The sequence below is a fragment of the Butyricimonas sp. Marseille-P3923 genome (genome assembly GCF_900184685.1).
In the GTDB taxonomy this organism is placed as follows: Bacteria; Bacteroidota; Bacteroidia; order Bacteroidales; family Marinifilaceae; genus Butyricimonas; species Butyricimonas muris.
In genome coordinates, this window is record NZ_FXXL01000003.1 from 57,672 (window position 1) to 115,342 (window position 57,671).

The following is a 57,671-nucleotide window of genomic DNA, read 5'->3' on the forward strand; positions in this document are numbered from 1 at the left end:
GCAGACCAGAAAGCGTCTAACGAAGAAGAGGAAGCCGATATAGCCCGCATACGGGGCGAGGCTTATTTTTTACGAGGTGTTTATTATTTTTGGTTGGTGAATCTTTACGGGAAGCCATATACAGCATCAACGGCATCAACTGATCCGGCAGTACCTTTAAAAACGACGGAATACGTGGAAGATAAGAAATTTACCCGTAATAGTGTTCAAGAGGTGTTCGATCAGGTGATTAAGGATCTGGATGAAGCGGAGAAAAGTTTGGAGAAAGCGGTGCATAAGTCTATTTTCCGTGCGGACATTACGGCGGCGTACTTGTTGAAAAGTCGGGTTTACCTTTATATGCGCGATTGGGAGAAGGCGAAGTTTTATGCTGAAAAAGTATTGGAGAATAATAATAGTTTGGTTGATCTCAATACATTCCCGGCAAAAGGGAAGTTTTTGGATGACGATTGTGCGGAGATAATTTTTTCAACCGGCAATAATTGGTTAGGACTGAATACTACTATGCAGCAGAAAGGAATGAGTACTTCACAAGATTTGATAGATGCGTTACAAGAGAACGAAAATGATTTGCGTTTTAATATATTTTTGTCGAAGGATTATCCTCCTTATTATCCTTGTAATAAATACGAGGGATACGGGGGAAATATATCTGATGTATGCGTGTACAGGACGGCGGAGGCTTACTTGAATCTGGCGGAAGCGTGTGCTTACTTGAATGATGAAGGCGGGGCTCGCGAAACGCTGAACGCTCTTAGAAAGTGTCGCATTCATGAAGATTATGAAGTCACTTCTTCTGGTAAAGCGTTGATGGAGGATATTCGGAATGAACGTTATCGCGAACTGTGTTTCGAGGGACACCGGTGGTATGATTTGAGGCGTTATAGCGTGTGCGAGCAGTACCCGTTGGAAAAGGTCTTGCGTAATACATACACGACATTCCTATATGATTATGACGTGTATAAGAATATTCCCCAGCAAACGTTCGTGTACAAGTTGAAACCCGGTGATCCGGCTTATGTTCTGCCTATCCCGAGAGAGGTTTTGGAATTTGATGAATTGATGAATGATAATCCTCGAAATGATAGAGGTGTAGCTGAAACTATAAATTATAATTAAAGACAGAGAGTTATGTATCGAATATTGGGTTTTATAATATTGGGACTGTTAGGTGTCGCTTGCCAGAAAGAAGGTAATTTAGTATCCGGTGAAGGTATCGAGAACTATTTTGAAGTCCCGGGTACGGCTATGGATGAGGAGTCCGTGTTGCGACGGGAATTTCAGAAAGAAACGGGTAGCTATTTACTATTTAACGATACTCTGCGGAAAGAATTTCTGGGGAGGGACGAAGACGGTTTTCCGCGATATTCTTTTGAAACGGTTGAGTTGGGATATGGCATTCTCTCTTCCTCCATGGATAAGTTCACGTTCCATTATTTGGAGAATATGGAAATAAAGAGAGCTGGCGTGAGTTTTGTAAAAGAACGTTTGTTGGCTTTGATGGATAAATCATTGGCTCCTTATTCGTTTTTGCTAGTGAATACGATTTTACAATACCCGTTTTATTTAGAGGAAGGGATGGAAGCAAGTGAAGGTTTTTATGGAGAAGGTTATCCTATAAATTTTTATTCCGGAACCCGATGTATGGCGATTTCAATGGGGGATATCTTGGGTATGGACGACGAGGAACAGGTTGGTTTTCTGAAAGAGATCATGATTGCGATGGTTAGTAATATGTTGACAGCTCGTCCTTCTGTATTGCTTGATTTTTATGCCCCGGGAAAAGATTATTACGATAAATCGGGCTATATGTATGAGTTATTTCCTGATCTTTATATTAACGATTTGCGAGAGTTGGGCTTTATTACCGGTTCGCTGGAATATGATGAGGACTATTGGGATTATCGTGTTCAATTTCCATCAGAAAAAGAAGATGTTCTTAGTTTTATGGAGGTAATGTTCGGGGACGAAGATGTATTTTTGGAAGAAAATGCAGCTTATCCGATTGTTATCGAGAAGTATAATTTATTAAAGAAGGTGGTGACGGATTTGGGAATTCATTTGGAAATGTTTTAATAGGAAGTAATTATGAGAAATAGATATATAATAGTTATTGCATTGTTTCTTCTGGCAGTTGGTGCGTGTGATGATAACGAGAGCGTTTTGCCCCGGGTCTTACCAAGTGAGGAGGGTAATTTTACGGATCAACGAGATGGTAGTGTGTATCATTGGGTACGTTATGGTGATCTGGAATGGATGACCGAAAATATGCGGGTGGAGGTGGAAAACGGTGAGAGCCAAATTTACTCTGAAATTCAGATTACCCCGGAGGAGAGGAAGGACCAAGAAGCCCAGAATTGTATAAAATACGGGTATTTATATGATTATGAGGCTGCTCAAGAAGCCGTGCCGGAAGGATGGCGGATACCTACTGATGAGGATTGGCAAAAGTTGGAGAAGCTGATGGGAATGTCCGAAAGTGAATTGTCCGTGTTCGGGTGGAGAGGCGACCGACAAGGTGAAATGTTGCAACAGAAAGAGATGTTATGGTTGCGTCCCGGCGGGTTTGTAAACTATGAGGATAAGTCGTTTGGAAGTTATACTCCTGATTTTCTCGGTTTTTATGGTTTTTTCTGGTCATCCTCAGAAGATACGGGAAAACAGAAAGCAATAATATACAGGCAAATATGTTACAATACGTCCCAGATCGGACGTTTCAGTACATTGCCTGAAAAATTATTGAGTGTACGTTGCGTGAGAGACGTTTCTAAATAGTAAAGTGTAATGAGGGATCCGATTGGGAGAGTTTTTTAACTCTCCCAGGGTTTCTATTTGTGATTAAAAACATATTCGGGAATAAAAAATGTAAAGATGTATTGTATGGAAGAACCTATTGTTTTAGTGAAAAATTTATCTCATCGTTATTCGGTTCAATGGGCGATTAAAGATATAAATTTTGAAATTAATAAAAGCGGTGTTTACGGTTTGCTCGGTTCTAACGGAGCGGGGAAATCAACCACGATGAATATCATGTGTGGTGTGCTAAAGCCGACTCAAGGTGAGGTGTTTATCAGGGGTATTAATTTGCGCAAGCATCCGGTTGAGGCGAGAAGGCATAACGGTTTTTTGCCCCAGAAACCTCCTTTACAGGTGGAATTAACCGTTAAAGAATATTTGACGTATTGTGCTAATTTACGACAAATTCCTTCCAAGATGATCCCTGGAGCTGTTTCGGAAGTCATGGCTCAATGCGGTATCGAACATTTCCAAAAACGCTTGCTGCGGAATTTGTCCGGGGGATACCAGCAGCGCGTGGGGATTGCTCAAGCGATTATCCATAAACCGGAATTGGTGGTGTTGGACGAGCCGACAAATGGGTTGGACCCGAACCAGATCGTGGAAGTCAGGCATTTGATTAAGGAGATTGCCCGGGAGCGTACTGTACTTCTTTCAACTCATATATTGTCGGAAGTGCAAGCCGCTTGCGATTATATCCGGATGATCGAGCATGGTCACGTGGTTTTTTCCGGTACGGTGGAAGAGTTTAATAATTACGTGGCATCGGATACCTTGTGTGTAACGTTTGCCAATGAAGTGAAACCGGAAGATTTGGAAGCCTTACCGCAAATCCGGAAAGTGGAAGTTGAAGATAAAAATAAATACCGTGTTCGATTTGAGGAAGGGAATGAAGCTATTCATCAAATTGTGGAAATGAGTGTGGTTCAAAATTGGGAATTGAGAGAAATATACGTGGAAAAAACTTCAATGGATACTGTTTTCGCGGAATTGTCTAAAAATAATAAATAAAAGAGTGGTGTATGAGAACGATATATAAAATAGCCAAGACAGAATTGCAGGTCTTGTTTTATTCCCCGATAGCCTGGATGATTATCATTATTTTTACTTTTCAGGCAAGCATGATTTTTTCTGTTTTATTTGAAGGAACGATAAAATTTCACTCCATGGTAGATCATGGAACGTACAATCTGACCGCTATGACGTTTGCCGGTAAGAAAGGACTTTTTATGCAGATATTATTTTCTCTTTATCTCTACATTCCGTTGTTGACGATGGGATTGATGAGTAGGGAGTATAGTAGTGGGTCTATTAAATTGTTGTACAATTCACCCATCACGAATACCCAGATTATATTGGGTAAATATCTGTCCATGATGGTTTACGCGTTGGTGTTGATTGCAATCCTTTCGGTATTTGTCGTGTTTGCCGGGATTACGATCCCGCATTTTGATTGGGGGCTTTGTTTTTCCGGGTTGCTGGGAATTTATTTATTAATATGCGTGTATTCCGCCATCGGTTTGTTTATGTCGAGTATTACCTCGTATCAATTGGTGGCGGCTTTATGTACTTTGTCTTTGTTAGCCGTGTTGAGTTATATGCGGGAAGTGTGGCAAAACATTGAGTTCGTGCGGGAGCTGACGTATTGGTTATCTATATCCGGCAGGGCAAATCAATTTATCCATGGGTTAATTTGTAGTGAAGATCTACTTTATTTCTTGATCTTGATTGCTTTGTTTCTGTGTTTGACGATTATACAGCTTCAAGCAGCCCGGCAAAAGAGTAGATGGACAGTTACATGGAGCAAGTTTTTTATGTTGTTTGTGGGGGTTATGTTTTTGGGATACTTGACTTCCCGCCCGAAATTGATGTTTTTTTATGATGCAACGCAGACTAAAGCGATGTCACTCGTTCCTAAAACACAGGAGTTGATTTCAAAGTTGAAAGGAGGCATGACGATTACCACTTACGGGAATATCATGGAGAATGATTTTGGATACGTGGCATCCAGATCCGTGAAGGAAGATATTGCTGGTGAATTGATGCCTTATATTCGTTTCAAGCCGGAAACTGATACAAAATATGTCTACTATTACCCAAAAGACACGGAGACGAGAGATTTGTATTATATGGTAGATTTGTTGGATGAGAATATAAATAAGGTATTACGTTCCGACAAGGTGGATATTCCAATAGATTCCGTGGCGGAAGGGATAAGTATTGTACGTATTTTTGAACGGGAGAATGGGCAGAAAGAGATTTTGCCCGTGTATAATGACGCGACAAAATTTCCGAAGGAAGAAGACTATTTTACGATGTTCAGGCGTTTTGTGGAAACTCCTCATCCAGTCGGTTATTTGACAGGACATGGAGAACGGAATATGTTAAAATCTGCGGATCGGGATTATCGTTTGATTATGAGGGAGAGATCATTTCGTCAATCTTTTATAAATAACGGATTTGATGTGGTAGAATTGACTTTGGAACAGAAGGTTCCCTCGGATGTCAATTTGTTGATTATTGCGGATCCTCGAGGGCAATTGACAGATCTTGAGAAAGGAAATTTACAGGAGTATATTGATCGGGGTGGTAATTTGTTTATGGCATTGAATCCGCAAAGTTCTCAGAGTTTTAAAGAGTTCATCGAGCAATTCGGGGTAGATGTTGTCCCGGGGTCTTTGGTGAGACCGAATAGCCGGACGACCGCTGATATTGTTTATTCTATAAGTATCCCGAATAGTGCGGATAAAATGGGTGGAATCTTTGGCGATTTGTTACGGGAAGAAACTTTGATGGCTGGTGCTCGTTGTTGTGGGTTTAATTATCCCGCGAATAAAGGATATGATGTAACTCCTCTTTTTACAACAGCCGGTAAAGGTGTTTGGAATGAAGTGGAAACAACGAATTTTGCTGATGATACTGTGCGGTTGAATCCCGTGGCAGGTGAAGTCGAGAAAGCATACGTGACAGGTCTTGGAGTTTCCCGGAAAGTGGACGATCGAGTGCAAAAGATCATGTTGTTCGGGAATGCAGACTACTTTAGTAACACGGGGCTTGATTTTAAAGCGGAGGAAGGAGTTCTGAATCTTGACGTTATGGGGGCATCCGTTTATTGGTTGTCGGATGGGTATTCTCCGGTTCAGATTGTTCGTCCCGTCCCGCCAGATGAATATATAAATATTACCCGAAAGAATTCAAAATGGATCAGTATTTTCTTCTTGGGGATTTATCCCGGAATATTATTATTGATCGCCTTGGGATTGTGGCTTATGAGAAGAGGAAAGTAACACAAGCGGTTATTTAATTGCTAGGTATAAAGAGAGCGATTGAAAACTTCTTTTCAATCGCTCTCTTGTATGATATTAGTTTCTAATAGCGGCAATTTCCTTTACTGCCTCGATTGCCGTGTTCACGTCTTCTTCCGTGGTGAAGGCACCGATGCTCATGCGGACGGTGCCGTGGAGGTCGAACGTGCCGATTACCTCGTGTACTTTCGGTGCACACTGCAATCCGGTGCGAACGGCAATATTGTAGTCCACGTCGAGCATGGTACCCACGTCACCGGAGTCGAATCCTTTGATATTGAAGCTAAGTACTGGGTTCTTGTTTTCGGGGCTGTTGGCGCAGTAGGTGGTGACACCGTCGATGTCCTGTAACGCTTTGCGCAGTTTATCCCATAATTGGATTTCCCGGTGGTGTATATTCATGATACCCTGTTCTTGAATCCATTTTATCCCGGCATTCAATCCGGCAACGCCTAACAGGTTCAACGTTCCGTATTCCAAACGATACGGGTATTCATCCAGATGCACGGGATAAGCGGAACGAACTCCGGTGCCACCGGCGCGGGTATGTTTGATCTCGATACCTTCACGCACGTATGAACCGCCGATTCCCGTCGGGCCCATGAGGCATTTATGTCCGGTGAAGCAATACACGTCGATATTCGAGGCTTGCATATCCAGATCCACGGCTCCGGCACCCTGACTGCCGTCAACCACGAATATTACACTTTTTTCTTTACATACCTTCCCGATCTCAGCCAAGGGTTGGATTGTTCCCAGTACGTTGGAACAATGGGTAACCACCACGAATTTGGTATTCGGTCGAATCGCTTTTTTGATGTCGTCGGGATGCACGTAACCGTTCTCGTCAAAAGAAACGTAAGTCACGTTAATTGTACCGTTTTGATGGTGCATGTTGAGGGGACGCAATACCGAGTTGTGTTCCAGCATGGTGGAAACCACGTGAATACCTTTCTCCACCAGACCGTTGATGATGAGGTTTAATGAATCCGTGGCGTTATAACTGAACGTCAAACGGTTGTGGTCTGTTCCCCCGTTCAAGAGTTTCGTCAGCATCTTGCGGGTGCTGTTCACCACTTCTTCCGTTTCAACGGCAGCATCGAATCCGGAGCGTCCGGGATTAACACCATGTTTGCGATAGAAGTCGTTCATGAAATCATAAACTACGTCCGGCTTCGGGAAGCTGGTTGCTGAATTGTCTAAGTAGATTAATTTGCTCATAACTTGTATTGATTTTAGATTTTAAATTTTAGATTCCAACCGCACAAGCCGACCATTTTTTTTGTTTAAAATTTGAATTACTCACGACCTTCGAATTAGTCACTAGCTCCTCCTCTGTTTATAGAGGAGGTGGCACGGAGTGCCGGAGGAGTTTTTTATTTTTAATTTTCAATTTTCAATTCTCCATTTTCAATTATCAGGGCATCCGCGACCAGTTCCGCCACGGTCTTTATGGTAATGCCCAGATTGTACGTGTGATTGATTTGCGTTAATTGGTCCACGCAGTTGTGACAAGGGGTGACCACGATTTGTGCCCCGGTGGCGGTAATTTGGTCGGCTTTGACTTTACCGATTTTGAGGCGTCGTTCGTTGTACTCGCTCATGGCAAGAGCCCCGCCGCCGCCGCCGCAACAGAAGTTGTCGGTGCCGTAGGGCGTCATTTCCACCACGTGGGCTGCCGCCGCATTCACGACGAAACGGATTTCATCGAGTAATCCGCCGTTGCGCACGAGATTGCAGGGGTCGTGTATGGTGACCACTTTATCGTTGAGCGTCTTGTCCAGTTTGATGCGTCCGCCACGGATATATTCCCCGATCAATTCAACCACGGTAATCGTGTCGAAATCGTACTTCGTTTTGAGGTAGTTCGGGCCTTCCCAGCGCATGGCACGGGAACCGTGACCGCATTCTCCCAGCACGAGGCGTTTGCAATTGAGTTTGTGTATCTCGTCGTAGAGGTTACGGGCGATTTGGGTTGCCTCGGCGTTGTTGCCGTTGAAGTAGCCGTAATTCGTCACGTCGTAGTACTTGGACGAGAGCGTCCAGTCCTCGCCGGCGGCGTAGAACACTTTGCCCATGGCGGCGATGGAGAGCGGGAAGAACTTCGGTTCGCGCGGGTTCACGGTGTAAAACACGTTTTTGTCCGTCCGGTCGAGGAACAAGCCTGCTTTCGGGTCTTCCATTTCGTCCTGCAATTCTTCTTCCATCCATTGAATCGTGTCCACGAATTCTTCCGTGGGGATAGCCATGTTGTTGCCCGTGTTAACTGCCGCGTCAACCGTGGATTGCAGGGTTTTCGGCACCATGCCCATCTCGGCGAGCATTTCCCTTCCTTTCTTCACCACGAAGGGAATATCTACCCCGATAGAGCAATGTTTCACGCAGCGCCCGCACATGGTGCAAGCCCCGAAAAGGGAATCGATCATCTCGTCGCACATCTCCCGGTTCAATTCCCGGGCGCGGAACAATTTTGGGAACGCGGCTCCCTGCCATGTCCGGTAGCGCCTGTAAATGGAGCTGACGAGGTCTACTTTTCTCGCCGGGATGAACTTGCTTTCTTTCATGGTGAGATAGTACATGCAACTATCTGCGCACAGCCCGCAACGCACGCATGAGTTCAAGTGGGTTTCCAGCTTGCTGTCATTCGTCTTGTCGAGGACGGCAAGGGCTTTGGCTTTTTGTTCGTTCGTGATATTGTTCATCATACGGTAGCTTTTTTAGGAGGCCATGTTCCACGCCAGCCGTAGAAAAAGCCCAAATGGTATCTCGCGAAGAAGAAATAAAGCACGTGTTTGATCTTGCCGATCGGCATCCATATAAAAAGGAGTGCCATCGTGACGAAGTATACCGCCCCGAATTGGAACATCCACAGGGAATACGCCGAAACGAAGAGCATGACCGTGCAGAGAAAATTGGAAATGTAATCGTCCGCGCAGGATAGTTCCCGGAGTTCTTTTTTCACGATACGTTTAATGAATAAGGATAGTCCGCAGATACCGGCAACGAGAATCGCGGCTGCCGGCACGATGATGACCGAGTTCGTTACGCTTTCAACAGGAATCACGAGGCTGAAGATTGCCGACGCGGCGATAACCACGTACACGAGCAATGCCAAGAAGTTTCCTATATGAAAAATAATACCTGCCGAATAGGTGGGCAGGTGTAAATAAGCTGATTCTTTTTGCACGGGTGACATGGCTCCGATACAAGAGTAACAGACTGCTTGAGCGATATTCCCGGATTTTTGGGAAAGGTCTTTCGGCGACCCTTTTTTCAAAAGCCGTAGGACATATCCCCCTAACAACACCACGCAAAAGAGAAGTGCAGCCAACGAGGTCCAAATATACCAAGACATAGTCGTGTGTTTTAAACGCACCCGTCCGGTTTCGGCAAACCTGCTACCCGACACGCGCCGCGGGCTGGTCCTAACGGGAATAGTTCATAAATTTCTTTCAGTTTTAATCCGGTTTCTTTGCAGATTGTCCGGACCATCGGTGCGTTCCCCTTCTCCTCGAAATTGTTGCGGATAATCTTGATGATAGCCCAATGTTTATCCGTCAACTCGTTGATTCCGTCCGCTTCGGCAAATAATTGTGCTACCTCATCGTTCCAGATTGCAGGATTGGTGAGGAAACCGTCACCATCCACTTCAAACATCTTTCCTTTAATTTCTAGTGTTGCCATAATGTTTATTTGGTTTTAGATTGTCCTGCAATATAATAAATATTTGAAAAAACAACAATGATTTTAATATGTGTTTCAAGCAATATAGGGGGAATATGATATGAATCGGGTTGGATGGTAGCTTGAATGGTAATATATTTTGCTGTATACCAGATTGATATATAATATTTGGAATTACTTGAAAGAGAATATTCATGGTACGTCTTGATGATAAGATTTTATCTTTAGTATAATGTATTAATTGTTTTTCACGGTGATAGCCGCTTTGTTTTTACCTTTTTTAAGTGGCTGTATGGCGAGTTTATTTGGATGTATAAATAATTTGCACGAGCGAAGAAATAACAAAATAGGCTATTTTTGGATAACTGTTGATTGAAAAGTATTACCTTTACAAAATAAATATTGTGGTTGTTATAAAATATTCCTTGATGAAAATAATCCGATTATTATTGGTAATATTTTTAAGTGGATTCGTGTTTCGTGCCCAAGGAGGAGCGACGGTTGCTCCCGCGAGCGAGAGAATATTGTTTATTAGCTCGAATCAAGCAGAGCAAGCTGCGAATCAAAGGATGTCGGTAGCTTTCATCCAACAATTCCGTTCAGTTCCGTTTAAGATGGAACTGGAAGAAATCTATCTGGGAGCCAAGAAAGTGTTGAGCGCGGAAGAGAGGCGTCGGGTGTTGGATTCCTGCTTGAGGGATATAAAAGGAGATATGGATTTAATCGTGGCGTCGGACGAAGAGGCTGCCGCCGCTCTTTTTTCTTTGAATATTCCTTTGACCTGGGAGATTCCCGTTATCTTTTGCGGGATGACCGATTACCGGTGTGTATCCGGTTGGGATAACGTGACGGGAGTGGTTTATCCGGTTGATTACGAGAGTGTATTCTTGTCCGGACGCAAGTTGTTCCCTGAGGTGCAGCAAGTATATGTCTATTCAGATCGGACAGAGGAGGGACAGGTTCAAGATCGTCTGGCAAGGAAACAACTGGAGAAATACACGAAAGATTTTCCCCTTTATTTCGTGAGCGATACTACGATGGGAGTGGATGCTTTCACGAGTGAATTGCAGAATATATTCCCGCTTTCGTTTGTTATTTTGACCACTTGGCAACAGGGGGAAGACGGGGACTATCTTAATCCGGATATTTATTACGCCACGTACGCGAACGAGTCTGCGGTACCGGTTTTCACGGCTTTTGACCGCGGTCTGGGGAAAGGGGTTTTCGGGGGTGTGGTTGTTACACTAGAGCGGCAAGGTGCCCGGCTGGGGAAAATGGCGGTGGACGTGTTGAAAGGGACGTCCGTTCGTTCTATTCCAGTCGACACGTTGAAGCCGGTTCACGTGTTCGATGACAATCTGTTAAGAATGTGGCGTTTGAAACATTCCGAACTACCGTCAGACAAGGTGATTTTGAATAACCGGGGCACGTTTTGGATCACGTATAAAACTTACATCGTGGCTATATGCTTGGTCTTCTGTGTTCTGGTATTTATGTTGGTATGTCTGGTCTTGTACCAGTTGCGTTACCGGAAAATGTTACGCCGGAGCGGGTATCTCGAAAAGGCAGCCCAGCAAATGGCAACCATGTTAAAAGAAAAAACGGAAATCTTATCGAACACCTTATCTTCCATGAGCGAGGGTATTCTGGTCGTGGATAAAGAATTGCGGATTATCGAGTTGAATTGCGCTACAGTCGAGGGATTGGGACTTGCGGGGAAGATTATCGGGAAGCCGCTTCACGAGGTTTGTGAAGTCGCCAGAGATAAAGTGGGGCATGGTATCGAGGAGTTGGCGGAAGGCGTGATGCGGGAGAAAGTGCGTAAGGATCTGGCTTTGGATACCGTGTTGATTCCCGGTGGGGATGCCCCGATACAAAAGGTGGCGGGTAGCATCTCTCCTTTGGTGAACTTCGATAACGAGGTTTACGGTGCGGTGATTATGTTCCGGGATATAACGAGGGAGTGGCAGCAACAGAAATTCCTGCGTATTTCGGTGAATGCTTTACAAGCGTTCTCGTGGTATTACGATGTTGAGAATGATATATTGAACATCGGCGAGGGCTTCGCCGAAGACGAGTTCGTGAAGGAAAACTTGAACACATTGAACAAGTTTATGGCACGTATTTACCCGGATGACAGGGAAAGTGTCATCTTTGCTTTTCGGCAAGTGTTGGAAGGGAAGATGAAGGAATTTGCCATTGAATGTCGGGTAGATTTCTCGCGAACGGGGAATTATCACTGGTGGGAAAGCCGGGGTGTCATGGAAATAGTCGTGATGGCAGACGGGAAGAAGGTGCAGTATCTTTACGGGATGGGTATAAGCATCGACAAGCATAAACAGGCGGAAGAGGAGTTGGCGAGCGCCCTGCGGCGGGCGGAGGAGTCGGACAGGTTGAAATCCGCTTTCGTGGCGAATATTTCACACGAGATCAGAACACCGTTGAACAGTATTGTCGGCTTCACCAATTTGATGACGGAAGAAGGGTATTCGGACGAGGAGAGAAAGTTGTTCAGGGATTCAATTTCAAATAACAGCAGGGATTTGTTGGGGTTGCTGGATGACGTGCTTGACTTGTCGCGTCTGGAAGCGGGGCAGGAAATGTGTTACCCGGATGTGTGTGATATGCGTTTTCTCGTGCATTCGGTGTTGGATATCGGGCATTTGAACGCCGCGGAGGGTGTAGAATTTATTGAACGGGGACCACGGGAAGAGTTGCTGGTTATAACTGACGAGATTAAGTTGACAAAGGTGTTTTTGAATCTGGTAAGAAACGCGAAGAAATTCACTTCCCGCGGGCATGTTGCCGTCGGTGCGAAAGTATCGGATGACGGAAACTGGATCGAGTGTTTCGTGGAGGATACGGGTATCGGAATATCAAAAGAATCTCTCGGGCATGTTTTCGACAGGTTTTTCAAGGCGAACGAGTTCGTGCAGGGAACGGGACTCGGTCTGCCGATATGCAAGGCGATTATCGAGTTGTTGGACGGAGAAATTTATTTAACCTCGGAACCCGGTAAGGGAACGACGGTTTATTTTAGAATACCTTATAAAAGACCGGAGACAGTGTAGTTTTCGCCTTCGGCGAGTTGCAAGTTACATGTTGCATTTGCCTTCGGCAAGTTGCAGGTTATTTTATTGTTTCTTGTTTATTTTACGATAAATCTATTATACAAGAAAAGAGAGTATAATGACAAGAACAGATTTAAAATTATTACACGGGAAAAAAACGGTCAGGGGAATCACCACCACTCTCTACTGGCGGCTGGGCAACCTCGTTATCCGGAGAAGGAGAAACAGGAACGTGTCCGGCAAAAAATGGAAACGTACCCCCGTATCTTCCCCTGCGGACGTTCGTTCTACACGTCTTTCCTCGCGAGAATATCCCGACTCTTTCAAAAAGGAGGTTGGAATGAAGAATTGTATAAAAGAAAAAACCGACATTTCTGTCGGTTCATCCTGCTTGGCTCCTCAGGTAGGACTTGAACCTACGACCTACGGATTAACAGTCCGCCGCTCTAACCAACTGAGCTACTAAGGAATTTTTTTTCAAAAGCGATGCAAATATAGGGGTTTTGTACTATCGAGCAAAATTATTTGGAGAAAAAATTGTTGAATGATACAAAATATTTTTAGTGTCTTGTTAGGTGATTAAAAATCAAAGAAATAGGATTTCGTTTGAATTGGAGGTAAGTATATTTTATTTTGGTTTCTGTATAAAGTATTAGGTTTTTTTATATATTTGTGAGAATTAGCGAAAGAACGTAATGGTTGATATGGAGATAAATATACTTCGGGATTTGAATCAAGGTAAGGAAAAGGCGTTAAAGGAGGTTTACCGCTTATTTTTTCATGCCTTATGTGCCTTCGGGAGTCGCTTTGTCAAAGATGATGCAGCCGTTGCCGATATCGTGCAGGAAGTATTTATAAAGGTGTGGGCTCGCCGGGAGGATTTCGAGGCGATTTATTCTTTGCGTTCGTTCATGTATCTTTCGGTGCGTAATGCCTGCTTGAATTATAATCGGGATCGGGTGCGGGTGAAAAAGATTTCCTTGAATGATACGGTTCCGGAAACTTTTGTCGAGGAGGATGATTGTTTCGTGATCGAGGAAGAGTTACATCGCCGGATCCGGAACGAGGTGGAGCGTTTGCCCGAGGCAATGAAGAAAGTTTTTAACCTTACCTTGCTGGATATGTCTATATCGGAGATCGCCGAAGTGTTGGAAGTGTCGGAAAACACGGTACGCAATCAGCGTGCCCGTGCCCGGGAGATTCTCCGTGCCCGGTTGAAAGACAAGATATTCTTGTTGTTTCTTTTTTATTTTGTCGATGTAAATCATATTAGTTAATTCAAGTTTTTTCCTGCTCGATGAACAGAGGATGAGTTAAAATACCGTCTTGAAAAGCAACCTGTAACTTGCCGAAGGCAAATGCAACCTGCAACTTTTCCAACTCTCAATTGTAAGGACAATTGAGAGTTGGAAAAAAAATGTGGACGTGGATAGTATGCCGTGTACTTTTTCGTGTTATAGGGTTAAAAAGAGAATAGAATATGTCGGAAGAGAATTTGAAAATCGCGGATATTATTTATGCTTATATTGACGGTTCGATCACGGAGGGGCAACTTGGGGAATTGACCCGATGGTTGGGAGCTGCCGCAGAACACCGGGAGATATTCGAACGGTTGATTGCGGCTGCTTCATACCGGGACAAGGAGGCCATTTACCGACGTTTCGACGAGTATTATAATTTTGATCGGTTGAGGCGTGCTATACGGCATCAGCGGCGTATCGAGTGGAGGCGTATTGCAGCTGCGGCAGCCGTGGTGATTCTGCCGTTGCTGGTGACTTTTTTCTTGTTGGAACAGCGGGTGGATTCCGTACGGCAGGAGTACCCGGGGGAGATGACTTTATTGCCGGGCAAGTCGATGGCGACGTTGACGCTGTCAGACGGGAGTAGCAAGGCGTTGAACCGGGAGAATTTTACGGTGGTGGACGGGAGTAAGCGAATCGTGAGTAACCGGGGTGGGTTGGTTTATACCGGGAAGGACACGAGTTCTGTCGAGGAGGAAGTGTACAACACGATACGGGTTCCCCGCGGGGCGGAGTTCAACGTGACTTTGGACGACGGGACGAAGGTATGGTTGAATTCGGAAAGTTCAATCCGTTTTCCTGTCGCATTTTTGGGAGAAGAACGCAGGATATGGGTGAGCGGGGAGGTATTCGCGGAGGTGGCGAAAGATGCCGGGCGACCTTTTATCATGAACACGGGGAAGATTGATATAAAGGTGCTTGGAACGAAGTTTAACGTGCGGGCGTACAGTGACGAGGAGTGTATTATGACGACACTGGTGGAAGGTGCCGTGCAAGTGGACGATTCATCGGGAGAGGTTGCCGTGTTGAGTCCGTCGGAACAACTGGTGTATGACAAGGCGAGCGGGAGGAACGACGTGCGGAAAGTGGACGTCGAGTTGTTCGTGTCTTGGAAAGACGGGGTGTATTTGTTTGAATCCCAACGTTTGGAGGATATCATGACGTTGATATCCAAGTGGTATGATGTCGAGGTATTTTACCAGAACGCAGGGGTGAAGGATATTATATTCTCCGGAAGATTAAAACGTTACGAGAATGCGGAAACGTTGCTGAACGTGTTCGAGAGTTTGGGCGGGGTACGGTTTACGGTGCAAGGGAAGACCGTCGTGGTGGAGGCCGAGTAAAGCAAATAAGCGGAAAGAAGGTGCAACTTCCAACCGCTTATGTATAACTCCCGACCGGGTGCAACCGGACGGGTATTGTTTAATCATATAATGGTACAAATGTATGAAAAAAAATCGAGAATGCTATCTCCGTTCGTCGGGGGGGCGAAAAATCTTATTAACTATGCGTTTTCTAGCTCTTTTACTTTTTTGTACGGCAATGCATTTATCTGCAGCAGTACATTCGCAACATGTGGTGTTCAGTTTTAACCTGAAGAATGCGACATTCGAGGATTTAATGAAAGAGATTCGCCAGCACAGTGATTATTATTTTATTTACAAGGACAGCGAGGTGGCGAGTGTCAACAAGTTGAACAAGCGGTTTAAGGCGGTGGAAATAGACGAGATTCTCCGCGAATGCTTGAAAGGTACGGGGTTGACTTATTCCGTGGAGGATAAATTGATTGTTATCCGGAAAGCGAATGAGGTGCTTGCCCGCGACACGATTGTGGCCAAAGGTGTGGCTCGTTTGATAAAGGGTACGGTGGTAGACGAGAAAAAGAGACCCTTGGCGGGGGTGACGGTAGTGATAAAGGGGACAAGTGTAGGGGTTGCCACTAATGTAGACGGTTTTTTCAGTATAACGTTACCGGTGGATACTGCTACGTTGATATTTACATTCGTGGGAATGGAAACGGAATACGTGAAAATTGCTCCTTTAAAAGAAGGAGATACCCCTAAAGATCTGAGAGTAGTGATGAAAGAGGATAAGATTGCACTGCAGGATGTCGTGGTGACCGGGTATGCGAATATTCGGAAGTCGAGTTTTACCGGATCGGCGACACAGGTTTCTCGGGAAGAGATATTGAAAGTATCGAGTCGCAGTTTATTGGATGCTTTGCAGGTGTTTGATCCTTCATTACGTATTATCAAGAATAATGAGTTGGGTTCGGACCCGAACGCATTACCGGAATTGTATATCCGGGGACGTTCCGGACTACCGTCCGTGAAGGAGTTGGATATGATGACATCTACCGATGTATCGGAATTTGCGTTAACGAATAACCCGAATTTGCCCGTGTTTATTCTGGACGGTTTCGAGGTATCTATCGAGAAGATCTTTGACTTCGATGTGCAACGGGTGAAGGATATCACGATACTGAAAGATGCTGCGGCTACTGCCATTTACGGTTCACGCGCGTCAAACGGTGTGATTGTGGTTGAAACTTTGGCTCCGCAACCCGGTGAACTAAGAATTTCGTACAGTGGAAACTTGGGTATTACCGCTCCGGATTTGAGTAGTTATAATTTGATGCACTCGAAAGAGAAACTGGAAGCGGAAGTGGCTGCCGGGCTATTCGAACCGTGGAGATTTGAAGGATTGTATACGGCAGAGGATGAGTTGAATTCGTTGATGTGGAATTATCTTCAGAAACGGAATCGCATATTAATCGGTGTGGATAATTATTGGCTTTCCCAGCCCTTGAGAACAGAGATTAATCATAGGCATAGCGTGTATATCGAGGGTGGGGCAGAGCATGTCCGTTTCGGGGTAGAGTTGCGTTATGACAACGAGAACGGGGTCATGAAAAAGTCTTATCGGGATAGAATGGGAGCCGGATTAACTTTAGACTATCGTTTTAAAGGAGTACAGATCCGTAATCAAGTGTCATACGATGTTGTGAAAGCTAAAAATTCTCCTTATGGCGATTTCGGGGATTACACGTCCAAACAGCCATACGATTATTGGCGGGATCCGGATACCGGAGAGTTGCTGGAAAACACGACGCAATGGGGAAATTATGGCGGGTCGTCAAAGAATCCGTTGTATGAGGCGGTAATTGGAAATTACAGTAAAAACGGGTATTCGGAATTAACGAATAATTTGGCATTGAACTGGTATGTGAATGATTACCTATTGATCAAGGGACAGTTTGCGGTCAGTTATAAAGATTCGCACACGGATAAGTTTACTGACCCGGCGTCCGGTACTTACGGTCGGATTGATTTGTTCAAGAAGGGTGATCTGGTAAAGGAACGAAAAGAGGAGATAAAATGGGATATGAACGTGTTCGGGGCGTACAATCGCACGCTGGGACTGCATAATTTTAATTTTTCTGCGGGATTTAACGTGAAGGCGACGCAAGAAGATTACACGAAATCAAAATATCGCGGGTTCCCGGATGCGGAAAGAGATTCTCCCGCTTATGCTTATGAAATCGTGGAGAAACCGACATTCACGGATAATAAGACACGTCTGGTCGGAATGTTCTTGATGTTGAATTATAGTTTCAAGGATATCTATTTGTTCGATGCTTCTTACCGGTACGACGGGTCTTCTGAGTTCGGTACGGATAAAAAATGGGCTCCTTTCTGGTCGCTCGGTACGGGTATTAATTTACACAATTACGAGTTTATGAATGAATTTTATTGGATTCCCATGCTCAAGATCAAGGGCAATATCGGAGAAACCGGAAGCGCTAATTTCGAGCCTTATATGTCGAGGAATACTTTCGAGATTATGTTGGATGACTGGTATCCGACGGGTATAGGGGTAAGACCGAAGGCGTTGGGTAATCCTAATTTGACTTGGCAAAAGAAGTTCTCGTGGAATATCGGGGCAGAAATAGGAGTAGTGGGGAATAGAGGTGTTATAGAATTTAACGTGTATAACGAAAAGACGAAATCGCTGATCAATGATGTGTCGATACCGTCGTCATCGGGATATTCCAAGTATAAGGATAATGTCGGGGAGGTAATGAATCGGGGGGGTGAAATCGCTTTGAAGAGTGTACGCGTGTATAGTGATAAAGATTTTGACGTGATCCTGTTTGGAAATATGGCCCATAATGTTAATAAATTATTGAAAATATCGGAATCATTGAAGGAGTACAATAGTCGTATCGATGAGTTTTATGAAGGGTACAGGGACCAGAGTAAGGTTACCAATCAATTCTTGTTGATTTATGCCGAATCGAATAAAGCGTATGCCACGCCGATAATGAAGTACGAGGAAGGAAATTCTACCAACACGATCTACGGGATGAAATCTTTGGGTATTAATCCGGCGAACGGTCAGGAGGTTTTTCAAAAGCGGGACGGAACGATTACTTATGTATGGTCTTCTGTCGAACAGCAAAAGATCGGGAATGAAGACCCATGGGGGGAGGGTGCGTTCGGTTTGAATTTCCGTTACAAGAACATTTCTTTATACACGACGTTCTTGTATTCTTTTGGAGGTGATAAGTATAATAAGACGTTGCTGGAGAACGTGGAGAATGCTAATTTGAACGATTATAATGTTGATAAACGGGTATGGACGGAACGTTGGCAGGATGTAGGCGACGTGACTCCCTTGAAAGCGTTGAAGGATAGGTATTATGTTACTCGTGCGACTTCCCGTTTCGTGCAGAAAAATAATTACGTGACTTTTAATTCCCTGACTCTGTCATACGATTTCAGTCGCGAATTGCTTGGTAAAATCGGGTTCACGTCTTTGAGATTGCAATTCAACATGAAGGATGTGGCTACTTTTTCGACGATTAAACAGGAGATGGGGTTGAACTACCCGTTTGCGCGAACCTTTAATTTTTCACTGAGTGCCGGTTTCTAAAATAATGAAAGGAATATTATGAGAAAGATATGGATTATATTGTTATTGTCAACGGGACTGTTGAGTGCCTGTGATGATTTCTTGGACGTAACCTCCGATAATGTTATCGTTGAAGATGAACTATTCGCGGATTACAAGGGGGTGAGGATGGCCGTGAACGGAGTCTATCGGGAGTTATCCGATTACGGGTTGTACGGGTATAATTTGATGTGGGGATTTGCCAGTGCCTTGGGGCATAATTATCAAACCTCGTCAACCAGTTATTTACCCTCGGGTTTATATTATGGAGCACAGTTTAACTGGGAATCCTCCGACGTGGAAGATATTTCCGAGTCGATGTGGAAGAAGGCTTTTAACGTGATTTCAACGTGTAATAATATTATTCAGCAAGTTGAAGCCAAAGACACGAGTTTCTTTGAAATAGGGGAAACGGAGCGGGATATGATTCTGGGAGAGATGTATGGAGTACGTGCTTTATTGCATTTCGAGATGTTCCGGTTCTATTGTCCGGCACCTGTAACGGGACTATCCGGGAAAATGCCTTACGTGGAGACATACCCGGATTATCAGCCGAAGCATAGGGAGGCAAGTGAAGTCATGTCGCTTATTATTCGGGATATGGAAAAAGCGAAGACAATACTGGCGGAAGTGGATACTGTTTTTTGTCGTTCATGGTGTAGTTCTCTGACAAACCGAATCCGGCAAAGCAATTCGTGGTCGTCAGCCCCGCCGAGCGAGTTTATGAGTTACCGGGGATGTCGAATGAATTTCTGGGGAGCCACGGCATTATTGGCACGTATATACATGTATAACGGGGAGGAAGATAAGGCATACGAGAATGCCCGGATTATTTATAGTTTCCACACGAGAAACTGGTTCAAGTGGACAAGTGCCTCTTATCAAGGTTCGATTTCAAGCGTGGAATATATTCATACCAAAAGACCGGAAGAGATTCTGATGTGTTTCTCGAATAATAATAACTATGATTATTGGGAGGCGCGGATCGGAACCAGTAGTTACATGTTCAGAATGAAGAATATCGATCTTTTGTTTACCGGGGACGAGGATGATTACCGGAAAGTGGGATGGTATAACCGATACGGTCTTCAGCGTTACCTGACGTGGATCAGACCGACAGGCACGAGTTATAATGCGACGGACATCGCTACCAATCAAGGACCGTTATTACCGGTGATTAGTTTCCCGGAGATGTATCATATCATGATAGAGTATTTGATCAACAAGAATCGGATTCCGGAAGCGGTGACGTTGTTTAATACCTTGCGACGCAATCGCGGGGCGAAAGCTGCGCTTTCAGAGACAATTTATCCGGAGGATTTGAAAGAGAAATTGGTCAATGATATTATTCGGGAAACCTTGACTTCCGGGCAGACATTCTTTATGTTCAAGCGGTTGAACCGGAATATTTACAACGGAAGTTCTAATATCACGATGGAACCGAAGAATTGGACAATGCCATTGCCACAGAGTGAAACTGATTATCAATTTTAATTAGGACATTATGAAAAGAGTATATTTATTAGTGATTGCTTTATTCTTGACTCTATTGTCATGCCAGCGGGATGACATTATGGTTTACCGGGACGGCAACTACGTGCAGTTCGTGAAGAACCTCGTGGATTCTTCCACTTGTTCTTTCCTTGCTTTCCCGAATGATAATCAATTGGATTTTCCCGTTTTAGTGGAAGTCATCGGGTTGCCCTCACAACAGGATCGCGCGTACAAGATCGTTGTGGCAGAGGAATTCACAACGGCGAATGAAGATTCATATATTTTCCCGACAAGTTTTATTATGAAAGCCGGGGCGGTGATTGATACCTGCTGGATCACTTTTATCAAAACATCGGAAATCAGCCAGCAAGCGAGGAAGCTTACTATACGATTGACTGAAACCGGTGATTTCATGCTGGGGCAAGCCGATTGTTTGGGGAATATCATTTATACATCGAACGTGATTGCAAAGCCGGATTGGTGGAATTCGACGGTAACCAGTAGTTATTTGGGAGATTACTCGGATAAGAAATATCGTTTATTTATTCAGGAAACCGGAAAAGCCGAGCTTGACCCGAGTGATGCCAATGAGCTGCGCTATTACACGATTATCTTCAAGAATTATTTGTTGAAGGAGAAAGATAATAAAACTCCGGTACTGGAAGATGATGGGACAGAGATGGAAGTCAAACTAATTGGTGGATAATTAAAAATGTTTACTATGAAATTGAAAGTAATAATTATTTCATTATGGGCATCTATATGCTTGTTAATGGCCTGTTATGAAGATAAAGGGAATTACGATTTGGTTGATTACAACCAAATAGAGAAGATGGCCTTGGTGAGTTCGCTGTCCAAATCTTCAATAACTTTGGGGGATACGTTGAAACTCGTTATGGATTTTACATGGAAATACCCGGATCGGGATACTTCGGATGCCGCTTTCGAATTCGTGTGGAAATTGACGTGGTCAGGAGATACTATTTCCAGAGAAAGAGATTTGATATATGTGCCGGACGAATGCGGGACATTCAGTTATTATCTTTTTGTCACGGAAAAGGCAACGGGAGTGGTAAGTCGTTACTCTGCCTATGTTACGGTAAAATCACCTTATCTGATCGGTTGGATGATTGGTAGTATGAAAGACGGCAAGCCGACAATTAATTATATCCGGAGAGATTCATGGAAAGATGATGATAATAAAACACATTACTACTGGTCGGATTTCCCGGATTTGTACTCGGATTTACAACCGGCTTCTCCTTTACCCGATGCCGAATTATTGTCCGTTACGGCATACACGATAGATGGTAGCGAGGATGAGGTGGTCGTCATACAGGAGGGGGGACATGCTATCGTGTTGAATGGCGATGATTTGGGAAAGGTGCTCGAATTGCGGGATGAGTTCCAAGGGGCTGCTTATCCTGCCGGATTTGAACCTATGGCTTTTTGCCGCGGGGGATATTGTGATTTTGCTATAGGGCAGGATGGAAATATTTACTGGAGGCGGAACCAGAATTCTTCGGCAATGCATCATGAGGCATATTTTATGGATATCCCGGTGTATTTCCCGGGTGGAGGTTCTAGAATATCAAAGGTTTTTGATGTGAACACGTATAAATCTGAATGTATTTTGTTGCATGATGAGTTGAACAATCGGCTCGTGGGGTGTTATACCAGTTATAGTTCCGGGAATAGTTATTTAGGAGCCAAATTGGATATAATAAACACGAATGATCCGAATACGTTCATGGATTTGTTGAATTTGGGGGACAACAAATTGATTTATTGCGGCGATCATACTGACGGCAAGAATTTCGTGACGATAGTTAAAAATGCAAATACGGGAGAATACATGTACCAGTCGTTTGCATTCAGTGGGAATGTTAATACACGTACGGTTATCGATGCCACGCAGGAAGTATTTGCCGGAAATCATTTGGTGTCTGATAATACCGTGTACTGGAGACTGCGTACGTCCGGTTACCTGTATTTTGGAGAGGGTAGTAAATTGTATTTTTACGATGTGAATACCAAAGCCGTGAAAGAATACACGGATTTCGGTGATGGAGCCAGAATTACCCATATCATGCAGGATGCCGATTGCACAAGAGTGGGTGTGGCGTTGAATGACGGGAGATTTTATATCTGCGATGCGATTGATCCGGAAATATTAGGTGCTGCGAATCCGGGAGAAACGGGAATATTGCATCGGGTGCATGGTCTTGGAGATATAAAGAGTGTCAGTTGGAAGTGGGGAGGTTATTATAATCTCGTGTTTGAACGTTACCAATAATTTAGAAATGAGGTTGTTCGAAAAGTGAGTTCAAAACACTTTTCGAACAGCCTCAACTCCTTGCAAGTTTTATGAGACTTGTCATGAAAACAAGTTAAGGGGTGTTGTGTGTCTAAAAAGTAATATCACGTGTGAAATTTAAATGAAGAAGTTATGAACAAATCAATTCGGATTTCTTTCTTGCTGGTGGCGGCTTTGGCTCTAGGGAGCGGGGATGCCGTGTTTGCGAGGAAAAAGAAAGCGGCTGCTAAAGACAAGGAAACTAAAAAGGAAACTCCTTACGAGAAATTATTTAAGGGAAAAGCCTGTGAAACGGTAAAAGGGTTATTGACAATCCACAAGACGGATAATAAGGTGTATTTCGAGATTCCGTTTAACTTGTTGAACAAGGATATGTTGCTGGGTTCCACGATTTCGGAAACCACGAGTAACTGGTTCGGGAGCGTGGGGGAAAAGCCGACAGACCCGTTGCACGTGGTGTTTACCCGGACGGACTCCATTATCAGTTTACGTCAGGTGGACACACCTTACGAAACAGACGTGGAAAGTTTGAGGCAGCGTATTGCCGAGAGTACCCGTCCCGCCGTGATGCATAATTTTGGTATTCAGGCTTACAATCCGGACAGTACGGCGGTCGTGGTTGACGTGAGCGAGTTCTTTCTGGCGGATAACGAACAGATGCCCCCGTTTTCGCCCTACGCACCGATATTGGGGGGCGGGCGTTGGATTGTGAAAGAGTTCAAGAAAGATAAATCCCAGTTGGGCAAGGTAAAGGCTTTTGATGATAACGTGAGTGTACAGTCTTCCCTGAGTTACGAGGTGAACGTGCGGGACGGAAGATATTATTATATATATAAATTACCGTTCACGGCGGTATTGACCCGTAGTTTCGTGCTGTTGCCGGAGGAGCCGATGCGTTCCCGTTTTGCCGACCCGCGGATCGGGATATTTTACAGTAATAAATCCGCTTTCAGTCACGAGAACAAGGGCATAGAGCCAAGGTATTACGCGAATCGCTGGCGGTTGGAACCTGCTGACGAGATTGCTTTCAGGCAGGGGAGATTGGTGGAACCGAAGCAACCGATCGTGTTCTACGTGGATAACGCTTTCCCGGAAAGCTGGAAAAAGTATATCCGTGCCGGGGTGGAGGAATGGCAAAAGGCGTTTGAAGAAATAGGATTCAGAAACGCGATTGTCGCGAAGGAGTTTCCAATGGATGATCCCGCGTTTGATCCCGATAACTTGAAGTATTCCTGTGTACGATATTCCCCGTCGCCGGTGGCGAACGCCATGGGACCCTCGTGGACGGATCCCCGGACGGGCGAGATATTGAATGCCTCGGTGTACTTGTACCACAATCTGGTGAAACTGGTGCAGGACTGGCGTTTCTTGCAGACTTCTCCCGCTGACGCTGACGTGCGCAAGGTGATGTTCGACGAGGAAACCTTGGGGGAATGTATCTGTTACGTGGTGGCGCATGAAGTAGGACACTGTCTGGCGTTGATGCACAATATGTCCGGTTCGGCAGCCATACCGACGGATTCGCTGCGCTCCCCGTCGTTCACGGGTAAATACGGGACGACGTACTCGATCATGGATTACGCCCGTAACAATTACGTGGCGCAACCCGGTGATAAAGAACGGGGGGTGAAATTGACCCCGCCGCGCTTGGGCGTGTATGATTTGTATGCTATCAAATGGTTGTACTCCCCGTTATTGGATGCCAAGAGTGCTAAAGAAGAGGTGCCGACGCTGAATCAATGGATTACCGAGAAGTCGGGGGACCCGGTGTATCGTTACGGGAAGCAACAGATTTTTGCCCGTTTTGACCCGAGTTCCGTGGAGGAAGACTTGGGGGATGACGCTATGAAATCGTCTGCTTATGGAGTGAAGAACCTGAAATATGTATTGGATAACATGAGCGATTGGGTGGGGAAAGATGACCCGGACTATACTTTCCGTCAGGGAATGTATAACGAGATCGTTTACCAGTACGTGCGTTACGTGAATCACGTGTTATTGAATATCGGGGGATTATACCTGAACGAGCGTTATGACGGGGACGAGTTGCCGAGTTTTGCGGTCGTGCCGAAAGAGAAACAGCAACGGGCTCTTCGTTTCCTGTTGGAACAGATCGGGAACATGGATTGGTTGAATGCTGCCAAGATGCAGGCGCAATGGCCGTTGATGAGTAATATTTCTTCCGAGTTGGAAGACAAAATATTCGGGGCGGTGATGTCCCGTCTGGCTTCCGTGGCGTTGAGTGCCGTGAAGGACGAGAACCCGGAAACATACACTCCGCGGGAGTTCTTGGCGGACGTGCAGGATTTCGTGTTTGCCCCGACCAAAAAAGGAAAAACACTCACCGTGCCGGAAAAGAATCTGCAAATGAAACTGTTGTCTAACGTGATGCTGTTCTCTGGGGTGGCGAAGAAAGGAATATCCGGCGATCCCCTGTCCGTGGCGTCCGTGAGCCGGATGATAGAGGTCCCGGAGTGCGTGAAGGCTTTCAGCAGAGAGAGATACGGTGTTCTTCCCGTTGAATGGTTAGGTATGTTTACCAATCAGGAAACGGTAGAGGCTTGCGGGGAAGCGGTTCCGGTTCCGGAGAGTTTACCGAAGTATCTCGAGCGGCAGGGTTTCGGCTATTGGGTGAACGTCAATTCCAATATGGTCGTTGAGCCGTTGGATCACCTGTATTTCGATATGTTGAAGAAAATACAAGTTCTGGTAAAAAGTAAGGCAAACACGGGTTCTGAGGATACCCGCCAGCATTACCGGTTACTGCTCTACAAGTTGGAACAAGCATTTAAATAACTCATCCTATGAAAAGAATAATATGTATCATATGGGTATCTTTTTTCTTGTTCGGACTTTGTAATGAAGGGATGGCAAGGAAGAAAAAACAAGATGCCAAAAAAGAACAGCGAGAGAAACAATCTCCTTACGACAAGCTCTTCAAGGGAAAGACGATGAAGACCGCCAAGGGGTTGATGACCGTACATAAATGGAAGGATAAAGTATATGTAGAATTTCCCGTCGAGTTGTTGGGAAAGGATATGATGCTTGTTTCTTCTATCGAAGATATCAGCGATAACGGAGAAGGGGTAGTCGGACAGTTTGCCGGTTATTCTTTGCCGCTTTGTTTTACCCGTTTGGATTCGTTTTTGCATGCTCGAATCTCGTTAATTGACAAACCACTGAACAACAGTAACCAGCGGAATATGGACGAGGCGATAGACCAAGCAAACGCGGGCGGGATTTACGCCATGTTCAAAGTTTTAGCTTTTACACCGGATAGTAGTGCTATCGTGGTAGACATGACCTCTCTATTTATGGAGTATTCCCCGTACACGACTCCCTTCGCTCCGTACGCTGCCAATTCATTTTACGGGTGGATAGCCCGGGAGCATGACTATAAAAAGGAATGCTCTTTCCTGAAAGACGTGAAAGCTTTTGACAATAACATTGCCGTGCAGTGTGAACTCGGGTTCGTGGAGAATCAATATTTGTTCGGGGCTTTCAAGATAGTTCCCGGTGACGTGAAAGTATCGGTAACCGTGAATAAGATTCTGTTGCAGTTGCCCGAGGAACAAATGAAACCCCGTCTGGCAGATCCCCGTCTGGGGGTTGCCTATACACGGGTTTCTCATTTCCCGGACGAGAGGAAACCGCTGGAACAAACGCATTACACGAAGCGTTGGCGTCTGGAGCCGGCGGATGAGGCTGCTTATAACCGGGGAGAATTGGTCGAGCCTGAAAAGCCGATCGTGTTTTATATGGATTCATTGATGCCGCGGACATGGAAAAAGTACGTGAAAGAAGGCGTGGAAGCGTGGAATCGGGCGTTTGAGGCAATCGGGTTTAAAGACGCGGTACGGGTGGTGGATTTCCCGCGGAATGACCCGGAGTTTGACGCTAATAATATAAAATATTCGACGATTCGTTACGCTCCCCTGTGGTTGGATATGCAGAGTTCAATGCATATAGACCCGAGAACGGGCGAGATATTGAATGCTTCCCTGTATTTGTATGACGGCATGGTGTCCGGCTTGCAGGACGAACGGAAATTAACCACGATGGCTGCTGACCCGGGGGTGAGAAAGGCTTTCCTGTCGGAAGAAATAGTAGGTGATCTGATTCGCTCAACCGTGATGCGGGAAACGGGAATCAACTTGGGACTCCTTTACAATGCGGGAGCTTCGAGTGTCTACCCGGTTGATTCGTTGCGTTCTCCCGCGTTCACGCGAGAGTACGGGCTAAGTCCGTCGATTATGGATGATGTACCCTGTAACTATATTGCCCAGCCGGGAGATTTGGAACGGGGGGTGCGAATGACTCCCAAAGGATTGGGCGAGTATGATTATTATGTCATTCATTGGCTGTACAAACCGATTTCCCCGGCGGCGACACCTTGGGATGAGTTTGCCGTTTTGGACGGGTGGATCAAGGAGGGACGGGGTAACCCGAATCTTCGTTACGGTAAAATGCCTTACTATTATTATGATCCTACCTCTTTTCCCGGGGATTTGGGTGATGACCACCTGAAGGCTTTACGCTATGCGATCAATAACTTGAAACTCTCTTTGCGGCATTTCTACCGGTGGTATGCGGATGAGGATATCGATCAACGGAAACGTGCGGCCATGTATAACGCTTTGGGGTATCAATTGCGCAAGCGGATTAATGACCTTTCCGTGAATTTGGGCGGATTTTACCAGCATGAGGCATTCTCGGATGAAAACACGCCTTCTTATGTCGTGGTGCCCCGGGAAACACAAAGGGCGGCTTTGAAATATATGGTCGAACTGGCGAAAGACCTCTCGTGGCTGGATAACAAAGAGGTGGAGCGTAAACTGGAAATCAGAAATTCGATGGAAGACCAGATTCGCGGTTTCATACTGGGAACATTGACATTCAGGATAAAATACGTGGCTCTCGGTGCGGAGAAAGGCGGGGATTATTCCGTGAAAGAATATGTGAATGATATCTACAATACCGTGTGGGAAGGTACGATCAAGAACCGTCCGTTGAAGAAGTACGAGATGGATTTGCAAAAAGACTTTCTGGGGAGTGTGGTTGCCTCGTCGACTGCGGCCACGACGGCGGGGAATTTTACGCCTCGCAAGGGATTGGTGGAAAGTGAACTCGCGGAGTTACCGGGTATCGATCGGCGGCAGGTGGAAAGCATGATGATGACAGCGAGAGAACGTGGCGGATTCTCGCCGAATATGCGTGTCGTGATGCCGGGTGATTACGTGCCGGTAGACCATTACTTCAATATGCTGTTCCGGATTCAGGATTTGTTGAAAGGGGCAGTGACGAAAAGTACGGGGGATACACGTTTGCATTACGAGTATTTGTTGTACAAGATCAGGAAGATGCTAGATAATAAATAATGTTTGTATAAATAATTAAATCACGTATGGAAGAACCAATTATTAGAGTGGAAAATTTATCCCATCGTTACAGTATTCAATGGGCGATTCGGGATATAAGTTTCGAAATCACCGGAAATGGTATTTACGGGTTGCTGGGATCGAACGGTGCCGGGAAATCAACCACGATGAATATCATTTGCGGGGTGTTGAAACAGACGCAGGGAGATGTCTGGATCAAGGGAATCAATTTGCGGGAAAACCCGGTAGAGGCAAAGAAGCATCTGGGTTTTCTCCCCCAAAAACCACCTTTACATTCGGATCTTACCGTGGAGGAGTACTTGATTCATTGCGCGAATATGCGGTTGATGCCGGGAAAAGAGATTCCCGGGGCGGTGAGGGATGTTATGGTACGTTGCGGCATATCACATTTCGCCAAACGTCTGATTCGTAATTTATCGGGAGGATACCAGCAACGGTTGGGAATAGCGCAGGCTATTATTCATAACCCCGATTTCGTGGTGCTGGATGAACCGACCAACGGGCTCGATCCGAACCAAATTGTGGAAATACGCCACTTGATCAAGGAGATTGCCGAGGAACGGACGATTATTCTGTCGACTCATATCTTGTCTGAAGTGCAGGCTACCTGTGATTATATCCGGATGATCGAGGAAGGGCAGCTCGTGTTCGCCGGGACGGTGGATGATTTCGACAATTATATCGTGCCGGACACGTTGGTCGTTTCTTTGATAAACACGCCGGCAGCGGAAGAGTTGAAAGCCATCGAGGGTGTGCTCGGCGTGGAGGAATTGGGCGGTAAAAATTACCGGGTACGCTTTGACGACGCTACCGGGGTAACGGAACGTATCGTGGAAACCAGCGTGGCGAAGGGATGGAGATTGTCGGGTATTCAGGTGGAAAAAAATTCCATGGATTCCATTTTTGCCGTGTTATCAAAGAAGTAAATCACTCTATAAACTGATAAAAAGATGAAGACAATATATAAAATAGCCCGGACCGAATTGCAAACTTTGTTCTATTCGCCGGTGGCATGGTTGATTCTGGTGATTTTTACTTTTCAAGCGAGCATGGCGTTTACCGATATGCTGGGAGGATACGTTAGAAGCCAGTCGCTGGGCTACCGCCTGTGGAGCGTGACGGAAGGAACTTTTGGTGGGATGCGCGGTTTGTTTACTCAAATGCAGCAATACCTGTATCTCTATATCCCCTTGTTGACCATGGGATTGATGAGCCGGGAGTTAAGTAGCGGTTCCATTAAATTACTCTATTCGTCACCCGTGACGAACACGCAGATTATTCTCGGGAAATACCTTTCTATGATGATCTACGGGCTCGTGTTGACGGGAATATTGATGGTGTACATGATCTTTGCCTTGTTCGCCGTGAAGTCTGCCGATTTCCCGGCTATGCTTTCCGGTTTACTGGGGCTTTATTTGCTGCTCTGCGCTTACGCGGCGATAGGTTTGTTCATGTCGAGCGTTACTTCTTACCAAGTCGTCGCGGCTATGGGAACGCTGGCTATACTCGCAGTATTAAATTACGTGAAAGGTATGTGGCAGGATATCGAATTTGTGCGTGATATCACCTATTGGCTGGCGATCGGCGGACGCGCGGACGAATTTATCCGGGGACTGATATGCAGTGAAGATGTTTTATATTTCGTGATTGTTATCGTGCTTTTTCTGATGTTGTCCATTATCCGCTTGCAAGGACGGCGTCAGAAAACTTCGTGGATGATGACGTGGGGAAAATATGCCGGAGTGGTTGTTGTTGCTATGCTTATGGGGTTCCTCACTTCCCGTCCCAAGTTAATGGCTTTCTATGATGCGACACGTACCAAAATGCGCACGTTGACACCTAATAGTCTGGATATCGTGGCAAGAATGGACGGCGGGTTGACAATCACTACTTTCGTGAATATATTGGAAGAGAATTACTGGGCCGGTTTGCCCCGGAGCGTGAACGATGATCTCCGGCGTTTCAGAATGTACACGCGCTTCAAGCCGGAGATTAAAATGAAGTACATTTACTATTATGACAAGGCTGAAAATCCCTCGCTGGATAAGTCTTACCCAAACTTGTCCGATCGGGGACGGATGTTAAAACGTGCCGAGATATGGGATCTGGATTCGAATATGTTTATGCGCCCGGAAGAAGTGAAGAAAATAGTAGACTTGAAACCCGAGGGGAATCGTTTCGTACGTCTGTTGGAAAGGGATAACGGGGAAAAGACTTTCTTGCGGATATTCGACGATCTGCAACGCTTCCCCTTTGAAACAGAGATTTCTGCATCGTTCAAACGATTGGTCATGGAGCTGCCTTTGGTCGGTTTCGTGAAAGGTCATGGCGAGCGGGATTGTATCCGGGAAGGTGATCGGGATTATAACCGCTTCGCTCAAGATAAGCCTTTCCGTCATTCTTTGATTAACCAAGGATTTGATTTCACGGAAGTAACATTGGATAAACCCATACCGGAAAAGGTGGATATCATCGTGATTGCCGATATGCGTTACGCGATGACGGAGCAGGAGAAAGCGAATCTGGGCGCTTATATTGCCCGCGGCGGTAATCTGGTTGTCGCCGGAGAACCCCGTAGGCAGGAAGTGATGAACCCGATCGTGGAACAATTCGGCGTGAAATTCTTACCGGGACGTCTGGTAAAAGTCAGCGAGAATTTTGATCCTGATTTTATTATCGCTCGTCCGACCAAGGAAGCACAGGATATTGCTTACATTTTTGAGACTCTCTATCGCCGGGAATACGTGGTGACAATGCCGGGTTCTACGGCATTGGAGTATACCGAAGATAAAGGATTCAAAGTAACCCCGCTTTTCGTGAGCGACACGATCGGCAGTTGGAACGAGGTGGAAACAACCGATTTCCTGGATGATACCGTCCGTCTGAATCCTGCCGCGGGTGAAGTGGAGCGCTCGTATCCGACCGTGTTGGCATTATCACGCCAAATGGGTGATAAGGAGCAACGAATCGTTATTCTCGGTGATGCCGATTGCTTGAGCAACGGAGAGATTAGCATATCCCGAAAAGATGTTCCGGCGGCTAACTATTATTTAATCTCCGGTTCTTTCTTCTGGCTCTCCGAAGAGGAGGTGCCGATTGATGTGCGGCGTCCGACACCCCCTGATAATGCGGTGAACTTAGGGATGAACGCCATGTATTACTGGAAAATCGTACTGATGGGGCTTTGGCCTGCCATTCTGGCTTTCTTCGCTATCTTTATCTGGGTACGCCGGAGAGGGAGGTAAAAGAATAATTCCGGTAAGATAGAACTTTGAATTATAGTGCCGAAACGTGTGAGTTTTCTTTCTTTAAAGGGGCATGCCGGTGAGAATCGGGATGCCTCTTCTGTTTTTTTCCATGGGATGATTTCTATATTTTTACAAGTCGGGGAGTGCTTTTTTGAAAAAGTCTTGTATATTTGTCTGAAGAAGTTACGAAAAGAGTGTAATTTATTGGAAATGAGCATTGGGTAATCGCTCATAATAGTAATAGGTTACGAATTAGTTAGTTATCTACTGCATTATTCTTCTGTGCGTTGCGTAACCTTCAAAGAACTCTTCGTATGCAAAAGTAACAATAAAACGGGAGATTTAGAAATGAATCTCCTGATTTTTTCTTCTCACACAAGTTTTTCCGTAAAAGCGATTTTATCCGTCAGCACACCATCGCCCAAAAAGATTTTGAACGAACGTGTGCCGACTGCCGCATAAGCGGAGAAAAGGGCTTTGCCTCACGCCTAAACAATAGTTTAGACTGATGAGACAAGGCCCCTTTCTTTTGTGCTTATGCCAAAGAGGTGCTTTTACGGGGTTTTGACGATTTTTCTTTTTTCGTTGTCCTTTTGAGCCGGAAGCGGAAAGCCGTGTATGACCGCACATTCCATAAATGGAACAAGCCGTCACTCACGGCAGACAAACCGGGAAGAATGATTTTATCCATCCGACCAAACACGTTTGGCCAAACAGATAAAAACATACTTCCTTGCCGATGGTTTGCTCGGTTTCACGCTACCGGCTATGTTCTTTTCTGTTGGGGATGTCTTTTTCACGGATTTCTCTTTTGAAGTTTTCCTGTCTAATCTGCCTCCACTTCCGTTTACCTCCATTTTCGCGCCTTTCAGTGAGCCGCATCAGGCAGTCATTTTCGTGCTGGGTGCAAAGGTAACTCCGGGATTGTACGGGAAAGCAAGGTCAAGCCTCCTGTTTTCTGGAAAAATCTCCAGCCTTTCGGGTAGTATTTTTCCGAAAAACCTTGCATTCCCTAATCCCTACCTTTTTAAGCACCCGAAACGAAAACGACCGATGCGACAGAAAGACGCATTAAAAAAAATGTCGGATAAACGAGAAGCAGATAAGATAGTTTGAAACTCAACTCCCTCAGCTCTTGAATCCGCATTAAAAAACAAAAAATCAAAAACAAAACGGATATGAGAACGGCAATAGCAACAAAATTCGTGGCATGGGAAGTACCAAGTTTGGAGAACCTGCAAGGCAGCAAGGTGTACGGACTTCGCACCAAACTGAACAATGGTGAGAAATTGAGCCGAGAGGAAAAGGATTGGCTTACACGCAACGTGAACAGCAACACCTATTTCAAGAGCGCAGTACCCTTGCAAGGTTGGATGTTTGACTTTTCCGACATTCTCCGAACCTACATTGTAAAGCAGTATGGACATTGGGCGGAATACAAGGCTACCGACAAGACCGCACTCCGCAGTTTCCTATACGGCAGGATAGACAGCATCGTGGAACTTAACAAATGATACGGCTATGACAGCAACGGTAAATTTCAGACAAATGGCGCAATACATAGGGCTTGCGATATGCACCCTAATCATGCGCACCGCCTTTTGGGTGTCCGGCATCCTTTGGTACATCGTCAGAGAGATAATAAACGGAGTGTTCCGAGTGGCAATAGGGGTAATCGTGGCTATTCTTTCCGTTATCCTGTTCTTCGGCTTCATTCTTTGGTTATTCACCCTTTAATCCCTACCGACATGGCAAAGAGAAGAAGCAAGACAGTGGAGCAACAATGCAGATACTACGAGGTGGGCAACATCTTCGAGTACATGGTGGAAACATACCTCAACGGCAATATGTCCGTGTTCCGTGGACTCTACCACGAACTGAACAAGGACGCACGGAAGGACTTTATAGACTTCCTATTGAGCGAGGTTGAGCCGATTTATTGGAGGGAGATTTTGAAACATACTATTTGACAACTCATAAAAACGACAGCGATATGAAAGGAACAGACCATTTCAAGAGAACGATACAGATGTATTTGGAACAACGTGCGGAGGAAGACACGCTCTTTGCGAAGAACTACCGCAATCCAGCCAAGAACATTGACGATTGCGTAACCTACATTCTGAACTATGTGCAGAAAAGCGGTTGTAACGGCTTCACGGACGGAGAGATATACGGACAAGCAGTACACTACTATGACGAGAACGAGATTGAGGTGGGCAAGCCTATCCAATGCCAAGTGGCGGTGAACCACATTGTGGAACTCACGGCAGAGGAAAAAGCAGAAGCACGTCAGCAGGCAGTCCGCAGATACCAAGACGAGGAACTCCGCAAGTTGCAGAACCGCACCAAGCCGACAAAGGCGAAAACAGAAACCCAAGTTCAACCCTCATTATTTGATTTTGGCTTATGAAACCGAGAAACAAATTTGAAAAAGCAGTTCTTGCCCAAAGCAAGAAACTACGCCCGATAACCCCGATACAGATAAATTGGGCATTCCGTAATTGCGTGGAGCATTATGCACACCGCTTGCCGAAAGGTCGTACCACTTGTATGGATTGCGGTCATAGTTGGGTAATGACGGAGCAGACCGAGCATTGTACGTGTCCCGAATGTGGAGCAAGTTTGAAAGTCTGCCTCACCTATCAGCGCAAGGTAAGACAAAAGCAGTATTTCACAACCCTTACCACAAGCGGAGAATACCAAGTGCTACGAATGTTCTTGCTTGTCGTGGGTATGGAGAAAGGGGTTAATGCCAAGTCCTATGCCCTTGAAATCGGGCAGTATTGGTGGAATGAACAAGGGCGTAAGGCTGTTGTTGCCATTCCACGCACATTGGGATGCTACATCGACACGTTCTCATTCGCTTCTCCTTTTGCTATCCGCAATGACAATGAAGCGTACCGCCATATCTCATATTCCCCGATATATCCAAGATATAAGGTGTTGCCGACGCTCCGCAGAAACGGCTTTAACGGCAATTTCCACGACATTGTACCCACCAAACTAATACCGGCATTATTGTCGGACAGCCGTGCGGAAACGCTGTTGAAGGCAGGGCAATATCCCATGTTGCGCTACTATCTGTACCACTCTTTCAATATTGGAGAGTATTGGGCTTCAATCAAGATATGTATCCGCAACGGCTATACTATTGAGGACGGCTCAATGTGGCGTGACACCATAGACCTCCTGCGTCATTTCGGCAAGGACACAAACAGCCCGAAATACGTTTGCCCTGCCGACCTCAAAGTTGAACACGACAAGTTGGTGGCAAAGCGCAACCTGCAAAGGAAACATGAGCGGACTGAACAGCAACGCAGGAAAGCGATTGAGGACGAGAAACAATATCTGAAAGCTAAGGGCATATTCTTCGGACTTGCCTTTACCGACAGCCTTATTTGCGTCAAAGTCATAGAGAGCGTGGAAGAAATGGCAGAGGAAGGAAGGACGATGCACCATTGTGTGGGCGGTTACCACAAACGAAAAGACTCCCTTATCCTATCCGCCACCATTGACGGAAAACGAATTGAAACGATAGAGGTGTCACTAAAAACTTTTGAGGTGGTGCAGTGTCGTGGCGTATGCAACGAGAACTCCGAATACCACGACCGCATCATCGCCCTTGTGAACAAGAACGCCAACCTTATCCGCCAGCGGATGAAAGCGGCATAATATCGACATCTAACAACTAACATTATGGAAGTAAGATTTGAAAGCATGGTTTTCCTATGGGATGATAAAATCCCCACGATGTTCCTTGAATTTATGAACCTCCTCACTCTTTGTCAGAGTGAGGAGCAATTAAGGGCGAGCGTCAAGGACTTTGCCGAGAAACACGAACTTGACAAGTTCTTCCTTTACGGCTTCGGCTCTCATCATTTCTACCTGCACCAACGCTACACGAGCGACCCCGAAATGGTGATGCAACACAGAGTGCTGTCTGTACATTTCTAATCATCTAAATAACAACGACTATGGCAACAAAATGACAATTAACGGAGTAAGCACCTGCCAATCGGCAGGAACGGAGAACTACGAGAAATTCCAAACGGGTATCGACAGACGCAAACGCACCCTTGTGCAATACGACTACCGCCACACGGACGGGGAACTTTTCTCTTGTGTCAAACCCACATTAGACGAATGTCGAGCCGCACGGGACAAGTGGCTAACGGCAAAGGAAAGGAAGGAGGAGAAGCGATGAACGAAGCAGGCTACCAAACGCTGATAGTCAAATTCAGCGAACCCATTACGGCATTGGACGGCATCTTTGACGATGCCGAAGCGTGGGGAGTTGATACCCTAAAGGGGTGGATAGACAGCTATGAAAGCAGCCGTTTCACTGCCATTGACAGCCATACGGCAGTCATCACGAGCGAGTATAGCATGGAATGTCTGAAAGAGTGGCTGGAAAAATGCACACCCATAACCGAGAAAACAGAATTTTGAACATTGGGGCGGTGTCCGCACCGCCCGAACCATAAACCTAAAAGACAACGGATATGATAGCAAAGACAATTTTAGAGCAGATTGGCGGCAGACGCTTTGCCGCCATGACGGGAAGCAAAGACTTCACAGACATGGGCAACGGCTTGCGCATGAGCCTTGCGAGGAACAAGACCAGTGCCAACCGCCTTGACATCATCTATGACGGAGGGGCAGACCTATACAATATGCGTTTCTACCGCAAGACGTTCAGCAAAAAGACATTCGAGAGCAGGACGAAGGACATTGAAACGCACGAGGGGATATATTGCGATATGCTGGAGGAAATGTTCACGATGGTAACGGGACTTTACACCCGCTTTTGAGGGGTGGGCGGCAAAAGCCGCCTACTTTCTTTCATGAGCATGATGGCGGATAAGAAAGTAGGCAAAGAAACCTTTGTACCAATCTACGATAGTATTCACAAAAACAAGTTTTAATCATGGAAACAATCAGACAGAACGGAAAAACCATCTTGTACAGCAACGACGGCATAAGCATAAAGATGGTTTTCAAGAACCTTACGGGCAGGAATTTTCAAGGTCAGGAATATACAGACTATATCCGGCATATCGCAATCGGCAGCATGGGATTTTCACCCGGTATCATAGAGCATTGCAGGGACGGTGAGGTTGCAGGCAAAGGGACAATCCCGAATGTATGAAAACTGAAACTCCGATGAAGTTGGCGGCTTCATCGGAGTTTCTTTCGTCAGACACTTATTCTTTATGGTACATACAGCAGCGCAAACTCAGCCTTCCTTCGTTTGAGCAGCATGGCGTGGCGTTTCCCCTTATAGTTACAGAAAGCGATATACTCCCGGTAGATGTTCCTGTCACCCGCCTCCAGCTTTCGGATTAGCGTGCTTTTGGGTATCTTCCCACTCCCCAAAAGACGGTACGGACCGACATTGTAGGCGAGCGTGGCAAGCAGAAGCGAATCCTTCCCGAACTGCTGGAACATCGCGCAGAACTTCCGCAGGTCTTTTCGCAGAAGCGCGTCCGCCTGCCGCTTCGTCATGGTGCGTGCCGAATACCTTTCCCCCGGCTGCAACCGATGTCCATATCCTACATACGGGTGATGTTTTTCCGAATGCCAGCCCTCAAAATACTTCGTGCATCGCACCGCCCTCTCAAATGGTGGCAGCCGGTAGATAGCCGCCTGCCCGTCCGTTCCCTCATGGCGTCTGTTCCGTGCGGACACGGAACAGACCGCCAGAAGCGAACAGAGGATAGCCATGAATACACGCATCATCGTGTAAAGGGCTTGAAGTTCCCGATGGGGACAACAGTGATAACCCCGTCATCCTTCACGTTTCGGTTGTTGAAGTCAAATTCCAACTCATAGGAGTTGCCGAAATTGTCCTCCACTACCACGATGAAGTTGTGCGCCTCGTCACCTTGCGCCGTGTAGTACAGCCGGAACTTCTCGTTTTCGAGCAGGTAGCGGTCATTGGGCAGGAAAGTGATGCCGTTGTCCATTTTCAGTGTGCCCTCACCCTCGAACTGGAAATACCGGATGGTATAGAGGGTATTGGCGAAATCGCCCGTTTTCTTCAGCTCACAGCGGATTTCCACCGTCTGCCCCTTTGTGACCTTGTTCGGCACGGGCATGGTTTCCACCGTGAAGGGATAGGATTGCTGGATGTCCATATCGTCGTCGCACGATACGAATGTGAATGACACTGCGGCGAACAGGCAGAGTGCCAACGCCTTGAAGATTGATGTTCTCTTGTTCTTGTTGTTCAGTATGTTCATTATTCTTTGATTTTTAGATTGTTGTTCTTTTGTTGTTTTCTTGATACTTGTTGCAGGTACTCGTTCAAGTCCTTGCAGCCTTGATAGATGCCGGAACGGTCTGTCACCTTTCCTCCGTAGCGTGTCCGCAGGGCTTCCATTGCCCTGCGTCCGGCTTCGTCTCGGTCGAGGTAACAGTCGATGCGCTCGTACCCGTCCAGATGTTTCAAAGCCTTTTCCACGTTGGCGACGGAGTTCAGCACAAGGCAGTCACCCGTTGCCAAACCGAGCGTGACGGCGGACAGGAAGTCCATAAAGCCCTCGAACACGCTGCACACGTCCGCCGGGATGTCCCCCGCCTTGACCAGCGACACGTCCTTTGGTGGTACGCAACCCTTGAAACGGCGGCTTCGGGTTTCATAGCCGCCCGACACGTTCGGAAAGCCGACGGCAAAGTACCGCTTACCACGCACGCCGTAGTTCAGGCGGCAGCAGTGGCGGGATGCAACGGCATAAGGGATGCCTCTTTCCTTCAAATACTCCGTCAGCGGAGAGCGGAGCAGCGGGACGGCTTCCACTCCCTCAAAGGCAGGTTCGGACGGTTCCGGCAGGTACAACGGCTTTTCTGCTGCGGCAAGCGGCATACGGGCGGTTTCCGCTATGAATCTCGCCTGCGCCATGAAATCCCCGCTTCGGGTAAACTCCCCGACAAGCGTGAAGATGTCGCCGCCCTTGCCCAAGCCGAAGTCGTACCAGAGCTGTTTCGCCACGTTCACACGGAAGGAGGGCGTGCGTTCACTGCGGTATGGCGCACGATACCACAGCTCGTTTCCGCTCCTTCGGACAGGCTCATGTCCCAGCCGTGCGAGAAAGTCCGCAATGGGTATCTGCCTCATATTCTCAATGTCCGTCCGTTCCATGCGACGTGTCAGTTGATGATTATCTTGACGCCCGCCCCGAACTGCGTATGGAACTTCCGTGTGTCGCCACCCCACAGCAGGCGCTCCCGGAGGTTGGCGAGCAGGGCGATACGGTCAGCCACGTAAAACTCCACATCGAGCGTCAGCGCACCGCCGTAGATGAAGGCGTCCCGGTCATGGAGCGTGGAGCCGTCATGCAGCACTTTCTCGCCCCAATTCACCGACTCATATCCGGCGAGAGCCGAAGCCCCCGCATAGACGAACACTATTTTACGGGCGTCGGAGAGTATCTTGAAATAATAACCGCCCTCCGCCGTGAACTGCGCCACAGGTATGGCGGTATCCTTGTACGGGTTGTTCTTCAAGAGGTATTCGCCACCGAACACCCACTTGTTACCGTTCTTCGTGTAGGTGGAGAGAGCCGCCCCGAAACTGTAACCGCCATTGTTGCCACTTAAACGCATACCGTCCACAAGGTTAGCTCTCAATTCGATGCCCTGCATCTTCGGCAGGCATCGCTGGGCGTGCGCCTGCCCCGTGAACAGGGCAAGCGACACGATGATTATTGCGATGTACTTTCTCATGGTCAGCGCACTTGAAGTTCGTTGATGGTATTGGCACGTACCAAGTCCTCGTTTTCAATCACGAAAGACTGGTGACGCCCCCCGTTCTTCTCGTTGAGTTCCACCACGAGGCATTTGTCGTCGGGAATGGTGAACTTCGCCATCGTGAATACCGTGCGCTCGCTCTTCTTGCCCGGCACGAGTGTGGCGTAATTCTGCGCACGGAGCGGCAGGATAATCTGCTCCTGCACGGCGGTACGCTTCGCCACCTTCTTGTCCACGATTTTCCATGTGATGTAGTCCACATCGAAAGGCACGTTGCTCTGGTTCTTTATCTCCGTGTGGAAATAGAGTAACCCATTATGCGTGTAGATACCTTTCAGCAGGTACTGGATGCCGAATCGCTTGCAGCCGATGTGCTTCACCTCACGCTTGTTCTGCTTGTGGATGGACTTCATGATAAGGCGCACCAGCATCGGGCTTTCGCTGCCCAGTTCCTTCAGGTAGATTTCCTGCGCGTTGTTCGGGCGGTTCACCTTCTCGCCGTCATGGATGAAGTCGCACATCTCCACGTTGAGAAGCAGCGGTTCGGAGGCGTACTTCACGTTAAAAGTATAGAAACTCCCGTCCTCCGTGATTACCGACATATTGGTTTCGTTCGGGAAGTTACGCACGGTAGCTTTCACGCGGATGACGTTCTCCGCTCCGTCGGCTTTACCCGCAATCAGGTCGGGCGAGCCTAAATCGACGTAGCGCACCTCCGAGGGGAAAATGACGTGGACGGTCTTGTCGTAGGTCACTTCCAATCCGTGCGGGGGAACCATGCGGTCGAAGGTCAGCTTCTTTGTCAGCCCGTGATACAGATCGCCGTCCGCCTCCTTCTGCGGATAGACCTCCTTTGTCAAGGTCGGTTGTTGGCTTTGCCTTCCTCCTCCTTGCGAGGCATAGTCAAGCGAGCTTGTCTCTGCTCTCGCTTCGTTCGTCGGTTCACTTCCGTTGTTCTCTCCAACGGTTACGTTCTCCTGCGCGTTGGCAGTTATGATGCCCATAGCGAGGGCAAACATGATGATTACTTTTTTCATTCTACTTTGGATTTTAGTGGTAAATAAAAATTTGGTTGTTGTTTTTTTAGTCGTTGATTGTTATTGTTTTCAATCTCTGTCCTGATATAGCATGACCTTGTATCCGGATTTCAGATGCACCTTGACGGTACGCATCTTCTTGGCGATATACTGGCTCGTGCCTTGTATCAGCCCCTTGCCCAAGTCGGAGGCGAGCTGCGCCCCTGCGTTGGTGGAGATATTAATGCTGCTGCCCAGCGAGCCGCCCATGTTGGCGGCAACCTCCCTGACGGCGTTCATCTCCATCGAGTTTGGAATGAAGATGCCGGGCTGTCCGTCCGTGTCATACACCGCCAGTTCTACCGGGATAATCGTACCTGCGTACTCCAGCGAAGTAATTTCAATATCGAGTCGTTCGCCCTGAATCTTTGCCGTGCCTACCACCACTGCATTGCGGGGTATGATTTTGTCCGCCACTGCCATCGGCTCCAGCAGCCGTAATCTTACCGCCTGCCCGTCAGTCACACTCTGCGCCCCATAGACACACGCCGATATGGTGTTCCTGTCCGATACAGTCGTGACACCCACCGCCGTATTGAAACTGCGGTTGCGCTCCTGCGAGAAGGAGGCGACAAACTCAGCGTTGCTCATCGGCTGTGAGAGCGAAGATACCACCTGATGCGTTACCTGCCTGACAGGTGCAGCCGTGTTCTTTCCGGCTTTCTGCACGGGGTAAGGCTCTGCCGCCTGTCCGACAGGTGGCTGTGTGCCGTTCTGCCCGCCCATGTACTTCGCCGCCAGTTCATAGGACTTCTCCATGAGTGCCACTTGGTCATCCATAGCGGATGCCTTGCCTTTCTCGGTTTCCAGTTCCGATTCCAGCGAGGCGATACGCTCTAACAGTTCGTCCATTTCCGCGTTGTCGTTCTTCGGCTGCTCATAGAAGTTGCCGAGCGTGGTATTGAGGTCGCGGTAGGCAGCTGCGGAGGATTGGATGGTTTTCGGAGCGGATGATTTTGCTGTTGCATCTTCCGCATTTCCGGGATTAGCAAGGTCGAAGTCCCTGCCGCCGTCCGTTTCCGCCACCTCGCGGTCGAACATATCGCCCAGTTCCTGCATGGCGCGGCTGCGGTTCTCCTGCCGTTCCTCCATTGCTCCCTGTTCGTAGGCTTTCGCCTTGTCGCCGATGATCTGGCGGTTCGCCTTGTCAGCGTCGGGCATTTCGATGTTGTAACCACCCGTTCCCGGTTGCTGCTCCTTGTCGGAAGACGGGGCGAATATCAGCCACATAGCACCGATGAATACCAGCACTATAGCGGGCAGCACTATCATTTTCTGACGTTTCAGCCTTTGGGCTTCGGTCAGCGGCTTGCGCTCCTTCTTCGGTTTCCCGTTGTCGGGAGCCGCCTTGTTCTCGTTTTTAGGTTCATTCTTCGTCTGTTCCATATAAATAAGGTATTACATTATGATTGTTGTCCGGCTTTATGGACAGTTCCACCTGTCCGGCATGGTCTGTTACCATCCGGCTGCCGTCATTCCTGCCGATTTCATAGACGGCTTTGCCGAAGGTGTAGAGGGCAAGCACCGCAAAGGCGGCGAGCATCGCCAGCACGATGCGCCTGCGTGTCTTCGGGGGCAAACCGTCCAGATAGCCTTTGAGCCTTGCCACCAGCATTTTCTTTTTGTCGTGGAGCTTCCAGTACGCACGCCAAAATGATTTTTTGATTTTCTTCATGTCCGTTTACCTTTTGATGGTTTGTAAATCCTTGTTCTCGATGATGGTGAATCCCTCGATGGTGAAACCGTTGGGATTGTCGTCCGAACGGGACGAGTTCAAGAGGCGGCACGTAGTCACGAGGCTGCGCTCGGTGACGTTGCTCTGCCGGATGATCTTCTGCGTGGCGTAGGTCACGGCACGGTAGGGATAGCCGTTGAAATCGCACACCACGCTGTCCACCTTCAACACCTGATTGATGTTCCCGGCGATGATGCGGTTGTAGTACCCCTTCTCGGCAAAGTCCGAATAGTAGTTGTACACGCTTTTGTCCGCTAATAGCAGGGCGCGTTTCACGTTATGCTCTATCGCGCTCTTTTCGGGTGAGAGCGTGAAGAACAGCTCGTGGAAACGGCGCACGTGTTCCCTCGCTTCTGCCGGACGGTTCTGCGACAAGTCTTGCGAGAGAGCCAGCATCAGCGACTTGCCGTTGTCCAGCACGTAAATCTTTTCCCGTTGCCGCTCCGCGAAGCGGTAGGAACTCCACACGCTCCATACCGTTATTACGGCACACAACGAGAGGAAGACGATACCGAACAGGCGTATCTGCCTGAACGATGATTCGATGTTTTTAAGTGACTTAAATTCCATTGTTGTTTATTCGTTTTTAATTGTCAGTTGATTATTTCAGCAGCTTCCCGACACGTCCGACCACGTTTCCTGCGGCTGCGCCCGCCACGCTGCCCGCCATACTTCCGGCTCGTCCTGCCGTCTGGTTCACGTTGCGACCGTAGCTTCCCATGCCTCCGGCTTGGATAATCCAGCCTGCTACCGTGGGGATGGTGAAGTAACCAATGATGCCGATTATCATGAAGACGATGTACACCCCGTCGCTCGAATCCAGCGAGAAGTTCGGGTCAGCCTGCATCCGTTCGATGTCGCTTTGCAGCATCAGCACTTGTATCTTCGCCAGTATGGTGCTGAACATATCCGACACGGGCAGCCACAGATAGACCTGTATGTAGCGGCATATCCACTGTGTAAGCGTGCTTTGGAAGCCGTCCCACACCGATATGGCGAAGGCTATCGGACCGAGTATCGCCAGCACCACGAGGAAGAACGTGCGGATGGTGTCTATCACGAGGGCGGCGGCTTGGAACATCAGTTCCAGTATCTCGCGGAAGAAGTCGCGGATGCCCTTCTTCATGTTGTACATCCCGCGCTCGATGTACATCCCCGCCATCGTCACCATGTCGCCGGGCGACCAGCCCAGTTCTTCCAGTTGTTTGTCAAACTCCTCATTTGACACGAGGTAGGCGGTTTCGGGATTGCGCATCATCGCTTCGTACTCCAGTTTGTCCTTCTGCTCACGGTATCGGTTCATGTCCAGCGTTTCCGCCTCCAGCATCTTTGCCGTACCCTGCACGACGGGCGACATGATGCTGTTTATCGTACCCAGTACCACCGTCGGAAAGAACATGATGCACAGACCGATAGCGAACGGGCGGAGCATAGGGAACACGTCTATCGGTTCGGCTCTCGCCAGCGACTGCCATACCCGGTAGGCCACATAAAAGAGTGCGCCCAGCCCGGCGATGCCTTTCGCCACGCCCGCCATGTCCCCGCATAGCGGCATCATCTGTTCGTAGAGCGAGCGCAGAATTTGGTGAAGGTTGTCGAAATTCATAGGCTACCAATATCTTTCGTTCATGTTCCCGTACAGCCCCATGATGCGGTCAAGGTCGTTTTTCTTCTTCGCACGCAGGTAACTCACGCTAATGTTCTTGTTGGTGTAGTAGCTCACGAGGTTGCGGTAACGCTTCATTTTGGAGTAGCAGCGTTCCACCACGTCCATGCGCTCCTTGTCCGTCATGGAGAGCGTGGTGATATTCACCACATTCTTCAGTTCCGTCAGCACATCGTTGGATTCCTCCAATAACTTGGTGTAGCCAAAGGCGATGGCTCCCAGTTCCTCCACCGTGAAGTTGTCGTCACGCATCATCTTCTGGAAACTGGTCACATAGGTGTCGGTGATGTCACCCACCATCAGAATGGTCTGCTGCACCTTCCGGGCGTCCTTTACCAGATTGTTCACGGATTTGAGTGCGTCGTAATACTTCTTGCCCTGTTCGTAAATCTTCACGGTCTCTTGAAAATTTTTTATCATATTCTGGGCGGTCGTGGAAGTGTGTACCACGTTCTTCGAGGTGTTCACGATGCTCTGCGCGATGTTGGACGGGTCTATCACCGCCCACTGTGCGCTTGCCCTGCCGACTGCAAACAGGCACAGGCAGATAATAAGTGTTATTCTTGTTCTCATGTTACTTTGGATTTTAGTGGATTTCATTATTTATTGCTCGCCTATCGGATGGTCCGGTTTCGGGTTCACACGCACGTAGTCCCCGTTCGGCGAGAAGGTCAGGATGTCCGTCGCCTCGTTGTAGGACACGTCGATGCGGAATCCGGTGTTCATGAACAGATTGCCGTTCTCCTCCTGCAAGAGATAGGTTTCCGGCTTCAGCTTGCGGCGGATGCCGCTCCGCTTGAATACCGTCACCTTATAGGCTTCGCCCTCCTTGTAGATAAGCACGTCGGGCTTGCCCTCCACACTCTCCCAGTTTCCGCAAAGCAGGTCGCGTCGGTTGTCCGTTATGTCGCAGGATTGCAGCACCATGACCGCCAGCCCGATTAAACACTTGCTGACTTGCAGCATTTTCGTTCTTGATATACTCATACGCATTTTCTTTTTTAGTTGATGAATCTGTTTCTATTTATTCCTTTTTTCTCCGCCTTTCGGCAAGCTGCCGGATGACGGCTTCAATGTCGCCGCCCAACTGTTCCGCCAGACGGTAAACCTCTACTTTTTCCGTTTCTTCGGTGGTGTACGCCAGATACTCTTCAGCACTAACTTCGGTGGCATAGACTGCCGACTGCGTGCCGCCCAGTCCTATCCACACTTCCTTGTAGAGCCTTGACGGGTTGTTCGCCATGTTGATGGAGAGTATCTGCGACTTCTCTTTCTCCGTCAGACCCAACAGGGACTGTATGGCATCAAACTTGTTCATGTACTTCCGCTGGTCAAGGAGTATCTTGCAGTCGGAGTTGTTGATGATGCTCTCCTTGACGACGGGCGAGGAAATGATGTCGTCCACCTCCTGCGTCACCACGATTGCCTCCCCGTAATACTTGCGCACGGTCTTGTACATATAGCGCAGGTACTCAGCCATGTTCGCCGAAGATAGAGCCTTCCAAGCCTCTTCCACTATCAACTGTTTCCTTACGCCTTTCAATCGGCGCATCTTGTTGATGAAGGCTTCCATGATGATGATGGTCACCACAGGGAAAAGCTCGCGATTTTCCTTTATACTGTCAATCTCGAAGACGATGAACCGCTTGCCGAGCAGGTCGATGTTCTCCGTGGAGTTGAGCAGGAAGTCGTAGCGTCCGTCCCGGTAATACTGCCGCATGGTGGTGAGCATATTGTCGATGTTGAAGTCGGACTTCTCCACCTTTATCTCACGTTCCGCCAGTTCGCGGCGGTAGTCGTCGCGCATATACTCGTAGAAGGTGTTGAACGAGGGGACGATGCTCCGGTCAGCCCTGATACGCTCGATATAGGCGTTCACCGCACTGCCCAGTTCGCCGCTCTCCGTCTTCGTCACTTTGTCGTCCTCCGACTTCCAGAGCGTCAGCAGCAATGTCTTGATGCTGTCCTTTTTCTCCACGTCGAACACGTAATCATCGGTGTAGAACGGGTTGAACGAAATCGGTTTCTCCTCCGTGTAGGTGAAGTACACGCCGTCCGCCCCGTTTGTCTTGCACCGGATCATCTCGCACAAGCCCTGATAGGAGTTTCCCGTGTCCACCAGCACCACGTGCGTACCCTGCTCGTAGTATTGCCTCACGAGGTGGTTCATAAAAAAGGATTTGCCGCTGCCCGAAGGACCCAACACGAACTTGTTGCGGTTGGTCGTGATACCCCGCTTCATCGGCAGGTCGCTGATGTCGAGGTGCAACGGTTTTCCCGTAAGCCTGTCCACCATCTTGATGCCGAAGGGCGAGAGCGAACTGCGGTAGTTGGTTTCCTCCGTGAAGAGGCACACCGCCTGCTCGATGAATGTATGGAAACTCTCTTCCGCCGGGAAGTCCGCCGCGTTGCCGGGCATCGCCGCCCAGTAGAGCGTCGGGCAGTCGATGGTATTGTGGTGCGGCACGCACTCCATGCTTGCCAGCTGGCTGCCCACATCGTTCTTGATATGCTTCAGTTCCTCCGCGTCATCGCTCCACGCCATGACGTTGAAGTGCGCCCGTACCGAGGTCAGCCCGTAGGAATGGGCTTCGTTCAGGTACTGGTCTATCCACTCGCGGTTGATGCTGTTGCTCCGGCTGTATCGGGATAGCGACTGCATATTCCTTGCGGACTTCTCGAACTTCTGCAAATTTTCCTCGCTGTTGTCGATAATCACATACTGGTTATAGATGTGGTTGCAGGAAAGCAGCAGCCCCACGGGGGAGGCGAAGGAGAGGCGACAGTCCGAGCGGTCGGTGGAGAGTTTCTCGTAGCGGATGTCGGTAGCCACCTTTCCTGGCATATCCTCCGCGTCGGAGAGGGTGTGCAGGCACAGGCGGTTGTCACCGATACGCATTTCTTTTGCCGAGAGGTCGATGTCCTGCAAGGTCGTGTCGCCTTCGGGCATGAGCGAGAAGTAACGCTCTATCAGCCCGGCGGACTTCTCCGTCCCGACAATCTCGTCGGTGGAGAGGCGGCGCAGCCTCACAAAGCCGCTGTCGTTCATGATGCGCTCGAACTGTTCGGCGGCCTCCATGAACTTCCCGGCGGTTTCCTTGTCCAGCTCCTTCGGGATGATATGTCCCCGGCACAGCGTACTGAAGTTGCTCTGCATACGGTTACGTTCTTTCGTCGTCTTGGTCAAGTAGAGATAGCAGGAGTGTTTCAGGTACGGACGCTCGTTGAAGTGGCGTTCAAAGGAACGGCTCAAGAAACTCATGTCGTCCTTCTGTAACTCCGGCATATATTTCTCCTTGATGAACCAATCCTGCTTATGCACGACGCAGAAGTACGGCAGCACCTTGATAGCCTTGCACCAGCAGCCGTGTATCGCCTCGTACTCTGCGCCCGTCACGGTGTAAAGCTCCGGCAGTTCCACCTCAAAAGCCACCGTGATGTCGGCGTCTTTGGAGATGATGCAGCCATGCTCCACCGCCAGCAGGGGGAACTTGTTTTCCAGTGTTGTCATTTTGGATGTATTTCTCATGTCGTTTCTTCCTTTCGTTGCCGTTTGAGTAATCGGGTGATCCGCCGTCGGTTGATAAGGTATCGGGGATGGCTCCTTGCCGCTCCCAATTTCATCAGCCCGTGTTCGCCGTACCGGGCGTTCAGCGCGAAGGTCTGCCATACGAGGACGGAAGACGATGCCGCGCCGAAGCCGATACATATCCACTGGTCGATGCCGACCATATAGAGGATGACGAACAGGACGAAGAGAGCCAGCAGACCTCCGCAGAAGATGAAGAGGTACTGAGCCTTCAAACCCTTGAACTCGACCGGACGGCCGATACCCTTGTTTATCGGGTATTCAGCCATACATTGTTTATTAAAGGAAGAATGAGCGCAGGATAGTGGCGGCGACAATCAAGAAGATACAAGCCCCGAACCACGAGGCGGCGGTCTTCGAGGTGTCCGGGTCTCCGGACGAGAATTTTCCGTACACTTTCACGCCACCGATAAGCCCGACTACCGCGCCGATGGCGTAGATTAATTTCGTGCCGGGGTCGAAATACGAACTCACCATAGAGGTGGCTTCGTTGATGCCAGCCAGACCGTTTCCCTGTGCGAAAGCGGAGGCGGTTGCGGCAATCATAAGTGCCGCAGCGATGATTAACTTTTGTCTGATGTTCTTGTTCATAAACTGTTCTTTTTTGTGCCGTCCAAAGGGTGGATAGTCCTTTTTCGGGCGGTTGATACTTGATTACTTTACTTTGGTTTTAGTGGTTGCCCGTTTGTTTCTACGGACTTGGGGCTGTCCGTTGCGGGTTGGCTGTACCTTGTACCGCCGTGCGCGTGGGTGTCGTCATTTTACGTTTTCATTTCCATTCTTTTTTAGTTGTTATACATAGTTTCGGAAGTCGAACTCCTCGATGTTGTCGGGAATCACGAACACCTTTTCCTTTTGTTGTGTCACGGTCATGTTCACCGTGTCCACGAAAACTGCCATCGCCTTTGCAATCCTCTCGCTCATTGCTTCATCGGTCAGGCGTTCCGTTATTCTTGTGAAAAGCTCTGTCCCGTCCAGTTCCGTCATGACCTTTCCGGCGTGTCGCATTTCCTCATCGGATGGTGATTCCTTCCGTATGGTGTGTACTGCCATGTCAATATCCTCGAAGCTACTTCCCGAAGCCTGCTTTTTGTCTGGTTCTTCATCCTCCGGTTCATCTTCTCCGTACTCCAGTTCCGAGGGCGGGATGCTCGTGAAGGTTTCATCGAGTTTGTCCTCCGGTACTTGTGTCGGGCGTGAGACGGTTTCCGTGTTTCCGTCGTCAAAAGTAGCCTCTTCCTCCGACAGCTCAATGCCTTTTTCCGAAGTGGCGGCTTCTTGCGTCGGTATGGCAGCGGTTGTCCGGGTCGATGCCATCTTGAAACGGCTCTTGCCAATGATGTCCGAGGTGTCTGCGTGAGGTATTTCCTTATCCTTTCCTTGCTCTGCCACCGTACTGTCCAATGACCGCCACAGCCCGGCAATATGTCTGAAGAAACGGATGAGCTTCATGTCCATGATGCGGTCATAGAACAGCAGAAACAGAAACCACACGTTGCAAGCAACCGATACGATTAAAAACGCCTTTGTCATAATCTTACTTTTTGGGCGTTTTCAATCTGTTCCATGTACTGCTGCCCGTATTGTCGGAAATGGTCGCGGAGGATGTTATCCACAAACTTGCCGATGCTCAAACCGTTTCCCATCCGACTGGTAACGATAGCGACTTTCTCATGAATTTCTCGGCTGATGTATATACATTGCCGCGTTTTGATTTCCGATGCTTGCAGGAAAGTCGAGAGCGGTTTGTCTCTGCCTTTATCCTTGCGGAAGTCAACGTCGGTATTTTCATGCCCGTAGTCGGTTACACACTTTGCTGCACGGACAGCGGTTCTTTCACTCTTTCCTGTTTGCAGATACTCAGCCTGACGGTTCTTATTTGTTCTTTTCATACTTCTTTGTTGTTTTTGAGTGTTTATAAATTATAGGATTCCATGTGCCGTTTGAACGATTCGGCTATCTCGTCTTGGAACAGCGTGAAATGGTGTGTCAGCACGTTGTCAAGAAATGCCGCGATAGTCACTTCGTTGCCTCCGATTACATGAAGCATCTTCTGTATGCGGTCGTGGTACTCCTTGCGGATATAGACCTGCTTGCCGAGCCTTGCCGTGATATTGGAACCGCATATGAATACTGTGTCATAATCCAATTTTTCCGGCTTGCTGTTCCTGCGCCTGCGTTCCGGCTCCTCTTTGGAGTGCGAGGCGGGTGGAGAAACGGCTTCTTGTATCGCTTCTTTCGGAGGTGGGACAGGAGCGTTCCCGTCCGTGCTTCTCGCTTCCGGCGGAATGCTTGTATCGTCCAGTCGAAATGAGTTGATTACGGCTTCGCTGTCGATGTCCTCGATTCTTGTTTTCTTTGCCATGCCGTTCAGTTTTTGATGATGCCGAGAATCTCATCGACGAGTTTGTCGAGGTTGCTGCCGCGTACCAGTATTTTGTCCGCCGGAAACGCCGTGGAGCGGAATACCGCCTTGCGTTCTGCCGCCGTCTCCTTGCGGAAGCGCTTACTGTCCGGTAGATGTGTTTCCAGAATGGGCAGGGCGAACTCGGCACAGACCTTGTCGTATGCCTTGTAAAGTTCAGTCTTTTCGCGTCCGTCCACCATGTTCCACACGAGGTAAATCCCTTTGATGCCGGACTTGCCCGTGCTTATCATCTGTTCGTTGATGACAGTGGCGAACTTGATGGAACTCTCCATCACCACACGGTCGGCGATGATGGGCGTGAAGATATAGTCCATTTGGGAAATGGTCTGCACCACATCGGCATTGTTGATTGTTCCCGGCAGGTCGAAGAACACGAAATCGAGGTCGGGCTGCGCTGCCACCAGATTTTCGGCGGTCTTTACCGCATCTTCCGCACGGCTGCATCTGATGGTGTACGGGTTCTTCTTCAGTCGTTTGAGCTGCTCATACGCCAGCACCTTGTAATGCCCGTCCTCCATGACGGCTTTCATGTCACGCTTGCGCATGTCATGGATACTGTACTGCGGGAAATCGCAGTCCACCACGGCTACGTTGTAGCCTTTCACATAGTGCAGATAGCTTGCTACAAGCACTGTCAGGGTTGTCTTACCCGCTCCACCTTTCTGCGTGGAGATTGCCACATAAGTTGCTTCTTTCATTTTTTTGATAATTTATTTGGTTATACATCTGTCCGGTGGCGGTAGCGTATTGTCATTAGTACGTACGCACGCACTCCCATTCATTTATTTATTCACTCCTTAATCCGGCTGTGCCTGCGGGTATTCATCGGTTTGTCCAACCGTCCATGCTTTTATCCGTCCGCACGGACGTGTGCTTGGAAAACTATCTGAATACATACACCTGTTTTCAACCGTTTGGATTGATGCCCGGATTGCTGTCCGAACATCCGGCGGAAGGAGTGTATTTTCAGTCCCACATCCGAATCACACTGCAAATAAACAAGGATATTTTGGAACTTGTATCACTTCTCCGGCAAGTGGCAGCACGTTGCGCCGGTTGGCACTGATTGTCCGGGTCAAGCCTCTGTCGGACATCGCCTTAAGGGCGTAACTTTGCACCCGAACGGCAGGGTACGCCGCAGGTAGCGCAGCCCGGAGTTTGAAAGGAATCATCCCCAATCCGTCCCCGACGGATTTTTATGTTCACCTGAACATAGCAAGGTATGTTTTCAGCCGCTCAAAATATTTTGAGCATCCCGGAAAACGCCTTGCCCTTGCAGGGGGCGGGCTTTCCCTCCGAAGTCGGGAAGCCTTTCAAAACTGCGGTGCTGTAATCCGAAGCGGCGGCTTATGCCGTCAATCCGCTAAATCCAAAGTAATATGAAAGAGAAAAGGAAAAGCAAATCAGGGAGAAATCCCAAACTTGATCCGGCGGTGTACCGTTACACCGTCCGTTTCAATGAGGAGGAACACAACCGTTTCCTCGCCATGTTCGGAAAATCGGGTGTCTATGCACGGTCGGTTTTCCTCAAGGCGCACTTCTTCGGACAGCCGTTCAAGGTGCTTAAGGTGGACAAGACGCTGGTGGACTATTACACCAAACTGTCGGATTTTCATGCACAGTTCCGTGCCGTGGGTACGAATTACAACCAAGTCGTGAAGGAACTGAGGCTGCATTTTTCAGAGAAAAAGGCGATGGCGTTGCTCTACAAATTAGAGCAACACACCGTCGAACTCGTGAAACTGAGCCGCCGGATTGTGGAACTTTCAAGGGAAATGGAGGCGAAATGGTCGCAAAAATCAGTGTAGGAAACTCGTTGTACGGCGCGATTGCCTATAACGGGGAGAAGATTAACGAGGCGCAGGGGCGGTTGCTTACGACCAACCGCATCTACAATGACGGTTCGGGAAAGGTGGACATCAACAAGGCGATGGAGGGTTTTCTCACCTTCATGCCGCCACAGATGAAGGTGGAGAAGCCGGTGGTGCATATTTCGCTCAACCCGCATCCGGAGGATGCGTTGACCGATGCGGAATTGCAGGATATAGCCCGCGAGTATCTGGAAAAACTCGGTTTCGGCAACCAGCCTTATCTTGTTTTCAAGCACGAGGACATCGACCGCCACCACCTGCACATCGTGACGGTTCGGGTGGACGAGAACGGGAAATGTATCAGCGACAAGAACAACTACTATCGTAGCAAACAAATCACCCGTGAGCTGGAGAAGAAATACGGGCTGCACGATGCGGAGCGCAGGAACCGCCGTCTTGACACGCCGCTAAGCAAGGTGGACGCATCGGCAGGCGATGTGAAGAAACAGGTAGGCAACACCGTGAAAGCTCTGAACGGGCAGTACCGTTTCCAGACGATGGGCGAATACCGTGCGCTCCTTTCCATCTATAACCTGACGGTGGAGGAAGCGAGGGGTAACGTGCGCGGACGGGAATATCACGGGCTGGTCTATTCCGTCACGGACGGCAGGGGCAACAAGGTGGGCAACCCGTTCAAGTCCTCGCTCTTCGGGAAGTCCGCAGGCTATGAAGCCATGCAGAAGAAGTTTGTACGTTCCAGATCGGAGATTAAGGACAGGAAACTGGCAGACATGACGAAACGTACCGTTCTTTCCGTGCTGCAAGGCACTTATGACAAGGATAGGTTTGTTTCCCAACTTAAAGAGAAGGGCATCGACACCGTACTGCGCTACACGGAGGAAGGGCGCATCTACGGGGCTACCTTCATCGACCACCGCACGGGGAGTGTGCTGAACGGTTCGCGCATGGGCAAGGAGCTTTCGGCGAATGCCTTGCAGGAACACTTCACCCTGCCATACGCCGGACAACCGCCGATACCGTTATCCATCCCTATGGATGCTGCGGACAAGGCACACGGACAGACCGCATACGACCGTGAAGACGTATCGGGCGGAATGGGCTTGCTCACTCCCGAAGGTCCGGCGGTAGATGCCGAGGAAGAGGCTTTCATCCGGGCGATGAAGCGCAAAAAGAAGAAAAAGCGCAAGGGCTTGGGTTTGTAATCGGAGTATCAACAATTAAAAAATCAATGTATGTCACAACAAGAAGACGATTTGAGGGCATTGGCGAAAATCATGGATTTTCTGCGTGCCGTGAGTATCATTTTAGTGGTCATGAACGTGTACTGGTTCTGCTACGAAGCCATCCGGCTATGGGGCGTGAACATCGGTGTGGTGGACAAAATCCTTCTGAACTTCGACCGCACGGCGGGGCTGTTCCATTCCATTCTGTACACGAAACTGTTTGCCGTCCTGCTGCTTGCCCTGTCCTGTCTGGGTACGAAAGGGGTCAAGGGCGAGAAAATCACTTGGGGAAGAATATGGACGGCACTCGCCGCCGGATTCGTGCTGTTTTTCCTCAACTGGTGGATACTGGCTCTGCCGCTGCCGGTTGAAGCGGTGACGGGCTTGTATATCCTTACCATCGGCACGGGCTATGTCTGTCTTTTGATGGGCGGGCTGTGGATGAGCCGCCTGTTGAAACACAATCTGATGGAGGATGTTTTCAACAACGAGAATGAGAGTTTCATGCAGGAAACGAGGCTCATCGAAAGCGAGTATTCGGTCAATCTGCCCACACGCTTCTATTACAAAAAGCGTTGGAACAATGGCTGGATCAATGTGGTGAATCCCTTCCGTGCGTCCATCGTGTTGGGTACGCCGGGCAGCGGCAAGTCATACGCCGTGGTAAACAATTTTATCAAGCAACAGATTGAAAAGGGCTTCTCGATGTATGTATATGACTTCAAATTCAGTGACTTGTCCACCATAGCCTACAACCATTTGCTGAACCACCCGGAGGGCTACAAGGTGAAGCCGAAATTCTATGTGATCAATTTCGACGACCCGCGACGCTCACACCGTTGCAATCCCATACACCCGGATTTCATGGAGGATATTACGGACGCTTACGAGAGTGCCTACACGATAATGCTTAACCTCAATAAAACTTGGGTGCAAAAGCAGGGCGACTTCTTCGTGGAGTCACCTATCATTTTGTTTGCCAGCATTATCTGGTATCTCAAAATCTATCAGAACGGGAAGTATTGCACGTTTCCCCATGCCATCGAGTTTTTGAACCGCCGCTACGAGGATATTTTCCCGATACTGACCTCTTACCCGGAGCTGGAAAACTACCTTTCCCCGTTCATGGATGCTTGGCTCGGAGGGGCTGCGGAGCAGCTCATGGGGCAGATAGCGTCGGCGAAAATCCCGCTTTCGAGGATGATTTCCCCGCAGCTCTATTGGGTGATGTCGGACAGCGAGTTTACGCTGGACATCAACAATCCCGAAGAGCCGAAAATCCTATGCGTGGGCAACAATCCCGACCGTCAGAACATCTACGGGGCGGCTCTCGGATTGTATAACTCCCGTATCGTGAAACTCATCAACAAGAAGGGAATGCTGAAGTCATCGGTCATCATCGACGAGCTGCCCACGATATACTTCAAGGGGTTGGACAACCTTATAGCCACCGCCCGAAGCAACAAGGTTGCCGTGTGTCTGGGATTTCAGGATTTCAGCCAGCTGGTGCGCGACTACGGTGATAAGGAGGCGAAAGTGGTGATGAATACGGTCGGTAACATTTTCTCCGGGCAGGTGGTAGGTGAAACGGCAAAGACACTATCGGAACGGTTCGGTAAGGTGTTGCAGAAACGGCAGTCTATCTCCATCAACCGGCAGGATGTTTCCACCTCCATCAACACGCAGATGGATGCGCTCATTCCGCCGAGCAAGATTTCCGGTCTGACGCAGGGAATGTTTGTCGGTTCGGTGTCCGACAACTTCAACGAACGTATCGAACAGAAAATTTTTCACTGCGAGATTGTGGTGGATGCCGAGAAGGTGAAGCGGGAGGAACGTGCCTACAAGAAAATTCCGGTCATTACCGATTTCACGGACGAGGACGGCAACGACCGCATGAAAGAAACGGTGCAGGCGAACTACCGGCGTATCAAGGAAGAGGTGAAGCAGATTGTGCAGGAGGAACTGGAGCGCATCGCGGGCGATGATAACCTGAAATATCTGTTGCAGCAGAAGTAAATAAAAAAATGAAGAAAGGCTTACCATAAACCTTTCTTCATTTTTTTAGAACTTAAGCATTATCCATACTTACTAAGATTCCGTTTTCCAAAATTTTTTGCAATGGAATTTTCTTTAAGATTTCTTGATAAGTGCTATAGAAGTCATTATCAAGTCCTATATAAACAATATTGTCATGTAATTCTTCTATAACACTAATATGTGAATGCAATTTGCACTTTTTATCAGAACAATCTGATACGATACTTTTAATTCGTTCCAACTTATTTAATAAATCATCATATTGAGATAACCCTTTTGTAGTTGGTTGTATTTGATAATTAGTTTTCTTTGCCGGTTGTATATTATGTTCAGGATCTAATAATACTATGTGAAATATAGAAGAATCCCGATCAAAATAACCTACAATACGCCCCGTACTTTTTGTTATCGAAAATTGCATTATTGGAAAATCTGTCTCATTGTCCAATATTTCTTTTGGTAGCCAATCTAAATCTTTTCGTTGAATAGGAATGTTTTTAGCACTCCAATCTATTGGATGACATCTTAATGCAATACTACCTCTATTTTCTTCTAATACTTCTTGCGGTGTCATAGTACCCAAAGCACCTAATCTTTCAAGAAGCCCAATATGCCATCCCTTAGAACACTCTCCAATCTGAAAATTAGGTATCTGCTTAAAGTAAGAGAAGGAAAAAGTTATCTTCCTTCTCTTTAACTCATTTTCTTGTTCTTTGGTAACTAATGATTTGTTTCCGTATTTAGGAGAATCTGAATTAAGATTTAATAGTTTCCCATTTTTTCCCATAATACTCAATCATTAGTTCTGGAGTAATAACCTTGTCACAACGCTCATTTACATTTAAATCTCCACGTGTTTCAATCCAAGGCATCTCATTGTGGGACAATCGTTCTAATTCAGCACCGCTATATTTAAGATAATTCTCCAATATAAAGTCAATGAATTCAGCGTCTTCTGATGATAAACTCACATTGTGATTCATGCAATCATCAATATTGATTTCTGAATAGAGATATTTTGTAGAATTAAATCGATTGTAGATTTCTCGATTTACCGGACCATGAATCCATGCTTCAAACTCGCCGTCAAACATAGGTTTTTTATTGATACCATAAGACCATGCTTGAACATAATACAATAACTTCTGCAACTTTAAATTTATTAAAGACGCAAATCTATCTTCCGATTTTACTCGTAAGATAATGTAGTCTGTTATATCGTGTATTGAGTTCATCTGAATTATGACTATATCAATTTCAATGCAAAGTTAATATCTTTTTCTAATATAACAAAATAATGAATTGAATTGATGTGATTTATTCTAATGAATTTGTTTTTTATCTCCTCATACGATCCAACTCATCATCGCGCAGCATCCTCTCGTTCAATTTCTCCTGCATTCTGTCAAGGAAGTAGGTGCGGCTTTCGTTCTTCCGGCGTTTGATATCGGTGTAGAAACGGTAGCAGTCCTTCGACTCAACCCCGAATATCTTGTAAAGGAGCGGGGCAAGCTGTTTGAGCGGCATGTTGCCGTTGTTGATGCAGCCCATCTCGTCGATGCCGTAGATAAGTTCCACGAGGTCGATGGCATTGCCCGTCCATTGCAGGAGGCTGGTGGCGGTTTCTGTTGTGTTGTTGGCGGATATCAGTGGCGGCACTTGGGGCGTGGCAAGGAATTTCTGCATCTTCCTCACGAAAGACAGGGCCTTGCTGACATAGGCGGCAATCTCTCTCTTTTCTTCTGACAGGTTGCGCACGGGATGGTGCTGCAACTCGATTTCGATGTAGGCAAGCGCGATGACGGTAAGGTTCGCGTCCATGCTACCGTTACACAGTTCGATCACTTGGGTGGCAAAAGCCGTGTATGCCGTTTCCATATTGCAGTCACCGGCTTCGTTTATCAGGCGGAAAAAGTCGGTTTCCGCCAGCAAGAAATAATTCATGGTTCTGTCAATTTTGAAAATTACACTTTGTTTTCTGCGTGCGCACATGAATATAATTGGCAAAAAACGCGGCAGAAAATAAAAAATCCAACACTCAATTTTACAAAGTACTGGATTTCAGAGGTATAAAATTCAATATTTTTTCACAAGGACAAATTATCTCCGACTTAAATTGTTTGTAATCAGAACATTTATTCTATTCCTGAAAATAGAAATGTATGCTTGCCGCACATTTTGGCTATCTTGCTTTTTTATCAAGGATATAGATAATGCGACATACACCGTTGGAATAGCTTTTCAAGGAGGAAAGCGTCCAGTGTTGCTCTGGCAGAGCCGACTTAAAAAAATGTCGTCCGCTTCCGGATATGAAAGGAACGGTGTATAGTATGATTTCATCCACAGCGTGCATACGCAGTAGTCCGTTTATATAATCTGCCGTATCCAGTGTGGCTTCCGCGAGGTAACGGATGTTTGTGCCGTCTTTTCTCCATTCGTGCAGCATTGAAATGGAATAGTCCGGTGTCACACGGTAAAGGGCTTTCTTCCTGATTTCATCAAGACCGCAACGGTCAAGGCACAAATCCTGATGTGCTTTATCATATAACTCTGAAGAAAGACATCCGTCCATCGTCAGTACGGCGAGAATCTGAACTTTACCCATAATCGTTTCCTTTCGTTAGGCAAGGGTAAAAAAGTAGCGTGCAATTCACACTACCTTCAAGCGATGGCTCTGGTAAAGCCTTTACGGAGAGTACGTGAATGCACGCTATGCGTAAGCATAGCATAAGCATCACGCAATCGTCTCCGTAGTTCCAATT

58 protein-coding genes and 1 tRNA gene (1 of these 59 only partly in view) are annotated in these 57,671 nt (G+C 47.6%); 31 read left to right on the forward strand and 28 right to left on the reverse strand.

Going from position 1 to position 57,671, the window contains the following annotated elements:
* The 5 genes from CS948_RS00490 to CS948_RS00510 form a co-directional block, all read left to right on the forward strand.
* On the forward strand, positions 1-1,119 hold the 3' portion of the coding sequence (locus tag CS948_RS00490; RefSeq protein ID WP_099289845.1) for a RagB/SusD family nutrient uptake outer membrane protein. 399 nt of this gene lie to the left of the window's left edge; only the last 1,119 of its 1,518 coding nucleotides appear in the window; the start codon falls outside the window, past its left edge; the stop codon is at positions 1,117-1,119.
* A 12-nt stretch (positions 1,120-1,131) separates the two neighbouring features.
* Positions 1,132-2,076, forward strand: coding sequence for a hypothetical protein (locus tag CS948_RS00495; RefSeq protein ID WP_099289846.1), 945 nt, complete (start codon positions 1,132-1,134; stop codon positions 2,074-2,076).
* A 12-nt stretch (positions 2,077-2,088) separates the two neighbouring features.
* Positions 2,089-2,775 carry a fibrobacter succinogenes major paralogous domain-containing protein gene (locus tag CS948_RS00500; protein WP_099289847.1) on the forward strand — a complete coding sequence of 229 codons (687 nt, stop codon included), beginning with the start codon at positions 2,089-2,091 and terminating at the stop codon, positions 2,773-2,775.
* Positions 2,776-2,880: 105 nt separating this feature from the next.
* A complete protein-coding gene (locus CS948_RS00505) occupies positions 2,881-3,807 on the forward strand; it encodes an ABC transporter ATP-binding protein (RefSeq protein ID WP_099290040.1) in 927 nt (308 codons plus the stop codon).
* 11 nt (positions 3,808-3,818) lie between these two features.
* The gene (locus CS948_RS00510; RefSeq protein WP_099289848.1) at positions 3,819-6,083 is read left to right on the forward strand and encodes a Gldg family protein; all 2,265 of its coding nucleotides are present in this window, start codon (positions 3,819-3,821) and stop codon (positions 6,081-6,083) included.
* A gap of 75 nt (positions 6,084-6,158) precedes the next feature.
* Here CS948_RS00510 and CS948_RS00515 read toward each other — a convergent pair whose 3' ends face one another.
* The 4 genes from CS948_RS00515 to CS948_RS00530 all read right to left on the reverse strand — a co-directional run bounded on the left by CS948_RS00515 (position 6,159) and on the right by CS948_RS00530 (position 9,785).
* Positions 6,159-7,322 carry an aminotransferase class V-fold PLP-dependent enzyme gene (locus CS948_RS00515; protein WP_099289849.1) on the reverse strand — a complete coding sequence of 388 codons (1,164 nt, stop codon included), beginning with the start codon at positions 7,320-7,322 and terminating at the stop codon, positions 6,159-6,161.
* Between the two features lie 161 nt (positions 7,323-7,483).
* The gene (locus CS948_RS00520; protein WP_255301819.1) at positions 7,484-8,806 is read right to left on the reverse strand and encodes a (Fe-S)-binding protein; all 1,323 of its coding nucleotides are present in this window, start codon (positions 8,804-8,806) and stop codon (positions 7,484-7,486) included.
* Entirely contained in the window at positions 8,803-9,456 is a 654-nt protein-coding gene (locus tag CS948_RS00525) for a hypothetical protein (protein ID WP_099289850.1), read from the reverse strand. The genes CS948_RS00520 and CS948_RS00525 overlap by 4 nt, the downstream gene beginning before the upstream one ends.
* Positions 9,457-9,467: 11 nt before the next feature.
* Complete coding sequence (locus tag CS948_RS00530) at positions 9,468-9,785, reverse strand: TusE/DsrC/DsvC family sulfur relay protein (protein ID WP_099289851.1); 318 nt, start codon at positions 9,783-9,785, stop codon at positions 9,468-9,470.
* Between the two features lie 428 nt (positions 9,786-10,213).
* Between CS948_RS00530 and CS948_RS00535 the strand changes: the two genes are divergently transcribed.
* Positions 10,214-12,856, forward strand: coding sequence for an ABC transporter substrate binding protein (locus CS948_RS00535; protein ID WP_099289852.1), 2,643 nt, complete (start codon positions 10,214-10,216; stop codon positions 12,854-12,856).
* A gap of 392 nt (positions 12,857-13,248) precedes the next feature.
* On the opposite strand, the gene CS948_RS00545 is transcribed toward CS948_RS00535, so the two are convergent.
* Positions 13,249-13,325 (reverse strand) — tRNA-Asn (locus tag CS948_RS00545).
* 235 nt (positions 13,326-13,560) lie between these two features.
* On the opposite strand from CS948_RS00545, the gene CS948_RS00550 reads away from it, so the two are divergent.
* The 10 genes from CS948_RS00550 (at position 13,561) to CS948_RS00595 (ending at position 31,565) form a co-directional block, all read left to right on the forward strand.
* The gene (locus CS948_RS00550; RefSeq protein WP_176554847.1) at positions 13,561-14,133 is read left to right on the forward strand and encodes an RNA polymerase sigma factor; all 573 of its coding nucleotides are present in this window, start codon (positions 13,561-13,563) and stop codon (positions 14,131-14,133) included.
* A 203-nt stretch (positions 14,134-14,336) separates the two neighbouring features.
* Positions 14,337-15,500 carry a FecR family protein gene (locus tag CS948_RS00555; protein ID WP_099289855.1) on the forward strand — a complete coding sequence of 388 codons (1,164 nt, stop codon included), beginning with the start codon at positions 14,337-14,339 and terminating at the stop codon, positions 15,498-15,500.
* Between the two features lie 163 nt (positions 15,501-15,663).
* Complete coding sequence (locus CS948_RS00560; protein WP_099289856.1) at positions 15,664-19,092, forward strand: SusC/RagA family TonB-linked outer membrane protein; 3,429 nt, start codon at positions 15,664-15,666, stop codon at positions 19,090-19,092.
* Positions 19,093-19,110: 18 nt separating this feature from the next.
* Complete coding sequence (locus CS948_RS00565) at positions 19,111-20,604, forward strand: RagB/SusD family nutrient uptake outer membrane protein (RefSeq protein WP_099289857.1); 1,494 nt, start codon at positions 19,111-19,113, stop codon at positions 20,602-20,604.
* Positions 20,605-20,614: 10 nt separating this feature from the next.
* Positions 20,615-21,310: a DUF4843 domain-containing protein gene (locus CS948_RS00570; protein WP_099289858.1), complete on the forward strand. Its 696-nt coding sequence runs from the start codon at positions 20,615-20,617 to the stop codon at positions 21,308-21,310.
* Positions 21,311-21,325: 15 nt separating this feature from the next.
* Positions 21,326-22,900: a PKD-like family lipoprotein gene (locus tag CS948_RS00575; protein ID WP_176554848.1), complete on the forward strand. Its 1,575-nt coding sequence runs from the start codon at positions 21,326-21,328 to the stop codon at positions 22,898-22,900.
* 153 nt (positions 22,901-23,053) lie between these two features.
* Entirely contained in the window at positions 23,054-25,717 is a 2,664-nt protein-coding gene (locus CS948_RS00580) for a zinc-dependent metalloprotease (RefSeq protein ID WP_099289860.1), read from the forward strand.
* Between the two features lie 8 nt (positions 25,718-25,725).
* Positions 25,726-28,299 carry a zinc-dependent metalloprotease gene (locus CS948_RS00585; protein ID WP_099289861.1) on the forward strand — a complete coding sequence of 858 codons (2,574 nt, stop codon included), beginning with the start codon at positions 25,726-25,728 and terminating at the stop codon, positions 28,297-28,299.
* Positions 28,300-28,325: 26 nt separating this feature from the next.
* Positions 28,326-29,246 carry an ABC transporter ATP-binding protein gene (locus CS948_RS00590; protein WP_099289862.1) on the forward strand — a complete coding sequence of 307 codons (921 nt, stop codon included), beginning with the start codon at positions 28,326-28,328 and terminating at the stop codon, positions 29,244-29,246.
* Positions 29,247-29,270: 24 nt separating this feature from the next.
* The gene (locus tag CS948_RS00595) at positions 29,271-31,565 is read left to right on the forward strand and encodes a Gldg family protein (RefSeq protein ID WP_099289863.1); all 2,295 of its coding nucleotides are present in this window, start codon (positions 29,271-29,273) and stop codon (positions 31,563-31,565) included.
* 538 nt (positions 31,566-32,103) lie between these two features.
* Here CS948_RS00595 and CS948_RS21505 read toward each other — a convergent pair.
* Entirely contained in the window at positions 32,104-32,259 is a 156-nt protein-coding gene (locus tag CS948_RS21505) for a hypothetical protein (RefSeq protein WP_004314171.1), read from the reverse strand.
* A 14-nt stretch (positions 32,260-32,273) separates the two neighbouring features.
* Between CS948_RS21505 and CS948_RS21510 the strand changes: the two genes are divergently transcribed.
* The 11 genes from CS948_RS21510 (at position 32,274) to CS948_RS00665 (ending at position 36,720) form a co-directional block, all read left to right on the forward strand.
* Complete coding sequence (locus tag CS948_RS21510; RefSeq protein WP_032588465.1) at positions 32,274-32,684, forward strand: hypothetical protein; 411 nt, start codon at positions 32,274-32,276, stop codon at positions 32,682-32,684.
* A gap of 62 nt (positions 32,685-32,746) precedes the next feature.
* Complete coding sequence (locus CS948_RS00620; RefSeq protein ID WP_004310306.1) at positions 32,747-33,082, forward strand: hypothetical protein; 336 nt, start codon at positions 32,747-32,749, stop codon at positions 33,080-33,082.
* 7 nt (positions 33,083-33,089) lie between these two features.
* Positions 33,090-33,305, forward strand: a complete 216-nt coding sequence (locus CS948_RS00625; RefSeq protein ID WP_005643957.1) for a hypothetical protein — start codon at positions 33,090-33,092, stop codon at positions 33,303-33,305.
* Between the two features lie 11 nt (positions 33,306-33,316).
* Positions 33,317-33,538 carry a hypothetical protein gene (locus CS948_RS00630; protein WP_008019901.1) on the forward strand — a complete coding sequence of 74 codons (222 nt, stop codon included), beginning with the start codon at positions 33,317-33,319 and terminating at the stop codon, positions 33,536-33,538.
* A 23-nt stretch (positions 33,539-33,561) separates the two neighbouring features.
* Positions 33,562-33,981, forward strand: coding sequence for a PcfK-like family protein (locus tag CS948_RS00635; protein WP_004310304.1), 420 nt, complete (start codon positions 33,562-33,564; stop codon positions 33,979-33,981).
* Complete coding sequence (locus CS948_RS00640) at positions 33,978-35,243, forward strand: PcfJ domain-containing protein (RefSeq protein WP_004310303.1); 1,266 nt, start codon at positions 33,978-33,980, stop codon at positions 35,241-35,243. Before CS948_RS00635 ends, CS948_RS00640 begins: the two co-directional genes overlap by 4 nt.
* A gap of 24 nt (positions 35,244-35,267) precedes the next feature.
* On the forward strand, positions 35,268-35,525 hold the full coding sequence (locus CS948_RS00645) for a hypothetical protein (RefSeq protein ID WP_005827305.1): 258 nt from the start codon (positions 35,268-35,270) through the stop codon (positions 35,523-35,525).
* 31 nt (positions 35,526-35,556) lie between these two features.
* Entirely contained in the window at positions 35,557-35,775 is a 219-nt protein-coding gene (locus CS948_RS00650) for a DUF3873 domain-containing protein (RefSeq protein WP_008770680.1), read from the forward strand.
* Positions 35,715-36,020: a hypothetical protein gene (locus tag CS948_RS00655; protein ID WP_004310302.1), complete on the forward strand. Its 306-nt coding sequence runs from the start codon at positions 35,715-35,717 to the stop codon at positions 36,018-36,020. The genes CS948_RS00650 and CS948_RS00655 overlap by 61 nt, the downstream gene beginning before the upstream one ends.
* A gap of 53 nt (positions 36,021-36,073) precedes the next feature.
* Positions 36,074-36,382 (forward strand): hypothetical protein, encoded by a 309-nt coding sequence (locus CS948_RS00660; protein ID WP_004310301.1) that lies wholly within the window; start codon positions 36,074-36,076, stop codon positions 36,380-36,382.
* A gap of 116 nt (positions 36,383-36,498) precedes the next feature.
* Positions 36,499-36,720 (forward strand): hypothetical protein, encoded by a 222-nt coding sequence (locus tag CS948_RS00665; protein ID WP_004310300.1) that lies wholly within the window; start codon positions 36,499-36,501, stop codon positions 36,718-36,720.
* A 62-nt stretch (positions 36,721-36,782) separates the two neighbouring features.
* Here CS948_RS00665 and CS948_RS00670 read toward each other — a convergent pair whose 3' ends face one another.
* The 18 genes from CS948_RS00670 to CS948_RS00755 all read right to left on the reverse strand — a co-directional run bounded on the left by CS948_RS00670 (position 36,783) and on the right by CS948_RS00755 (position 50,512).
* Positions 36,783-37,310, reverse strand: a complete 528-nt coding sequence (locus CS948_RS00670) for a glycoside hydrolase family protein (RefSeq protein ID WP_005827312.1) — start codon at positions 37,308-37,310, stop codon at positions 36,783-36,785.
* Positions 37,307-37,813: a DUF3872 domain-containing protein gene (locus CS948_RS00675; protein WP_032595742.1), complete on the reverse strand. Its 507-nt coding sequence runs from the start codon at positions 37,811-37,813 to the stop codon at positions 37,307-37,309. The genes CS948_RS00670 and CS948_RS00675 overlap by 4 nt, the downstream gene beginning before the upstream one ends.
* Positions 37,813-38,712 (reverse strand): toprim domain-containing protein, encoded by a 900-nt coding sequence (locus CS948_RS00680; protein ID WP_004310298.1) that lies wholly within the window; start codon positions 38,710-38,712, stop codon positions 37,813-37,815. The genes CS948_RS00675 and CS948_RS00680 overlap by 1 nt, the downstream gene beginning before the upstream one ends.
* 8 nt (positions 38,713-38,720) lie before the next feature.
* A complete protein-coding gene (locus CS948_RS00685) occupies positions 38,721-39,296 on the reverse strand; it encodes a conjugal transfer protein TraO (RefSeq protein ID WP_032588474.1) in 576 nt (191 codons plus the stop codon).
* A gap of 2 nt (positions 39,297-39,298) precedes the next feature.
* Positions 39,299-40,357 (reverse strand): conjugative transposon protein TraN, encoded by a 1,059-nt coding sequence (gene traN, locus CS948_RS00690; RefSeq protein WP_032588475.1) that lies wholly within the window; start codon positions 40,355-40,357, stop codon positions 39,299-39,301.
* Between the two features lie 69 nt (positions 40,358-40,426).
* Positions 40,427-41,782, reverse strand: a complete 1,356-nt coding sequence (traM, locus tag CS948_RS00695) for a conjugative transposon protein TraM (RefSeq protein WP_032595739.1) — start codon at positions 41,780-41,782, stop codon at positions 40,427-40,429.
* The gene (locus CS948_RS00700; RefSeq protein WP_004308924.1) at positions 41,763-42,071 is read right to left on the reverse strand and encodes a TraL conjugative transposon family protein; all 309 of its coding nucleotides are present in this window, start codon (positions 42,069-42,071) and stop codon (positions 41,763-41,765) included. Before CS948_RS00700 ends, traM begins: the two co-directional genes overlap by 20 nt.
* Positions 42,072-42,077: 6 nt before the next feature.
* Positions 42,078-42,701 carry a conjugative transposon protein TraK gene (gene traK, locus CS948_RS00705; RefSeq protein WP_004308925.1) on the reverse strand — a complete coding sequence of 208 codons (624 nt, stop codon included), beginning with the start codon at positions 42,699-42,701 and terminating at the stop codon, positions 42,078-42,080.
* Positions 42,702-42,732: 31 nt separating this feature from the next.
* A complete protein-coding gene (traJ, locus tag CS948_RS00710) occupies positions 42,733-43,737 on the reverse strand; it encodes a conjugative transposon protein TraJ (protein WP_004308926.1) in 1,005 nt (334 codons plus the stop codon).
* Between the two features lie 3 nt (positions 43,738-43,740).
* The gene (locus CS948_RS00715; protein ID WP_004308927.1) at positions 43,741-44,370 is read right to left on the reverse strand and encodes a DUF4141 domain-containing protein; all 630 of its coding nucleotides are present in this window, start codon (positions 44,368-44,370) and stop codon (positions 43,741-43,743) included.
* A gap of 30 nt (positions 44,371-44,400) precedes the next feature.
* Positions 44,401-44,784 (reverse strand): DUF3876 domain-containing protein, encoded by a 384-nt coding sequence (locus CS948_RS00720; protein WP_004308928.1) that lies wholly within the window; start codon positions 44,782-44,784, stop codon positions 44,401-44,403.
* A 37-nt stretch (positions 44,785-44,821) separates the two neighbouring features.
* Complete coding sequence (locus tag CS948_RS00725; protein WP_005827325.1) at positions 44,822-47,326, reverse strand: TraG family conjugative transposon ATPase; 2,505 nt, start codon at positions 47,324-47,326, stop codon at positions 44,822-44,824.
* Entirely contained in the window at positions 47,323-47,655 is a 333-nt protein-coding gene (locus CS948_RS00730) for a DUF4133 domain-containing protein (protein ID WP_004311206.1), read from the reverse strand. Before CS948_RS00730 ends, CS948_RS00725 begins: the two co-directional genes overlap by 4 nt.
* A gap of 10 nt (positions 47,656-47,665) precedes the next feature.
* Positions 47,666-47,977, reverse strand: a complete 312-nt coding sequence (locus CS948_RS00735) for a DUF4134 domain-containing protein (protein WP_004311205.1) — start codon at positions 47,975-47,977, stop codon at positions 47,666-47,668.
* Positions 47,978-48,178: 201 nt separating this feature from the next.
* Positions 48,179-48,919 (reverse strand): hypothetical protein, encoded by a 741-nt coding sequence (locus CS948_RS00740; RefSeq protein WP_032595736.1) that lies wholly within the window; start codon positions 48,917-48,919, stop codon positions 48,179-48,181.
* A complete protein-coding gene (locus tag CS948_RS00745; RefSeq protein WP_299338276.1) occupies positions 48,916-49,305 on the reverse strand; it encodes a DUF3408 domain-containing protein in 390 nt (129 codons plus the stop codon). Before CS948_RS00745 ends, CS948_RS00740 begins: the two co-directional genes overlap by 4 nt.
* Positions 49,302-49,751, reverse strand: a complete 450-nt coding sequence (locus CS948_RS00750; RefSeq protein ID WP_004311202.1) for a DUF3408 domain-containing protein — start codon at positions 49,749-49,751, stop codon at positions 49,302-49,304. Before CS948_RS00750 ends, CS948_RS00745 begins: the two co-directional genes overlap by 4 nt.
* A gap of 5 nt (positions 49,752-49,756) precedes the next feature.
* Positions 49,757-50,512, reverse strand: a complete 756-nt coding sequence (locus tag CS948_RS00755; protein ID WP_005643916.1) for a ParA family protein — start codon at positions 50,510-50,512, stop codon at positions 49,757-49,759.
* Between the two features lie 146 nt (positions 50,513-50,658).
* Between CS948_RS00755 and CS948_RS21515 the strand changes: the two genes are divergently transcribed.
* The 4 genes from CS948_RS21515 (at position 50,659) to mobC (ending at position 54,888) form a co-directional block, all read left to right on the forward strand.
* Positions 50,659-50,880: a hypothetical protein gene (locus CS948_RS21515; protein ID WP_032595732.1), complete on the forward strand. Its 222-nt coding sequence runs from the start codon at positions 50,659-50,661 to the stop codon at positions 50,878-50,880.
* A 313-nt stretch (positions 50,881-51,193) separates the two neighbouring features.
* Positions 51,194-51,622 carry a conjugal transfer protein MobA gene (mobA, locus tag CS948_RS00770; RefSeq protein WP_004291488.1) on the forward strand — a complete coding sequence of 143 codons (429 nt, stop codon included), beginning with the start codon at positions 51,194-51,196 and terminating at the stop codon, positions 51,620-51,622.
* Complete coding sequence (gene mobB / locus CS948_RS00775; RefSeq protein ID WP_004348454.1) at positions 51,601-52,848, forward strand: conjugal transfer protein MobB; 1,248 nt, start codon at positions 51,601-51,603, stop codon at positions 52,846-52,848. The genes mobA and mobB overlap by 22 nt, the downstream gene beginning before the upstream one ends.
* 30 nt (positions 52,849-52,878) lie before the next feature.
* Entirely contained in the window at positions 52,879-54,888 is a 2,010-nt protein-coding gene (gene mobC / locus CS948_RS00780; protein WP_004348455.1) for a conjugal transfer protein MobC, read from the forward strand.
* A 52-nt stretch (positions 54,889-54,940) separates the two neighbouring features.
* Here the strand turns inward: mobC and CS948_RS00785 are convergent, their stop codons facing one another.
* The 4 genes from CS948_RS00785 to CS948_RS00800 form a co-directional block, all read right to left on the reverse strand.
* The gene (locus CS948_RS00785) at positions 54,941-55,696 is read right to left on the reverse strand and encodes a hypothetical protein (RefSeq protein WP_004293874.1); all 756 of its coding nucleotides are present in this window, start codon (positions 55,694-55,696) and stop codon (positions 54,941-54,943) included.
* On the reverse strand, positions 55,665-56,144 hold the full coding sequence (locus tag CS948_RS00790) for a Panacea domain-containing protein (RefSeq protein WP_004293873.1): 480 nt from the start codon (positions 56,142-56,144) through the stop codon (positions 55,665-55,667). Before CS948_RS00790 ends, CS948_RS00785 begins: the two co-directional genes overlap by 32 nt.
* 103 nt (positions 56,145-56,247) lie before the next feature.
* Positions 56,248-56,853, reverse strand: a complete 606-nt coding sequence (locus CS948_RS00795) for an RteC domain-containing protein (protein WP_004293872.1) — start codon at positions 56,851-56,853, stop codon at positions 56,248-56,250.
* Positions 56,854-57,091: 238 nt separating this feature from the next.
* On the reverse strand, positions 57,092-57,514 hold the full coding sequence (locus CS948_RS00800; protein WP_004293871.1) for a dihydrofolate reductase family protein: 423 nt from the start codon (positions 57,512-57,514) through the stop codon (positions 57,092-57,094).
* Between the last annotated feature and the right edge of the window lie 157 nt (positions 57,515-57,671).

Excerpts from the sequence above, each read along its gene's own strand:
- mobA (WP_004291488.1), top strand. The coding sequence starts at position 51,194 with ATGAAAGAGAAAAGGAAAAGCAAATCAGGGAGAAATCCCAAACTTGAT.
- CS948_RS00800 (WP_004293871.1), bottom strand. The coding sequence starts at position 57,514 with ATGGGTAAAGTTCAGATTCTCGCCGTACTGACGATGGACGGATGTCTT.
- CS948_RS00655 (WP_004310302.1), top strand. The coding sequence starts at position 35,715 with ATGTCGAGCCGCACGGGACAAGTGGCTAACGGCAAAGGAAAGGAAGGA.
- CS948_RS00580 (WP_099289860.1), top strand. The coding sequence starts at position 23,054 with ATGAACAAATCAATTCGGATTTCTTTCTTGCTGGTGGCGGCTTTGGCT.
- CS948_RS00625 (WP_005643957.1), top strand. The coding sequence starts at position 33,090 with ATGACAGCAACGGTAAATTTCAGACAAATGGCGCAATACATAGGGCTT.
- traK (WP_004308925.1), bottom strand. The coding sequence starts at position 42,701 with ATGGAATTTAAGTCACTTAAAAACATCGAATCATCGTTCAGGCAGATA.
- CS948_RS00525 (WP_099289850.1), bottom strand. The coding sequence starts at position 9,456 with ATGTCTTGGTATATTTGGACCTCGTTGGCTGCACTTCTCTTTTGCGTG.
- CS948_RS21515 (WP_032595732.1), top strand. The coding sequence starts at position 50,659 with ATGCTTTTATCCGTCCGCACGGACGTGTGCTTGGAAAACTATCTGAAT.
- CS948_RS21505 (WP_004314171.1), bottom strand. The coding sequence starts at position 32,259 with ATGGATAAAATCATTCTTCCCGGTTTGTCTGCCGTGAGTGACGGCTTG.
- CS948_RS00575 (WP_176554848.1), top strand. The coding sequence starts at position 21,326 with ATGAAATTGAAAGTAATAATTATTTCATTATGGGCATCTATATGCTTG.
- traJ (WP_004308926.1), bottom strand. The coding sequence starts at position 43,737 with ATGAATTTCGACAACCTTCACCAAATTCTGCGCTCGCTCTACGAACAG.
- CS948_RS00550 (WP_176554847.1), top strand. The coding sequence starts at position 13,561 with ATGGAGATAAATATACTTCGGGATTTGAATCAAGGTAAGGAAAAGGCG.
- CS948_RS00720 (WP_004308928.1), bottom strand. The coding sequence starts at position 44,784 with ATGAGTATATCAAGAACGAAAATGCTGCAAGTCAGCAAGTGTTTAATC.
- CS948_RS00755 (WP_005643916.1), bottom strand. The coding sequence starts at position 50,512 with ATGAAAGAAGCAACTTATGTGGCAATCTCCACGCAGAAAGGTGGAGCG.
- CS948_RS00515 (WP_099289849.1), bottom strand. The coding sequence starts at position 7,322 with ATGAGCAAATTAATCTACTTAGACAATTCAGCAACCAGCTTCCCGAAG.
- CS948_RS00520 (WP_255301819.1), bottom strand. The coding sequence starts at position 8,806 with ATGATGAACAATATCACGAACGAACAAAAAGCCAAAGCCCTTGCCGTC.
- CS948_RS00660 (WP_004310301.1), top strand. The coding sequence starts at position 36,074 with ATGATAGCAAAGACAATTTTAGAGCAGATTGGCGGCAGACGCTTTGCC.
- CS948_RS00680 (WP_004310298.1), bottom strand. The coding sequence starts at position 38,712 with ATGGAACGGACGGACATTGAGAATATGAGGCAGATACCCATTGCGGAC.
- CS948_RS00620 (WP_004310306.1), top strand. The coding sequence starts at position 32,747 with ATGAGAACGGCAATAGCAACAAAATTCGTGGCATGGGAAGTACCAAGT.
- CS948_RS00530 (WP_099289851.1), bottom strand. The coding sequence starts at position 9,785 with ATGGCAACACTAGAAATTAAAGGAAAGATGTTTGAAGTGGATGGTGAC.
- CS948_RS00590 (WP_099289862.1), top strand. The coding sequence starts at position 28,326 with ATGGAAGAACCAATTATTAGAGTGGAAAATTTATCCCATCGTTACAGT.
- CS948_RS00740 (WP_032595736.1), bottom strand. The coding sequence starts at position 48,919 with ATGACAAAGGCGTTTTTAATCGTATCGGTTGCTTGCAACGTGTGGTTT.
- CS948_RS00795 (WP_004293872.1), bottom strand. The coding sequence starts at position 56,853 with ATGAATTATTTCTTGCTGGCGGAAACCGACTTTTTCCGCCTGATAAAC.
- CS948_RS00730 (WP_004311206.1), bottom strand. The coding sequence starts at position 47,655 with ATGGCTGAATACCCGATAAACAAGGGTATCGGCCGTCCGGTCGAGTTC.
- CS948_RS00700 (WP_004308924.1), bottom strand. The coding sequence starts at position 42,071 with ATGAAGAAAATCAAAAAATCATTTTGGCGTGCGTACTGGAAGCTCCAC.
- CS948_RS00735 (WP_004311205.1), bottom strand. The coding sequence starts at position 47,977 with ATGAACAAGAACATCAGACAAAAGTTAATCATCGCTGCGGCACTTATG.
- CS948_RS00535 (WP_099289852.1), top strand. The coding sequence starts at position 10,214 with ATGAAAATAATCCGATTATTATTGGTAATATTTTTAAGTGGATTCGTG.
- CS948_RS00750 (WP_004311202.1), bottom strand. The coding sequence starts at position 49,751 with ATGGCAAAGAAAACAAGAATCGAGGACATCGACAGCGAAGCCGTAATC.
- CS948_RS00510 (WP_099289848.1), top strand. The coding sequence starts at position 3,819 with ATGAGAACGATATATAAAATAGCCAAGACAGAATTGCAGGTCTTGTTT.
- CS948_RS00790 (WP_004293873.1), bottom strand. The coding sequence starts at position 56,144 with ATGAACTCAATACACGATATAACAGACTACATTATCTTACGAGTAAAA.
- CS948_RS00650 (WP_008770680.1), top strand. The coding sequence starts at position 35,557 with ATGACAATTAACGGAGTAAGCACCTGCCAATCGGCAGGAACGGAGAAC.
- CS948_RS00555 (WP_099289855.1), top strand. The coding sequence starts at position 14,337 with ATGTCGGAAGAGAATTTGAAAATCGCGGATATTATTTATGCTTATATT.
- CS948_RS00725 (WP_005827325.1), bottom strand. The coding sequence starts at position 47,326 with ATGAGAAATACATCCAAAATGACAACACTGGAAAACAAGTTCCCCCTG.
- CS948_RS00505 (WP_099290040.1), top strand. The coding sequence starts at position 2,881 with ATGGAAGAACCTATTGTTTTAGTGAAAAATTTATCTCATCGTTATTCG.
- CS948_RS00585 (WP_099289861.1), top strand. The coding sequence starts at position 25,726 with ATGAAAAGAATAATATGTATCATATGGGTATCTTTTTTCTTGTTCGGA.
- traN (WP_032588475.1), bottom strand. The coding sequence starts at position 40,357 with ATGAAAAAAGTAATCATCATGTTTGCCCTCGCTATGGGCATCATAACT.
- CS948_RS00665 (WP_004310300.1), top strand. The coding sequence starts at position 36,499 with ATGGAAACAATCAGACAGAACGGAAAAACCATCTTGTACAGCAACGAC.
- CS948_RS00500 (WP_099289847.1), top strand. The coding sequence starts at position 2,089 with ATGAGAAATAGATATATAATAGTTATTGCATTGTTTCTTCTGGCAGTT.
- CS948_RS00685 (WP_032588474.1), bottom strand. The coding sequence starts at position 39,296 with ATGAGAAAGTACATCGCAATAATCATCGTGTCGCTTGCCCTGTTCACG.
- CS948_RS00670 (WP_005827312.1), bottom strand. The coding sequence starts at position 37,310 with ATGATGCGTGTATTCATGGCTATCCTCTGTTCGCTTCTGGCGGTCTGT.
- CS948_RS00645 (WP_005827305.1), top strand. The coding sequence starts at position 35,268 with ATGGAAGTAAGATTTGAAAGCATGGTTTTCCTATGGGATGATAAAATC.
- CS948_RS00715 (WP_004308927.1), bottom strand. The coding sequence starts at position 44,370 with ATGAGAACAAGAATAACACTTATTATCTGCCTGTGCCTGTTTGCAGTC.
- CS948_RS00640 (WP_004310303.1), top strand. The coding sequence starts at position 33,978 with ATGAAACCGAGAAACAAATTTGAAAAAGCAGTTCTTGCCCAAAGCAAG.
- CS948_RS00630 (WP_008019901.1), top strand. The coding sequence starts at position 33,317 with ATGGCAAAGAGAAGAAGCAAGACAGTGGAGCAACAATGCAGATACTAC.
- CS948_RS00675 (WP_032595742.1), bottom strand. The coding sequence starts at position 37,813 with ATGAACATACTGAACAACAAGAACAAGAGAACATCAATCTTCAAGGCG.
- CS948_RS00785 (WP_004293874.1), bottom strand. The coding sequence starts at position 55,696 with ATGGGAAAAAATGGGAAACTATTAAATCTTAATTCAGATTCTCCTAAA.
- CS948_RS00570 (WP_099289858.1), top strand. The coding sequence starts at position 20,615 with ATGAAAAGAGTATATTTATTAGTGATTGCTTTATTCTTGACTCTATTG.
- CS948_RS00595 (WP_099289863.1), top strand. The coding sequence starts at position 29,271 with ATGAAGACAATATATAAAATAGCCCGGACCGAATTGCAAACTTTGTTC.
- CS948_RS00635 (WP_004310304.1), top strand. The coding sequence starts at position 33,562 with ATGAAAGGAACAGACCATTTCAAGAGAACGATACAGATGTATTTGGAA.
- mobC (WP_004348455.1), top strand. The coding sequence starts at position 52,879 with ATGTCACAACAAGAAGACGATTTGAGGGCATTGGCGAAAATCATGGAT.
- mobB (WP_004348454.1), top strand. The coding sequence starts at position 51,601 with ATGGTCGCAAAAATCAGTGTAGGAAACTCGTTGTACGGCGCGATTGCC.
- CS948_RS00560 (WP_099289856.1), top strand. The coding sequence starts at position 15,664 with ATGCGTTTTCTAGCTCTTTTACTTTTTTGTACGGCAATGCATTTATCT.
- CS948_RS00495 (WP_099289846.1), top strand. The coding sequence starts at position 1,132 with ATGTATCGAATATTGGGTTTTATAATATTGGGACTGTTAGGTGTCGCT.
- CS948_RS00565 (WP_099289857.1), top strand. The coding sequence starts at position 19,111 with ATGAGAAAGATATGGATTATATTGTTATTGTCAACGGGACTGTTGAGT.
- traM (WP_032595739.1), bottom strand. The coding sequence starts at position 41,782 with ATGGAACAGACGAAGAATGAACCTAAAAACGAGAACAAGGCGGCTCCC.